The sequence below is a fragment of the Streptomyces adustus genome, from assembly GCF_009377175.1.
GTDB lineage: Bacteria > Actinomycetota > Actinomycetes > Streptomycetales > Streptomycetaceae > Streptomyces > Streptomyces adustus.
In genome coordinates this window covers 1-52,921 of sequence record NZ_VJZD01000036.1, presented here as the reverse complement: position 1 = coordinate 52,921, position 52,921 = coordinate 1, and the positions used below count along the sequence as shown (strand labels likewise).

The window sequence follows — 52,921 nt, the reverse complement described above, 5'->3', positions numbered from 1 at the left end:
GCCCCCGCCCGTCCGCCCTCCGCCTCTCTCCGCCGAAAGGTGCTCCGCCTCCCATGCCCGAGCTGGTGTTCTTCTCCGGAACGATGGACTGCGGGAAGTCGACGCTGGCTCTCCAGATCGAGCACAACCGCTCCACCCGGGGCCTGGTCGGCATGATCTTCACGCGGGACGACCGCGCGGGCGAGGGCAAGCTGTCCTCCCGCCTCGGCCTGGTCACGGACGCGGTGGAGGTCGAGGACGGGCAGGATCTGTACGCGTTCCTCGTCGACCACCTCTCCAAGGGCGGGCGTGCGGACTACGTGATCGCGGACGAGGCGCAGTTCCTGGCGCCCGAGCAGATCGACCAGCTCGCGCGGGTCGTCGACGACCTGGGCGTGGACGTCTACGCCTTCGGCATCACGACCGACTTCCGCTCCAAGCTCTTCCCCGGTTCCCAGCGACTGGTGGAGCTGGCCGACCGGGTCGAGGTGCTCCAGGTCGAGGCCCTGTGCTGGTGCGGCGCCCGCGCCACGCACAACGCCCGCACGGTCGGTGGCGAGATGGTCGTCGAGGGCGCCCAGGTGGTCGTGGGCGACGTCAACCGCTCGGCGGACGAGGTCGGTTACGAGGTGCTGTGCCGTCGCCACCACCGGCGTCGTATGACGTCGGCCACGGCCCACGCGGCGGCGCTGTCGCCCGACGTGCTGCCGGTGTCGACCTCCTGAGCCCCGGGCTCGCTCCTCCGGACCATCAGCGCGGGCTCTGGACCAGGGCGAACCGGGCCCCCTCCGGGTCCGCCACCGAGGCCACGCGCCCGTGGGCGCCGTCCCGGGCCGGCTGGAGGATCCGTCCGCCGAGTGCGACGAGCCGGACCAGCGCCTCGTCGGTGTCGGCCACCTCGAAGTACGTCATCCAGTGCGGGCCCCGTTCGCGCGGCAGCGCGTTGCCCACCCCCTGGATGCCGGCCACGGGGCGGCCCTCGACGTACAGCGTCACATGGTCGAGGTCGGCCGGGACCATCGGCTGTCCCTCGTAGCCGAACACCGATTCGTAGAACTTGGCGACGGTCACCGAGTCGAAGGTCAGCAACTCGTTCCAGGCGGGTGTGCCCGGGACGCCGGGGGTTCCGAGGCCGCCGGTCCGGTGCTTCGCCGTCTGCCAGACGCCGAAGACGGCGCCCGACGGGTCGGAGCAGATCGCCAGCCTTCCGGTCTCGGCCGCGTCCAGCGGTCCGACGCCGAGCGTGCCGCCGCACAGCCGTACCGTCTCGGCGGTCTGGTCCACGTCGTCCGAGGCGAGATAGGGCGTCCAGGCGGTCGGCAGGTGCAGGTCCGGCGGCAACTGGCCGATGCCCGCCACCTCGTGGCCGTTCAGCAGGGCCCTGACGTACGGGCCGAGCTGCCGGGGGCCGGGCTGGAATTCCCAGCCGAAGAGTTCTCCGTAGAAGTCCTGGGTCGCGGCCGGTTCGTGCACCATCAGGCTCACCCAGCAAGGTGTGCCGGGCGCGTACCGGGCGCGCGCCTCGCCGTTCGGGCCGGCCGACTCCCGTGTCTCGGTCATCGTCACTCTCTTCTCGGCCTCTTGTGGTGGCCGTGTCGCTTCCGCTCTCCGAACCCCGGGCCCGATGCTCGCACCGTGCGTGGCGCCCTGCTCACCGGGCGTACACGCCGTCGGGCGTGCGTGGGCCCCATAGTCGGAGAATGCCCGCTGTAAGGTTTCTCGTCCCTTTCGGCACGATTACTCGTGGGGGTCGATCAGTTGTACAGCATGTGGCTGATCCCATACGCCTCGTGATCGTGCCTGCCCGGCCGAGCAGAGTAGCCGGACATCGGCGATGCGGCCACCCCGTGCGCGAGGATGGTTGCCATGAACGCCATCATCTCCGCAGCAGAACTCGCGACCGACCTGTCCGGGGAGCGTCCGCCGACGCTGCTCGACGTCCGCTGGCAGCTCAGCGTGGCCAAGGCGGCCGGGGAGCCGGCCTTCGACGGCCGGGCCGAGTACGCGGCCGGACACGTGCCCGGCGCCGTCTTCGTCGACCTGGACGCGGAGCTCGCCGCCGCGCCCGGCCCGGACGGTCGGCACCCGTTGCCCGACATCGAGGAGTTCGGCGCCGCGATGCGCCGGGCGGGCGTGTCGGCGAAGGTGCCGGTGATCGTGTACGACGGGGGACAGGGCTGGGCGGCGGCGCGCGCGTGGTGGCTGCTGCGCTGGACGGGTCACCCGGATGTGCGGGTCCTGGACGGTGGGTTGTCGGCCTGGGCGGGGGACCTGTCGGTGGACGTGCCCACTCCCGCCGAGGGCGACTTCCAGCCGGTGCCGGAGCCTGCGGGATTCCTGGACGCGGACGGGGCCGCGGCGCTGGCGCGGTCGGGGGTGCTGTTCGACGCGCGCGCGGGGGAGCGGTACCGGGGCGAGGTGGAGCCGATCGACCGGGTCGGCGGGCACATCCCGGGCGCGGTGTCGGCGCCCACCATGCAGAACGTGGCGGCGGACGGGCGGTTCCTGCCCGCCGAGGAACTGAACGCGCGCTTCAGGGCGTTGGGCGCCGACGACGGCACCGAGGTGGGCGTCTACTGCGGCTCGGGCGTCTCCGGGGCCCACGAGGTGCTCGCGCTGGCGGTCGCCGGGATCCCGGCAGCGCTGTACGTCGGTTCGTGGTCCCAGTGGTCCTCGGACCCGTCCCGCCCTGTCGCCGTGGGACCCGACCCGCAGTAGCGCGCCGCGCCCGCCGCCGGCCACTACGGCTGCCCCGGCGGGCCGCCTGCCCGCCTGCCCGGCGGGCCGCACGCGGGTTCGCCGGCGTCCCGTGCGGATGCCCGCGGGCTCGCCGGCGTCCCGCGTGGGCGACCGCGGGCCGTGCGGGGTCCAGGGCCGCCTGGAGCGGGTCGACGGCCGCGCGCGAGCCCTGCGGCCGCGCATGCGCGCGGCGACCGCACGGGTTGCCGGTGGTCCTACGCCGACACGCGCTTGCGGGTGTCCCGGGCGCCTGCCGGTGACCCGCGGCGCTTGCGGGTGTCTCGCAGGTCTGCCGCGCAGCTCGTGCACACCTTCCGGCGGCTGCGTGTGGGCTTGCGGCAGCGTGCGGGCTCGCGGCCGTGCATGGCGTGGCGGTCGCACAGGTGTGTCGGTGGTCCCGCGCGAACGCTCGCCGGTGTCCCGCGGTGCTTGCGGGTGCTCCGCAGGTCTGCCGCGCAGCCCGCGCACGCCTTGCGGCGGCCGTGCACAGGTGCCGTGCCCCGCGCGCGTGACCGGAGCCCGCGCCGGTTAGGACGCGGGCTCTCGGTGTCGTACGACCTCGTGCGGCCGGGCTACTCCTGCTTCTTGCGGCGCGTGCCGAAGACGATCTCGTCCCAGCTGGGTACCGCGGCCCGGCGGCCGGGACGGACGCCGTCCGCCTCGGCCTGGCGGTCGGTGGCGCCGACCAGACGGTCGCGGTGGCTCCCGACGGAACGCGGCATGAGCACGTCCGCGTAGGCGGAGCCGGCCGAGGCGGCGGGCGCCGGGGGCTCCTCCGCCTCCGGTTCCTCGACGGGCTCCTCCACAGGCGGTTCCACCGGGCGTTCCGGGACCACGAGGTCGCCCCGGAAACTCGGCACCGCCTCCAGCAGGCTGGTCAGCGAGTCCCGTTCGCCCGTGCTCTCCTCCGGGGGCTCGGACGCCTGCGCGGGCAGGCTCGGCCGCTCCCGGTCGAGAGCACGGTCCAACGGGCGGTCGCGCGGCAGCCGTGCGATACGCGGCACGAAGGGAAAGCTGGGTTCGGGCGCGGCGAGGTCGTCGGACTCGCCGATCAGCGAGCGCGCCTCGTCGTCGACGGCCTGGACGAGCCGCCGGGGCGGGTCGTACGTCCAGCTCGCCGAGTGCGGTTCACCGGCGACCAGGTAGACCAGCAGGACTTCCCAGGTGCCGTCGTCGCGGCGCCAGGAGTCCCACTGCACCGTGTCCTTGTCGGCGCCGCGCAGCAGCAGACGCTCCTGAACCGCCTCGCCGAGCTGGGGTCCGGCGTTCTCGCCGGGCCGACGGACCGGGGTCTTGCGGGCCCGCTCGGCCATGAAGGCGCGCTCGGCCAGCACGGGACCCTCGAAGCGGCGTACGCGGTCGACCGGGATGCCGGCCATCTGCGCGACCTCTTCCGCGGTCGCGCCGGCACGTATACGTGCCTGGATGTCACGGGGGCGGAGATGGCTCTCCACCTCGATCTCGATCTGGCCGAGGCGGGGACGGTCGCCGCGCACGGCGGCACGGAGTCGTTCGTCGATCGGAAGCGTGTACTCCGTACTGTCCGCAGCCTTCAGCACCAGCCGTGTGCCGTCATTGGAGACGGCCACGACACGCAGTTCGGGCATGGGGACCTCCCGGGTGGTGCCTGCCGACGTCACGTGCGTCGCTGCTTCCGCTAGTCGAGTGTGGCCTGCCCGGGTGCAGCCTGCCACAACCTTGCCGAGTTGCCCGGCGTGTCGGACGCGAGCCCGCGTACGCCGTTATGGCACGGTTACCTATTCGCAACGCTAAGTGACCAACTCCGTCACCCTGTGCAACTGACCCCCTCCCGGTGGTCCGGCAAGGTCCCGGACGCCCTGGTGGGAGACCGAACCCAGGGCTCGCAACAGTACTCCATTTGGGCCACGTGCGTGGATTGGCGCGCCGTTCAACTTCTGGCAGGGGCTGGGACTTGACCGTCCGTTGTGCGGTGTTGCGGGAGTGAACGTGGCGTACTTCACCCAATAGCCGGAAACGGAACCAATCGTTTCGTCTGTACGTCCCTTTCTCGTGCAGGTGGTCGATCGAACGGTGGGAGTCGACCGGTCAAGGGAGAGGCAGACAAGGTCCCGGAATGCGTGAAAGGCCCGTTGACGTGGACGAGTCCGGCAGCGGGAGGGAGGTGAAGGACAGGAAGCGGATCGACCTGAGCGTGCCTCAGGTCGCGGGCAGTGCCGTGGCCGCGGTGGTGGCGGCCAAACTCGCCTCCTACTTCGGCGTCTACGGGACGATCCTCGGCGCCGGTGTGGTCAGTGTCGTCGCCACCTGCGGCGGCACGCTGTTCCAGCACTTCTTCCGGCGGACCGGCGAGCAGCTGCGCGAGGCGACCGTCCCGGCCAGGACCGCCGCGGCCGCCCCGTCCAGGACCGCCGCGGCCGTGCCCGGCGTGCCTGCGGCCCCGCCCGTCGGCGAGTTCACGCGGGGGACCGTCTATCGCGCCCGGGTCAGGGGGTGGCGCCGGCCGGTGGTCGCGGCCGCCCTCGTGTTCGGGGTCACGATGACCGGCATCACCACGTACGAGCTGGTGTCCGGCAGCAGTTTCAGCGGCGGCGGCAGTACGACCGTCGGCGGTGCCCTCTCCACCCACGGTCAGCCGTCCTCCGGCACGGACCCGGCATCCGGTCCGGCATCGGGCCCGTCGTCCGATCCGTCGGCGGGCGCGTCCGCCGGTCCGGGCTCCGGCTCCGGCGGCGCATCCTCGTCCGGCTCCCCCGCCACGCCGGACGCGACCGGCGACGCGAGCGCGGCGGGCGGCGTCCCGGACGGGGGCGCGGCAGGCGGCGGTTCGACGCAGAGCCCGGCACCGGCCCCGAGCGCCACCGCTGGCCGGGGCTCCGGCGACGGCTCGGCGCCCGCGGCCGGGACGCCCGGCGCGTCCGCTACCCCAGAACCCTCCGCAAGTAGTCGTTCTGGAACAGACGTTCAGGGTCGAGTCGGTCCCGCAGCGCGGTGAACTCGCCGAAGCGCGGATAGACCCCGGCCAGGTACTCGGCGTCCCGGGTGTGCACCTTGCCCCAGTGCGGCCGGCCCTCGTGCGCGGTGAAGATGCGCTCGGCGGCGGTGAAGTACGCCTGATAGGGCGTACCCCGGAACATGTGCACGGCGACATAGGCGCTGTCCCGGCCCGAGGCGGTGGACAGCGTGATGTCGTCGGCCGGCGCGGTGCGCACCTCGACCGGGAAGCTCACCCGCAGCCCTGAGCGGTCGACCATCGTCTTCAGTTCCCGCAGCGTCTCGGCCAGGGCCTCGCGCGGGACGGCGTACTCCATCTCCACGAAGCGCACCCGGCGCGGGGAGGTGAAGACCTTGTAGGGGATGTCCGTGTAGGTGCGCGCGGACAGGGCCTTGCTGGAGATCCGGGCGATCGCGGGAATTGTCGCGGGCGCCGCCCGGCCGACCAGCTGGGCCACCTGGAAGACGCCGTTGGAGAGGAACTCGTCCTCGAACCAGCCGGTCAGCTGACCCACCGGCCGCTCCGGGCCCGCGCTGCGGTTGTTGCGCTTGGTGTTGGTGCTGTCGGTGTGCGGGAACCAGTAGAACTCGAAGTGCTCGTTCTCGGCCCACAGCTCGTCGAGCTCGGCGATGACCCGGTCCAGCTGCATCGGCTCCTCGCGCGCCGTCAGCAGGAAGAGCGGCTCCACGGCGAAGGTGATCGCGGTGACGATGCCCAGCGCGCCCAGGCCGATCCGGGCGGCCGCGAAGACCTCCGGGTTCTCCTTCTCGGAGCAGACGAGCACCGATCCGTCGGCGGTGACCAGTTCCAGGCCCTTGATCTGGGCGGCGATCGAGCCCGAGTCGCGGCCGGTGCCGTGCGTGCCGGTGCTGGTGGCCCCGGAGACGGTCTGCTCCATGATGTCGCCCATGTTGGTCAGCGACAGTCCCTCGCGGGCCAGGGCCACATTGAGTCTCTTGAGCGGGGTGCCGGCCTCGACCGTGACCGTCCCGGCCTCACGGTCGATGTTGCGGATGCCGGTCAACAGTTGCGGGCGGATCAACAGGCCGTCGGTGGCGGCGATCGCCGTGAACGAGTGCCCGGTGCCCACCGCCTTCACCTTCAGGCCGTCCTCGGCGGCCTTGCGCACGGCCGCCGCCAGCTCGTCGACGGAGGCGGGCGTGACCTCCCGCGCGGGCCGGGCCGAGACGTTGCCGCCCCAGTTACGCCACGTGCCGTTCTTCATGCTCGCTGTCGTGCTCAACGGTCCCTCCCCAACCCGGCGCCGGCCTGCTGAGCCGGCGGTACCCCAGGAAACCGACCGCGACCGCGACGGCCCCGGACACCGCCGGAACCCCGTACCCGGCGCGCGCGCCGACCGCGTCGACCACCCAGCCGGCCGCCGAGGAACCGAGCGCGACCCCGATGGCGAGCCCGGTGCTCACCCAGGTCATGCCCTCGGTCAGTTGCGCACGTGGTACGTGCTCTTCGATGAGGGACATCGTCGTGATCATCGTCGGCGCGATGGACAGACCCGCAACGAACAGCGCCACGGCCAGAAACGGCAAGTTTCCGACCAGTAGGAGGGGGATCATACTCACGGCCATCATGAATATGCCCAGTACCCAGCGGCGTTCCGGTGCGCCCCGGAAGCGCAACAACCCGAAGACGACGCCCGCCGTGCAGGATCCCGCCGCGTAGAGCGCGAGGACGACGCTCGCGGCGGCCTTGTGGCCCTGTTCCTCGGCGAAGGCCACGGTGACCACGTCGACCGCCCCGAAGATCGCGCCGGTGGCCACGAAGGTGGCCACCAGGACCTTCAGGCCCGGCGAGCGCAGCGCCGTACCGCCGCCGTGCCGCTCGCGCGGATGCGGCTCGGGCTCGGTGGCGCGCTGGGCGGTCAGCCAGAACACACCGACCGCCAGGAAGCCGGCGGCGAGCAGCGGGCCGGCCTCCGGGAACCAGGCCGTGGACAGTCCGATGGAGATGATCGGCCCGAAGATGAAGCACATCTCGTCCACCACGGACTCGAAGGAGTACGCGATGTGCAGCTTCGGGGTGCCCCGGTACAGGGCGGCCCAGCGCGCGCGGATCATCGCGCCGAGGCTGGGCACGGAGCCGATGCCGGCGGCGCACACGAACAGCACCCAGTCCGGCCATTCGAAGTGCGCGGCGAGCAGCAGCCCCGCCGCGGCGGTGAGCGCGACCAGGGTGGCCGGTCGCAGCACCCGCCGCTGCCCGTGCTGGTCCACCAGTCGCGAGATCTGCGGGCCGATCACCGCCGCGGCCAGCGCGATGGTGGCCGACAGCGCGCCCGCGAGCCCGTAGCGCCCGGTGAGCTGCGAGATCATCGTGACCACGCCGATGCCCATCATCGACAGCGGCATCCGGCCGACGAACCCCGCGGCGGAGAAGCCTTTGGAACCGGAGGCGGCGAACAGGGCGCGATAGGGGCTGGGCACGGGTGTCTCCGGGGATCCGGTAAGGCGCGAAGTGGGCCGATACAGGTTACTGGTTAGGTAACCCTAATGCACCGGCCCCGCGGGCCCGGAGCCCGGCTGTCGGTACCGGGTGGCAGGATTCGACTCATGCCAGAAGCGCTCGATCCCACCCCCTACGACGCCCTGCTCCTGCTCTCCTTCGGCGGCCCGGAAGGCCCGGACGACGTGGTCCCGTTCCTGGAGAACGTGACCCGCGGGCGCGGCATCCCGAAGGAACGCCTCAAGGAGGTCGGGCAGCACTACTTCCTGTTCGGCGGGGTCAGCCCCATCAACGGCCAGAACCGCGCCCTGCTGGACGCCCTCCGCAAGGACTTCGCGGACCACGGCCTGGACCTGCCGGTCTACTGGGGCAACCGCAACTGGGCGCCCTACCTGACCGACACCCTGCGCGAGATGGCCGCCGACGGCCGGCGTCGCGTCCTCGTCGTGACGACCAGCGCCTACGCCTCGTACTCGGGCTGCCGCCAGTACCGCGAGAACCTCGCCGACTCGCTCGCCGCCCTGCGGGCCGAGGGCGTGGAGCCGCCGCGGATCGACAAACTGCGCCACTACTTCAACCACCCGGGCTTCCTGGAACCCATGATCGAAGGGGTGCTCGCCTCCCTCGCCGACCTCCCCGAGGACGTCCGCGACGGCGCGCACCTCGCCTTCTCGACCCACTCCATCCCGCTCTCCGCCGCGGACACCTCCGGCCCGGCCGGGGAGCACGGCGACGGCGGGGCCTACGTGCGACAGCACCTGGACGTGGCGCGGCTGATCGCCGACGCCGTCCGGGAGCGCACCGGCGTCGACCACCCCTGGCAGCTCGTCTACCAGTCCCGCTCCGGCGCCCCGCACATCCCGTGGCTGGAGCCCGACATCTGCGACCACCTCCAGGAGCGGCACGCGGCCGGCGTCCCGGCGGTCGTCATGGCCCCCATCGGCTTCGTCTCCGACCACATGGAGGTCCTGTACGACCTCGACACGGAGGCCACCGCCAAGGCCGCGGAACTGGGGCTGCCGGTACGCCGGTCGGCCACCGTCGGCGACGACCCGCGCTTCGCCGCCGCGGTCCGGGAACTGATCCTGGAGCGCGCCGGGACGGAGCGCGGCCAGGCGGTCGCACCGTGCGCCCTGGGCACGCTCGGCGCGAGCCATGACGTGTGCCCGGTCGGCTGCTGCCCGGCCCGAGCCCCCCGTCCCGCCGCCGCGGGCGCCGACAGCCCCTACGCGTGAGGAACGCCGTGACCGACCCCCTGCACACCGAACTGCTCGGCATCGCCCACGAGGCGGCCCGCCGCGCGGGCGAGCTGCTGCGCGACGGCCGTCCCGCCGACCTCGCGGTCGCCGCCACCAAGTCGAGCCCGATCGACGTCGTCACCGAGATGGACATCGCGGCGGAGAAGCTGATCACCGGCCTCATCGCCGACCGCCGCCCCGCCGACGGCATCCTCGGCGAGGAGGGGGCCGCCAGCGAGGGCACGAGCGGGGTCCGCTGGGTGATCGATCCCCTCGACGGCACGGTGAACTACCTCTACGGGCTGCCGACCTGGGCCGTGTCGGTCGCGGCCGAGCAGGACGGCGAGACGGTCGTCGGCGTGGTGGAGGCCCCGATGCGCGGGGAGACCTGTCACGCGGTCCGCGGCGGCGGAGCCTGGGCCACCGGCGCCTGGGACGGTGTACGCAGGCTCACCTGCCGTCCCGCGCCGCCCCTGGACCAGGCCCTGGTCTCGACCGGCTTCAACTACGTCACCGAGGTCCGCACCCACCAGGCCGAGGTCGCCCGGAAACTCGTTCCGCTGCTGCGGGACATCCGGCGCAGCGGATCGGCCGCCGTCGACCTGTGCGACGTCGCCGCGGGCCGGCTGGACGGCTACTACGAACGCGGACTGCACGCCTGGGACTACGGAGCGGGCGACCTGATCGCCCGCGAGGCGGGCGCCCTGACCGGCGGACGCCCCTCCCAGGGCCCCTCGGGCGACCTCACGGTGGCGGCCAGCCCCGGCGTCTTCGAGCCCCTCCAGCGGCTCCTGGAGGACTTCGGCGCCTGGCACGACTGAGCACCGTCCCCCGGTGCGTCCTCGGCGCACCCCGGGGAGCACAGCGGTTCGCCCGGGAGTCCGTGCGACGTACGACAGCGGGGCCCCGGCACTGGATCGCCCGGGGCCCCGCTGTCGTACGTACGAACCGATCAGACGGCGGACATGCCGACTTCCACGCCGTGCTCGGCGGCGAGGCGGTGCAGGTCGTCGAGCTCGCCCTGCTCCACCTCGACGAGGAATTCGTCGCCCTCGTCACGAGCCCGCGTCAGGTCGGACTCGGTCGCCTTTATGCGCTGCAGAAGTCCTGCGGTGAAAGCGTCCATGCTGCGCCCCCTCGTCCAGGGTCGTGGGTCGATGGCACGGGGGTGTGCCGTTGGGAAGGGGCGATCACGTCTCCTGTGGATGTCCGGCGCAGCCCTGTGCCGGGCGGCCACGGTGCCGGACACCCACGACCACTCTGTGGAAAAGCGGACAGCGACGTACCGCATGGTGTTGCGGCACAAGCAGAGTGTGATCGCGGGGTGTAAACGGTCCTCCCCGCACTCCCTTCCGGGGAAACCTCGACCGGACGAGAAAATCCGCCATTCCAGGGCCGATCGCCCGCACTTCCGTGCCCGCTCTCCCGCCTTACCGCCGACTTACAGCCGAAAAGGGCAGGATGGAGCCACATCCACGAAGGCTCCTGCCCGTGTGCGCCCGAGGGGGCTACGCGGGTGGACACAGGAAGGACAAGCGACGTGCGCGTACTCGTCGTCGAGGACGAGCAGCTGCTCGCCGATGCGGTGGCCACCGGACTGCGCCGGGAGGCCATGGCCGTCGACGTCGTGTACGACGGCGCGGCCGCCCTGGAGCGCATCGGCGTCAACGACTACGACGTGGTCGTCCTCGACCGCGACCTCCCGCTGGTGCACGGCGACGACGTGTGCCGCAAGCTCGTCGAGCTCGGCCTGCCCACGCGCGTGCTCATGCTCACCGCGTCCGGCGACGTCAGCGACCGGGTCGAGGGGCTGGAGATCGGCGCCGACGACTACCTGCCCAAGCCCTTCGCGTTCAGTGAGCTCATCGCGCGGGTGCGGGCCCTCGGCCGGCGCACCAGCGTGCCGCTGCCGCCCGTCCTGGAGCGCGCGGGCATCAAGCTCGACCCCAACCGCCGCGAGGTCTTCCGCGACGGCAAGGAGGTCCAGCTCGCGCCCAAGGAGTTCGCCGTCCTGGAGGTGCTGATGCGCTCCGAGGGCGCGGTGGTCTCGGCCGAGCAGCTGCTGGAGAAGGCCTGGGACGAGAACACCGACCCGTTCACCAACGTGGTGCGCGTGACGGTCATGACCCTGCGCCGCAAGCTGGGCGAGCCGCCCGTCATCGTCACGGTCCCCGGCTCCGGGTACAGGATCTGATCGACTGTGGCCACCGATCCCGCATTGCCCGCAGCGCCTCCGAAGCCCACCTGGGACCCCAGAAGACCGCAACCCCCCTTCCCCTGGCTGCGTCCGACCATCCGGATACGGCTGACGCTGCTGTACGGCGGCATGTTCCTGATCGCCGGCATCATGCTGCTGTCGATCATCTATCTGCTCGCGGCACAGGCGCTGAGCGTCGGCAGCGAACTCCCCTTCAAGATCATTTCCGGGCAGGTCGGCAGCAACTCCTGCAAGTTCCCCTCGGGTCCCTCGGCGGACGAGCTCAACCGCGCGATGGCCGAATGTGTCAACCAGCAGCGTCAGCACGCCCTCGACGACCTGCTCAGCCGCTCCCTGCTGGCACTGCTGGGCCTCGCGGTCATCGCCTTCGCCTTCGGCTACGCCATGGCCGGCCGGGTGCTGTCCCCGCTCGGCCGGATCACCCGCACCGCGCGCGCCGTGGCGGGCTCGGACCTGTCCCGTCGGATCGAGCTGGACGGCCCGGACGACGAGCTGAAGGAACTGGCCGTCACCTTCGACGACATGCTGGAGCGCCTCCAGCGGGCCTTCACGGCCCAGCAGCGCTTCGTCGGCAACGCCTCCCACGAACTGCGCACCCCGCTGGCGATCAACCGCACCCTCCTGGAGGTGCACCTGTCCGACCCGGCCGCGCCGGTGGAGCTCCAGCAGCTCGGCAAGACGCTGCTGGCCACCAACGAGCGCAGCGAGCAGCTCGTGGAGGGCCTGCTGCTGCTCGCCCGCAGCGACAACCAGATCGTCGAGCGCAAGCCGGTGGACCTCGCGGAGGTCGCCGAGCAGGCGGTCGACCAGGTGCACGCGGAGGCGGAGGCCAAGGGCGTGGTGATCCGCGGCGAGCGCAAGTCCGCCGTCGTCCAGGGCAACGGCGTACTGCTGGAGCGGATCGCCCTGAACCTGGTGCAGAACGCCGTGCGCTACAACGTGCCCTCGGGTGGCTGGGTCGAGGTCACCACCGAGGTCACCCACGGTCAGGCGGTCCTGGTCGTGTCGAACACGGGACCGGTCGTGCCGGCGTACGAGATCGACAATCTGTTCGAGCCGTTCAGGCGGCTGCGCACGGAGCGTACGGGCAGCGACAAGGGTGTCGGTCTGGGCCTGTCCATCGCCCGGTCCGTCGCACGGGCGCACGGCGGGCATATCGCCGCCCAGCCGCGAGAGGGGGGTGGACTCGTGATGCGCGTCACACTGCCCATCTGAGAGCATGGCGCCGACACGCACGGGACTGTTCGCTTTTAGCGGAATTTTCGGGACACCCGACGGGCAGTCCCCTGTGTGATCGATCACAAGGGCGATATTCAGACTGTCCACGCTCCGTGATCACAACTGGTGCCACAAAGCCCGTAAAATCCGGGTTTTCCGGTGCCGTGCTCACGGGAAGTACACGGTGAGGCGCCTTTGGAGAGCGGCGCCATGACCGTGTACGGTCCCGATCGCCATCCAAGCCGATCACTCTCGGGGGATCCGGTTGGGTGTCGATTGAGTAACAGACCTTGATGTGAGGCAAAATCTCCGCCTCGGGTCGGGCACAAGTCCGGCCTCTCACGCGTTACGTGCGCTGGAGACACCGCAAACACCCAGAGGGGGAGAGCGACCATGGCAACCGATTACGACACCCCACGCAAGACCGACGACGACGTTGACTCGGACAGCCTTGAGGAACTGAAGGCCCGTCGGAACGACAAGTCGGCTTCGGCCGTCGACGTCGACGAGTTCGAGGCCGCCGAGGGCCTCGAACTGCCCGGGGCCGACCTCTCGAACGAGGAGTTGGCCGTCCGTGTGCTGCCCAAGCAGCAGGACGAGTTCACCTGCATGAGCTGCTTCCTGGTGCACCACCGCAGCCAGCTGGCCCGCGAGAAGAACGGCCAGCCGATCTGCCGCGACTGCGACTGAGGACGGGTCGGCCGTGACTGGCTCGACCCCACCTCGGAAGCGCCGCTTCCCCCTGCGGGGAGCGGGGCGTGGGCCGTCCGACGGCCCTCACGGCGTGCGTGACGACGAGCGGGGCTCATCCGGTACGACACAGGAGTCGTCCGGCTCGGCCTCGCTCGAACCGGCAGGCGACCGGGGTGACCTCCCGGCGCCGGTGGAGAGTCCCGCGCCCGTCGCCAAGCGGCGGGCCGCGGCGATCCGCGACAAGGCCGTGGGCCTCGCCGCGGACGGCGCCCGCAAGACCGGGAGCGGCGCCAAGGCGGGCTTGGCGTACCTCGTCGACCGGATCATCGAGATCGCGCCGCGGATTCCCGTGCGCGACCTCGCGACGCTCCGCAGACAGTTCCCGGACCTCGGGCCCGAGCAGCTCGCGGACAAGCTCGTCGCGGGCGCCGCGAACGCCACCTCGACCGTGGGTGCGGGCATCGGGGCGGCCGCGATGCTGCCCGTACCGCCCGCGATGCCCACCGAGCTGGCCGCGGAGATCACCGGGGTCGCGGCGATCGAGCTCAAGCTGATCGCCGAGCTCCACGAGGTGTACGGCCTGCGTCCGCCGGGACAGCTCAGGGACCGCAGTACCGCGTATCTGCGCTCGTGGTCGGGCGAGCGCGGGATCGACGTGAGGAAGCCGTCGACGGTCGACGCGGCGCTGGGCGGTCGGATGAAACGTGAGCTTCGGCAGCAGATCACCAAGCGACTGGTGCGCAACCTGCCGAACCTGATGCCGTTCATGGTCGGAGCCGCGGTCGGCGCGGTCATGAACCGCCGTGACACGAAGAAACTCGCCGCGCGGATCCGGGCGGACCTGCGCAAGTCGCAGGTGTCCTGGGACGCGCTGGCCGAGCTGCCGCCGCTGGAGCCTCCGGCGGATCCGGTGCGGCTGGGCGACATCTCGAAGGAGCTGGGGCGGTGAGACGCGCCGCCCTCCGCGGGTGACGCCGCCTCCCGCACCCCGCAGGCGCCTGCCGGCAGTCGCACAGGGGCCTTCCGGCCCTTCCCCCGGCAGCAGCTTCGGCGCCCTTCGTGCCCACCTTCCCCAGCCGTTTCAGGGCCCTTCGGATCCGGCCCCCGCGAGCCGCTCGGGGCCCATGGGGCGCGCCTTCTGCGAGCCGCTCGGGGTCCTTCGGGTGCGCCTTCCACGAGCCGGCTCGGGGCGCTTCAGGTGGGCCCTGTGGGAGCCTCTCGGGCTTCGGGTTCGGCCGGTTCCAGGAGCCTGCGGCCTGCCTCGCGTGGGCTGCTCAGGGGGCTTCGGGTTCGTATCCCGTGCGCAGCTTCGGAAGGCCCGCTCGGAGCCCGCCTTCGCGCGCCCCGCCCGGGCCTTCCAGTGCGCCTTCCGGCCGCCGCGGCCCCCTCGGGGCCGACCGGTGCCGGGGCGTTACGCCGAGGCCGTCCGGGCGGCCTTGAGGGCCTCCGCCAGGCGTTCCGGCTCCCGGGTCGACAGGTACAGGTACGGCGTCGGGTCCTGCGGGTCCGTGACCTCCACGCGCAGCGCCGTGGGGATGTAGGAGCGCAGCAGGAGGAAGGCGCGCACATCGGCCTTGTAGGTGCGCCAGGCGCGGGCCTCCTCGGCGTCCAGGACCTCCGCCTCGCCGAGCGCCGAGACGGGGATCTTCGCCTCGCCGGCGATCAGGGAGTCCCCGACCACGCGGATGCGCGGCGAGCCGTAGGAGCTGGCCGTGACGGCCGCGGCCGCGGTGCCGCCGACCAGGCCGCCGAGCATCGGCAGGGTGCCGAACGGGAGCAGGACCAGGGCGCAGGCGACGCCCACCAGAAACGAGATCAGCCACCACGAGCGGGGGGCGGTCAGGCGTTCTTCGTACGGGGTGGCGGAGTGCTGCATGGAGCCAAGCTTGGCACGGTGTCCGGATACGGCCGACGCGCGGGTAAGGTCTGCGCCTGTGAGTGGTACTTCCCCAGCTCTTCAGCCTCCCGGCGACGCCGTGAAACCGGTGCGACACCCCGACGCTCCCGCACCCGGCGAGCTTCTCGGTGCCCACTACGAACAGTGTTTCGGATGTGGCGGAGAGCAGCACCACGGGCTGCACCTCCAGGCGCGGGCCGGTACGGGTGTCACCGTCACCGCCGAGTTCACCGTGCAGCCCGCCCACCAGGGCGCCCCCGGACTCGCGCACGGCGGTGTGCTCGCGACCGCGCTCGACGAGACCCTCGGCTCGCTGAGCTGGCTGCTGCGGACCGTCGCGGTGACCGGACGGCTGGAGACCGACTTCGTGCGGCCCGTGCCGGTGGGGACGACGCTGTACCTGGAGGGCGAGGTGACCGCGGTGGCCGGACGGAAGATCTACTCGACGGCCACCGGACGCATCGGCGGCCCGGAGGGCCCCGTCGCCGTCCGCGCCGACGCCCTTTTCGTCGAGGTCGCGGTCGAGCACTTCGTCCGGCACGGCCGCGAGGAGGAGATCCAGGCCGCCATGAGCGACCCGGACCAGATCCGCCGCGCCCGCGCCTTCGAGGTGAACCCGTGAGCCCCGCCGACCGTGCCCCGCTGGACGTGCTGATCCGGCGCGTCGACCCCGAGGTGCCGCTTCCCTCGTACGCACAGCCCGGCGACGCCGGCGCCGATCTGCGGACCACCGAGGGCTGCGAGCTGGCGCCGGGGGAGCGGGCGGTGCTGCCCACCGGGGTGTCGATCGCCCTCCCGGAGGGGTACGCGGCCTTCGTGCACCCGAGGTCCGGGCTCGCCGCCCGTTGCGGCGTCGCCCTGGTGAATGCCCCGGGGACGGTTGATGCCGGGTACCGTGGGGAGATCAAGGTGATCGTGGTGAATCTCGATCCGCGCGAGTCGGTGCGGTTCGAGCGCTTCGACCGGATTGCCCAACTGGTAGTCCAGCAGGTCGAGAGGGTTCGCTTCCAGGAGGTCGCGGAGCTTCCCGACTCGGTACGGGCCGAGGGGGGCTTCGGGTCCACCGGCGGCCATGCCGCGGTGGGCGGCGCGAGCGGCACAAGCGATCAGGCCGCCGACGGCGGCGCAACGGGTGGGTATAGATACGCTTCGGTCGTATCCGACCGGGAAGGACAGTGACGTGTTCGGACGTCGCAAGAAGAGGGATGCCGCCGACGGCGCGGCCGGCGAGGCCGAGCAGGTCGTCGACAGCGTCGACACCGAGGCGGACGTAGAGGGCGCGCGCGAGCGCGTGCGGCTCGAACCCGAGCCGCGGCCCGACGGGCCCTGGGACGACACCGAGGTGCGCGAGCCGGGCGAGGGCCGGGTGGACCTCGGCGGTCTGTTCGTGCCGGGCGTCGACGGCATGGAGCTGCGGGTCGAGGTGGCCGGTGACGCGATCGTCGCCGCCACCGTCGTGCTGCACGACAGCGCCATCCAGCTCCAGGCCTTCGCCGCTCCCAAGCGCGAGGGCATCTGGAGCGAGGTGCGCGAGGAGATCGGCTCGGGCATCACCCAGCAGGGCGGCATCGTCGACGAGGTCGAGGGTCCGCTGGGCTGGGAGCTGCGGGCCCAGGTGCCGGTGCAGCTGCCCGACGGCACGGGCGGCTTCCAGGTCGTGCGCTTCGTCGGTGTGGACGGCCCCCGCTGGTTCCTGCGCGGGGTCATCTCGGGCCAGGGCGCGGTGCAGCCGCAGGCGGCCGGTCTGCTGGAGCAGATCTTCCGGGACACCGTCGTGGTGCGGGGCGAAGGCCCGATGGCCCCCCGTGACCCGATCGTCCTGAAGCTGCCGAACGACGCCCAGATGGTGCCCGAGGGCGTCCAGCAGGAGGAGGCCGGTTCGCGCTTCTCCGGCGGCATGGGCCAGCTCCAGCGCGGACCGGAGATCACCGAGGTCCGCTGAGCACAGCCGTACACGGCTGACCACAGTCGCACACGAAGGGCCGTACCCCGCCGGGGTACGGCCCTTCGTCATGCCGGCCGTTCGTCATGTGCGTGACACCTTGACGGACGGTTGGTCTGTACCTATGGTCTCGGCGCAGCGCCTTGTTCATACAGGCGCTCATCGTTCACATACAAGAACGGATGGCCCCCCACCATGCGCCGTACCGCACTCCTCGCCGCCGTCACCGCCCTGGTCGCGGGCGCCTTAGTCTGGCCCGCCGCCCGCCAGGCCCAGGCCGCCCCGGCCACCTTCGTCCACCCAGGTGTCACCGTCTCCAGGGGGCAGCTGGACCTGGCCCGGACCCAGGTCCAGGCCGGTGCCCAGCCCTGGAAGGGCGCCTTCGACCAGATGCTGGCGAGCAAGTACGCCGACCTCAACCGCACCCCGGCGCCGCGCGCGACCGTCGAGTGCGGTTCGTACTCCAACCCCAACTACGGCTGCACCGACGAGCGCGAGGACGCGATCGCCGCGTACACCGACGCCCTCGCCTGGTACATCACCCGGGACAGCCGCTACGCACAGAAGTCCATCGCGCTCATGGACGCGTGGTCCGCGGTGATCAAGGACCACACCAACAGCAACGCGCCCCTCCAGACCGGCTGGGCCGGTTCCTCCTGGGTCAAGGCCGCGGAGATCGTCAAGTACACGTACACCGGGACCTGGGCCAACTCCGGCCGCTTCGCGACCATGCTCCGCGACGTCTACCTCCCCGAGGTCATCAACGGTTCCAACTCCAACGGCAACTGGGAACTGACCATGATGGAGGCCGCCGTCGGCATCTCCGTCTTCCTGGAGGACCGGACGTCGTACGACAAGGCCATGGCGAAGTTCCGGACCCGTACCGCCGCGTACGTCTACCTGGCCTCCGACGGCGCGGTGCCGAAGACCGTACCCAGCCAGAACCTCGACACCACGGCGAAGATCGTCGCTTACTGGCAGGGCCAGTCCACCTTCGTCACCGGTCTCACCCAGGAGACCTGCCGCGACTTCACCCACACCGGGTACGGCATCTCGTCCATCTCGCACATCGCCGAGACCAGCCGTATCCAGGGCCAGGACCTGTACGGGACCGACGTCGGCGAGCGGCTGCGGCAGGCGCTCGGCTTCCAGTCCAAGTACCAGCTCGGCACCGCCGTCCCGAGCTGGCTGTGCGGCGGCACGCTGAACCTCGGGCTCGGTCCCGTCACCGAGGTCGGCTACAACGCCCTGCACAACCGGCTGGGCATCGCGATGACCAACACCCAGGCACTCACCCTCCAGAACCGTCCCGCCGGCAGCAACAACCTGTTCGTCGCCTGGGAGACCCTCACCCACGGGGACAACGCGGGCTGAGCCACGCGCACCCACGGGGACGACGCCGGCCGAGCCGCGCACCCCGGGGGCCGGCGCGGCCACGGCCGCGCCGGCCCCGCGCCGGACGCGTCAGGGTTGTGTCAAGGACGACCTCCATCCCCCTTTCTCGACCGTTTTGCCGCCCTGGTCGGCCGTAAGGTCGACGCTGCGCACGCAGGCGGCACGGGAAGACAATGGGGCCATGGCACGCGGCAAGCTTCGGATCTATCTCGGTGCGGCACCGGGTGTCGGCAAGACGTACGCGATGCTGTCCGAGGCGCATCGGCGGGTGGAGCGCGGCACCGACTGCGTGGTGGGGTTCGTCGAGCATCACGACCGGCCGCGCACCGAGGTGATGCTGCACGGCCTGGAGCTGGTCCCGCGCCAGGAGCTCGACCACCGGGACGCGGTCTTCACCGAGATGGACGTGGACGCGGTGCTCCGGCGCGCGCCCGCCGTCGCCCTGGTGGACGAACTGGCCCACACCAACGTCCCGGGCTCCCGCAACGCCAAGCGCTGGCAGGACGTGGAGGAACTGCTCGCCGCGGGCATCGACGTGGTCTCGACGGTGAACATCCAGCACCTGGAGTCGCTGGGCGACGTGGTGGAGTCCATCACGGGGGTGCGCCAGCGCGAGACCGTGCCGGACGAGGTGGTGCGCCGGGCCGACCAGATCGAGCTGGTCGACATGTCGCCGCAGGCGCTGCGCCGCCGGATGGCGCACGGCAACATCTACCAGCCGGACAAGGTCGACGCGGCCCTGTCGAACTACTTCCGGCCCGGGAACCTGACCGCCCTGCGGGAGCTGGCTCTGCTCTGGGTGGCGGACCGGGTCGACGAGTACCTCCAGCAGTACCGCAGCGAGCACCGGGTCTCGACGATATGGGGTTCACGCGAGCGGATCGTGGTCGGTCTGACCGGTGGCCCGGAGGGCCGGACGCTGATCCGGCGGGCCGCACGGCTGGCCGAGAAGGGCGCGGGCGGCGAGGTGCTGGCCGTCTACATCGCCCGCAGCGACGGGCTGACCTCGGCCTCGCCGAAGGAGCTGACCGTCCAGCGGACCCTGGTCGAGGATCTGGGCGGCACCTTCCACCACGTGGTCGGCGACGACATACCGGCGGCCCTGCTGGCCTTCGCCCGCGGGGTCAACGCCACCCAGATCCTGCTCGGCGTCTCGCGCCGCAAGAGCTGGCAGTACGTCTTCGGGCCGGGCGTGGGGGCGACCGTGGCCCGGGAGTCGGGGCCCGACCTCGACATCCACCTGATCACCCATGGCGAGGCGGGCAAGGGGCGCGGGCTGCCGGCCGCCCGGGGCGCTCGGCTGGGGCGGGTCCGGATCATCTGGGGCTGGCTCGTCGGCGTGGTGGGCCCGGTGATCCTGGCGCTGCTGCTGAACACGGTGGACCTGGGCCTCGCCAACGACATGCTGTTGTTCCTGGCGCTGACCGTGGCGGCCGCCCTGCTCGGCGGGCTGCTCCCGGCGCTCGGCTCGGCGGCAGTCGGATCGTTCCTGCTGAACTACTACTACACGCCCCCGCTGCACCGGCTGACGATCGCCGATCCGAAGAACATCGTGGCCATAGCGATCTTCGTGGGGGTCGCGGTGTCGGTGGCCTCGGTCGTGGACCTCGCCGCCCGGCGCACCCACCAGGCGGCCCGGCTGCGGGTGGAGTCGGAGATCCTCTCCTTCCTCGCGGGCGACGTGCTGCGCGGCGAGACCAGCCTGGAGGCGCTGCTGGAGCGGGTGCGCGAGACCTTCGGCATGGAGTCGGCGGCGCTGCTGGAACGGGAGAGCGACGTGGCGCCGTGGACCTGCGCGGGGAGCGTGGGACTCGGTCGGCCGCTGGAGCGGCCCGAGGACGCCGACGTGGACATGCCGGTCGGGGACCACATGGCGCTGGCGCTCACCGGGCGGGTGCTGCCCGCCGAGGACCGCCGGGTGCTGGCCGCGTTCGCGGCCCAGTCCGCCGTCGTCCTGGACCGGCGGCGGCTGCGGGAGGAGGCCGACCGGGCCCGCGCGCTGGCCGAGGGCAACCGCATCCGCACCGCGCTGCTGGCCGCCGTCAGCCACGACCTGCGCACTCCGCTCGCCGGGATCAAGGCGTCGGTGTCGTCCCTGCGTTCGGAGGACGTCGAGTGGTCCGAGGAGGACCGGGCCGAGCTGCTGGCGGGCATCGAGGAGGGCGCCGACCGCCTGGACCACCTGGTCGGCAATCTGCTCGACATGTCCCGCCTCCAGACCGGCACGGTCGCCACGATCATCCGCGAGACGGACATCGACGAGGTCGTGCCGATGGCGCTCGGCGGCGTTCCCGAGGACAGCGTCGAGCTGGACGTCCCCGAGACCCTGCCCATGGCCGCGGTCGACGCCGGGCTGCTGGAGCGCGTGGTGGCCAACCTGGTCGAGAACGCGGTCAAGTACAGCCCGCGTGGCGCGCGCGTCCTGGTGGCCGCCAGCGCCATCGCGGACCGGGTCGAGGTGCGGGTGGTGGACCGCGGGCCGGGCGTCCCGGACGAGGCGAAGGAACGCATCTTCGAGCCCTTCCAGCGCTACGGCGACGCCCCGCGCGGCGCCGGTGTCGGCCTCGGCCTCGCGGTCGCGCGCGGCTTCGCCGAGGCGATGGGCGGCACGCTCGCCGCCGAGGACACCCCCGGTGGCGGCCTCACCATGGTCCTCACCCTGCGCGCGGCGGGAGCGGGCCCCGAACCCGCGCCTGCCGATCCCGTCCGGCCCGCACGGTCACAAAGTCCCGTGCAACCAGAAGGGCCCGTGCAACCACTACGGCCCGTAGAACCGCAAAGGCAGGTCAGATGACCCGGGTGCTCGTGATCGACGACGAGCCGCAGATCGTCCGCGCCCTCGTGATCAATCTCAGGGCCCGCAAGTACGAGGTCGACGCCGCCTACGACGGCGCCACCGCGCTCCAGCTCGCCGCGGCCCGTCACCCGGACGTGGTCGTCCTCGACCTCGGCCTGCCCGACATGGACGGCGTCGAGGTGATCAAGGGGCTGCGCGGCTGGACCCGGGTGCCGATCCTGGTGCTGTCCGCGCGCCACTCCTCCGACGAGAAGGTCGAGGCGCTCGACGCGGGCGCCGACGACTACGTCACCAAGCCGTTCGGCATGGACGAGCTGCTGGCCCGGCTGCGGGCCGCGGTCCGCCGGGCCGAACCCGTCGGGGCCGGCGAGGACGACGCGCTGGTGGAGACCGAGGGCTTCACCGTCGACCTGGCCGCCAAGAAGGTCAACCGGGACGGCAGGGACGTACGCCTGACGCCCACCGAGTGGCATCTGCTGGAGGTGCTGGTGCGCAACACCGGCCGGCTGGTCAGCCAGAAGCAGCTCCTCCAGGAGGTCTGGGGCCCCTCCTACGGGACCGAGACGAACTACCTTCGGGTGTACATGGCCCAGTTGCGCCGCAAACTGGAGGCGGACCCCTCGCATCCGCGGCACTTCATCACGGAGGCGGGGATGGGCTACCGGTTCGAGAAGTGAGCCGGAGCACGGGGCCGGTTCGGGCGCCGTCACCGCGGGTACGTCCTTGGCAGGGCACCCCGGTACGCTTCAGATATGAGTGCTGTTCCTCGTTCCGAGAAACCGGTGGGCCGGTTCCGGCGCATGTTCGACCGGCTCTCCTCGTCACAGGAGGACCTGGAGTCCGAGGAGCTGCGGGAGGACGCCGAAACCGCCGGTTGCATCCGCATCGGTGACTGCCAGGACCGGCAGATCGTTACGGTTACTGGTACCTTGCGCACGGTCACCCTGCGGCCGCGAGCCGGAGTCCCGGCCCTGGAAGCCGAGTTGTTCGACGGCTCCGCGGCGCTGGACGTGGTCTGGCTCGGCAGGCGTTCCATCGTGGGCATCGAACCCGGGCGCAGACTGATCGCGTCGGGCCGGATCTCGATGAGCCGGGGCCGGCGGGTGCTTTTCAATCCCAAGTACGAACTGAGACCCCTCGGACGGGAGTAGCCGGTGACGTCGCTCGACAAGCCGACCCAGGACACTCAGCAGGACGACGCCCGGGCGGTGACCGAAGCCGCGCTCTTCGAGGCGTTCGGCGGGGTGCGGGGCATGGTCGAGACGGTGCTGCCCGGCCTGCTCTTCGTCACCATCTTCACGATCAACAAGGACCTGCACTGGTCGGCCATCGCCGCGCTGGTGGTGTCGCTGGTCCTGGTCGTCGTCCGGCTGGTGATGAAGGACACCGTCAAGCACGCCTTCAGCGGTGTCTTCGGCGTCGCCTTCGGAGTCGTGTTCGCGATGATGACGGGCAATGCCAAGGACTTCTACCTCCCCGGCATGCTCTACACGCTGGGCCTGGCCCTGGCGTACATCATCACCACGCTGTGCGGTGTCCCGCTGATCGGCCTGATCCTCGGCCCGGTCTTCAAGGAGAACCTCTCCTGGCGGACCCGCAACCCCGGCCGCAAGAAGGCGTACGCCAAGGCCAGCTGGGCGTGGGGCCTGATCCTGCTCGCCAAGTGCGCGGTCCTCTTCCCGCTGTACTGGTGGGCGAACACCGCCCAGCTCGGCTGGGTGCTGGTCGCCCTGAAGATCCCGCCCTTCCTGCTGGCCGTCTGGCTCACCTGGGTCTTCCTGGCGAAGGCACCTGCGCCGATCGACGTCTTCGCCGAGATGGAGGCGGAGGAGAAGGCCGAGGAGGAGCGCAAGGCCGCGCTCGCCGCCGAGGCCGCGGAACGCGGCGAGGCCACGGGCGGACGCCACCGCCGCTAGGCCGACGACGTGAGTACGACGATGGGGGCGCCCGGAGATCTCCGGGCGCCCCCATCGTCGTAGACCCGAGGCGCTAGTCCGAGGTGCCGTCGCGGCGCACCGACAGCAGGTCCTCCAGCTGCTCCTCGCGGGCCTGCGCGGCCACGAACAGCAGTTCGTCACCCGCCTCCAGGGAGTCCTCCTGGGTCGGGGTGAGGACGCGGTTGCCGCGGATGATGGTGACCAGCGAGGTGTCCTCCGGCCACTCCACATCGCCGACCTGGGTGCCGGCCAGGGCCGACTCCTCCGGCAGGGTCAGCTCGACGAGGTTGGCGTCGCCGTGGCTGAAGCGCAGCAGCCGGACCAGGTCGCCGACGCTCACCGCCTCCTCGACCAGGGCCGACATCAGGCGGGGGGTGGAGACGGCCACGTCAACGCCCCACGACTCGTTGAAGAGCCATTCGTTCTTCGGGTTGTTGACGCGGGCGACCACCCGCGGAACGCCGTATTCCGTCTTCGCCAGCAGGGAGACGACCAGGTTGACCTTGTCGTCGCCCGTCGCGGCGATCACGACGTTGCAGCGCTGGAGCGCCGCCTCGTCCAGCGAGGTGATCTCGCAGGCGTCGGCCAGCAGCCACTCCGCCTGCGGGACCCGCTCGACCGAGATGGCGGTCGGCGCCTTGTCCACGAGGAGGACCTCGTGGCCGTTCTCCAGCAGCTCGCCCGCGATCGAACGGCCGACCGCACCGGCACCGGCAATGGCGACCCTCATCGGTGACCGCCCTCCTTCGGGCCCTCGGCGAACGCCGCCTCGACCTTCTCGACGTCGTCGGTGCGCATCATCACGTGCACCAGGTCGCCCTCCTGGAGCACGGTCAGCGAGGTCGGCACGATCGCCTCCCCGAGGCGCGTCAGGAACGCCACCCGTACGCCCGTCTCCTCCTGGAGCTCACTGATCCGGTGACCGACCCAGGAGCTGGAGGCGTGCACCTCGGCGAGCTGCACACCGCCGGTGGGGTCGCGCCACAGCGGCTCCGCGCCGGACGGCAGCAGCCGGCGCAGCATCTGGTCGGCCGTCCAGCGGACGGTGGCGACCGTCGGAATGCCCAGACGCTGGTAGACCTCGGCGCGCCGGGGGTCGTAGATACGGGCCGCGACGTTCTCGATGCCGAACATCTCGCGGGCCACGCGGGCCGCGATGATGTTCGAGTTGTCGCCGCTGGACACCGCGGCGAACGCGCCGGCCTCCTCGATGCCGGCCTCGCGCAGGGTGTCCTGGTCGAAGCCGACGCCGGTGACCCGACGGCCGCCGAAAGAGGAGCCCAGTCGTCGGAAGGCGGTGGGGTCCTGGTCGATCACAGCGACCGTATGCCCCTGTTGCTCCAGGGTCTGCGCGAGAGCGGAACCCACTCTGCCGCAGCCCATGATGACGATGTGCACGACGTCCTTCCGGGGTCAAGGGTTGTTGACTATGGCTTGAACAGGGTCTCAGACCGCCGCCCAAGCTACACACGCGCGGTGCGCGCAGGGCACCCCTGTGCAGTCACTCCGCGGTCCTACCCGCGGTGTCGTCCGCGCAGTCATCGCGTTGCGGTCCTTGCGCCGCCGTCCTGGAGCGACGGTCGGCGGCGCTCAGCGGCGCGTGATGCTGCGCACGCTGCACAGGGTCAGGAATCCGAGGCCGACAAGGCTCACGGCGGCGCCGATCAGCTCTGCGGTCGTGGACATGGAACCTCCGGGGGCGGCTACGGCAGGGGTTCAGACATCTAGGCACGGTGGCCGCGCCACCTGCGGAATCAGTGGCCCGTCGAGTCGTCGAGTTCACCCGTGAGGCATATCTCGGGTGCCAGGTGGGCGAGTCTGTGTTCGAAGGCCTACGATGCTCAGTTGTGTCCAAACTGACCGACGTGCCCAAACGGATCCTGATCGGGCGCGCACTGCGCAGTGATCGGCTCGGGGAAACCCTGCTGCCGAAGCGCATCGCCCTCCCCGTCTTCGCCTCCGACCCGCTGTCCTCCGTCGCGTACGCGCCCGGAGAGGTACTGCTGGTCCTGTCCATCGCGGGCGTGTCGGCGTACCACTTCAGCCCCTGGATCGCCGTCGCGGTCGTCGTGCTGATGTTCACCGTGGTCGCCTCCTACCGTCAGAACGTCCACGCCTATCCCAGCGGCGGCGGCGACTACGAGGTGGCGACCACCAACCTCGGCCCACGGGCGGGTCTCACGGTCGCCAGCGCGCTGCTCGTCGACTACGTCCTCACCGTCGCGGTGTCCATCGCCTCCGGCATCGAGAACCTCGGCTCCGCCGTCCCCTTCGTCGTCGAGCACAAGGTGTTCTGCGCGGTCGCCGTGATCGTGCTGCTGACGCTGATGAACCTGCGCGGCGTCAAGGAGTCGGGCACGCTCTTCGCGATCCCGACGTACGTCTTCGTCGCCGGCGTCTTCATCATGATCGCCTGGGGCGCCTTCCGCGGTCTGGTCCTCGGCGACACCATGAGCGCGCCGACCGCCGACTACCACATCAAGGCCGAGCACCAGGGCCTCGCGGGCTTCGCGCTCGTCTTCCTGCTGCTGCGCGCCTTCTCCTCCGGCTGTGCCGCGCTCACCGGCGTCGAGGCGATCTCCAACGGTGTCCCGGCGTTCCGCAAGCCCAAGTCGAAGAACGCGGCGACCACGCTGGCCATGATGGGTCTGCTCGCCGTCACCATGTTCTGCGGCATCATCGCGCTGGCCATGTCGACCAAGGTCCGGATGGCCGAGAACCCGGCCACCGACCTGATCCACAACGGCGTCCCGGTCGGCTCCGGCTACGTACAGAACCCGGTGATCTCCCAGGTCGCCGAGGCCGTGTTCGGCAAGGGCAGCTTCCTGTTCATCGTGCTGGCCGCGGCGACCGCCCTGGTGCTGTTCCTGGCCGCGAACACCGCCTACAACGGCTTCCCGCTGCTCGGCTCGATCCTCGCCCAGGACCGCTACCTCCCGCGCCAGCTGCACACCCGCGGCGACCGCCTGGCCTTCTCCAACGGCATCGTGCTGCTGGCCGGCGCGGCGAGCCTCCTGGTCGTCATCTACGGCGCCGACTCCACCCGGCTGATCCAGCTGTACATCGTCGGCGTGTTCGTGTCCTTCACGCTCAGCCAGATCGGCATGGTCCGGCACTGGAACCGCCACCTGGCCACCGAGCGGAACCCCGACGAGCGCCGTCACATGCTCCGCTCGCGCGCCATCAACACCTTCGGCGCGTTCTTCACCGGCCTGGTCCTGGTCGTCGTCCTCGTCACCAAGTTCACGCACGGTGCCTGGGTCGCCCTGCTCGGCATGTTCATCTTCTTCGTGACGATGACGTCCATCCGTCGCCACTACGACCGGGTGGCCGAGGAGATCGCGGCCCCGGAGGGCCCGAGCGACGACAGCCTGCGGCCGTCCCGGGTGCACTCGGTCGTGCTGATCTCCAAGATCCACCGCCCCACCCTGCGTGCCCTTGCCTACGCCAAGCTGATGCGCTCCAACACCCTGGAGGCGCTCACCGTCAACGTCGACCCGGCGGAGACCAAGGCGCTGCGCGAGGAGTGGGAGCGGCGCGGCATCGACGTACCGCTGAAGGTGCTCGACTCGCCGTACCGCGAGATCACGCGGCCGATCATCGAGTACGTCAAGGGCCTGCGCAAGGAGTCCCCGCGCGACGTGGTCTCCGTGATCATCCCCGAGTACGTGGTCGGCCACTGGTACGAGCACCTGCTGCACAACCAGAGCGCGCTGCGGCTCAAGGGCCGCCTGCTGTTCACGCCGGGCATCATGGTGACCTCGGTGCCGTACCAGTTGGAGTCCTCCGAGGCGGCCCGCAACCGGGCCCGCAAGCGCCAGGACTGGAACGCTCCCGGCGCGGTCCGGCGCGGTCCGGCGGAGGAGCGCCAGAAGGAGTCCACGACGGCCGAGAGCTGACCGGGCGGCCGGGCGACCGGTGTGCGCCTCGTGGTGAGCGGCCGGACGACACCCACGTAGACTGGTGGGCTGTTGTCCGGCCGTTCCTCTCTCGATGTTGTGGAGTCACCCCGCCATGCAGGCAGAACCGAAGAAGTCACTGGTCGGGGCGGAGTACGAGGTCGAGGTCGGCCCCGTCGCCCACGGCGGCCACTGCATCGCCCGTACGTCCGAGGGCCAGGTGCTCTTCGTCCGGCACACGCTGCCCGGCGAACGAGTCGTGGCCCGGGTGACCGAGGGCGAGGAGGGCGCCCGCTTCCTGCGCGCGGACGCGGTCCAGGTGCTGGAGGCCTCCAAGGACCGAGTCGAGGCACCCTGCCCCTACGCCGGCCCCGGCCGCTGCGGCGGCTGCGACTGGCAGCACGCCAAGCCCGGCGCCCAGCGGCGCCTCAAGGGCGAGGTGATCGCCGAGCAGCTCCAGCGGCTCGCGGGCCTCACCCCCGAGGACGTCGGCTGGGACGGCACGGTGATGCCGGCCGAGGGCGACAAGCTGCCCGCCGGTGAGGTGCCGCAGTGGCGCACCCGCGTCCAGTACGCCGTGGACGCCGACGGCAACGCCGGACTGCGCCGCCACCGCTCGCACGAGGTCGAGCCAATCGAGCACTGCATGATCGCCGCGCCCGGTGTCAGCGAGCTCGGCATCGAGGAGCGCGACTGGTCCGGCATGGTGTCCGTGGACGCGATCGCCGCCACCGGCTCCCAGGACCGCATGGTGATCCTGGAACCCCGCCCCGGCGCCCGCCTGCCCCTCGTCGAGCTCGACAAGCCGGTCTCGGTGATGCGGGTCGCCGAACAGGACGGCGGTATCCACCGCGTCCACGGCCGCGCGTTCGTGCGCGAGCGCGCCGACGGCCGCACCTACCGCGTCGGCAGCGGCGGCTTCTGGCAGGTCCACCCGATGGCCGCCGACACCCTCGTCAAGGCCGTCATGCAGGGCCTGCTGCCCCGCAAGGGCGAGATGGCCCTCGACCTGTACTGCGGCGTCGGCCTCTTCGCCGGCGCCCTCGCCGACCGCCTCGGCGAGACGGGCGCGGTCCTCGGCATCGAGTCCGGCAAGCGCGCGGTCGAGGACGCGCGCCACAACCTCGCCGCCTTCGACCGCGTCCGCATCGAACAGGGCAAGGTCGAATCCGTCCTCCCCCGCACCGGTATCACCGAGGTCGACCTCATCGTCCTGGACCCGCCGCGAGCGGGCGCGGGCAAGAAGACGGTCGAACACCTCTCGTCGCTGGGCGCCCGCCGCATCGCATACGTGGCCTGCGACCCGGCGGCCCTGGCCCGCGACCTGGCGTACTTCCGCGACAACGGCTACAAGGTGCGCACCCTGCGCGCGTTCGACCTGTTCCCGATGACGCACCATGTGGAGTGCGTGGCGATCCTGGAGCCTGCGGGGAAGGGTCGCTGACCTGCTGTTTCCCTGAGTGCGCGGTACGCGGTGCTGCACGGCGGCCGGGCCGGCCGCGTATCCGCTCCCTCGTACGATCCGGTCCCGGACGCGAACCGGGTTCTGCCGGTCACCGGCCGAGCGGACGTGCCAGGAGCGGCCGGGCCCCCATCGGAGTCCGGCCGCTCCCGTTCCGCGGTGGGCAGGCTCAGCAGGAGCCCGCCGGGCGGTCCCGCTTCACGAGGTTCGTGTAGCCGGTGGTGCCGTCCAGCCAGAGCACGCGCTGCCCGCTGTCCGCGGCCGCGTACACCTGGTCGCCGCGGTTGCAGGAGACGCGCTGTGCGCCGCCCTTGCCGTCGGACGCCACCTGGTACAGCTTCGGCAGCGTGTCGTTGGCCCACCAGGTGGCCGGGGGCAGCGTGGTCACGGTGACCGCGTCGTCCGAGGCCGTCACGGAGTAGGCGTACAGCGAGCCGGTGCCGGACTCCGGGGTGAGGGTCGTCAGTCCCGAGCCGTCGAGCGCGGCGCGCTTGACCGCGGCCTGGCCGGAGTCGGTGGCGTCGTCGTCCTCGATCCAGGTGACGCCGTCGTCGGTGAGGGCGGTCTGGCCGATGCCCACCGTCGTGGACTTGTCGACCGGCATCAGCGTGGTCTTGCCGGTGGCGGTGTCGAGGACCTCGACACCGAGCTTGTAGCCGTCGGACTCGGGCCACATCTTCGCGTAGGCGATCTTGCCGTCACGTACCGAGGCCAGCGCGGTGGCGACGACGTAGCTGTTGTTGACCTGCTTGATCTCGCCGGTCTTGATGTTGAGGTACCAGACGTGCTGGAGGCCGTAGTACGGGTCCGGCACGGTGTAGGCGAGGATGTCGCCGTTCAGCACGAGCCCGGAGACGTTGGCGGCGGTGCCGCCGACGACCTTGTCGACGCCGCTGCCCACCGGCCGCACGTGGAAGTAGACCGACGTCGAGGCGAACTCGGCCCAGGCGACGTTCTTGCCGTCCGTGGTGGCGTAGACGTTGTAGTCGCCGTTGTTGGGGCTCTTCTGCTCCGGTGTGCCCTTGCCGCTGGTGTTGCCGACCCACACCGAGTACGGCTCGCTGCCGTCCTCGTTCGAGCGGGAGAGCGCGTACTTGCCGTTGCCCGCGCTCACACCGGTACCGGCCACGTTGACCTTGGACAGGATCGTGTCGGTGTCGATGCCGATCGCCCTCTCCCAGCCGGGCACGATGCCGTGCGCGTCGAAGGAGGTCTTGACGGTCTTCAACTGGGCCTTGGTGACGCCCAGTTCCTGCGCGGCGGCGATGACCGCGGCGCGGCCCTCGGTGAAGCCGTCCAGCGGGGTCATGTACGCGGACAGCGCTCGGTAGACGATCTGGTCGGCGAGGTCGCCGCCGAGGTCCTGGCGCATGTCCCACAGGGCGCCGGAGAAGATCGTGGAGTTGAGGTGCACGCCGCCGTTGTCACCGCGGAAGGTGACGCCGATGAAGTTCTTCGACGTGGTCGCGCCGTCGTTGAGGTCGCGCAGGGCGCACTCGCGCGGGCTCTTGGTGGTGCACAGGTCCTCGCCGAGGAGTCCCGAGTCCGGGTCGTCCATCGACTGGCCGTTGGCCTCCAGGTCGATGGCGTTGCCGAAGTAGTCGGAGATCGCCTCGTTCATCGCGCCGGACTGGCCCGCGTAGACCAGGCCCGCGGTGTGCTCGGTGACGCCGTGCGTCATCTCGTGGCCGACGACGTCGGCGTCGGCGGAGAAGGTGCGGTAGTCGCCGCCGCCCTGGCCGTACACCATCTTGGTGCCGTCCCAGAAGGCGTTGTCGTACGGCTGCCCGTTCGACGTCACGCCGACCAGGGAGTAGATGAAGCCGTCCTTGCCGTCGATGCCGCTGCGGCCGAAGTGGTTCTTGTAGTAGTCGTAGACCTTGCCGGCGGCCCAGTGGGCGTCGACCGCGCCGGAGTCGGTGAAGTCGGCGTCGAGGTCGGTGGTGTCCGACCGGAACGTCTTGATGCCGCTCGGCCAGACGCCGGACGCGGTGGAGACGTCACGGCCACGGGCGTCGTACGTGGCGATCATCTCGCCCTTGTACGGGGTGTCCGCGGGCCGCTTGCTGTAGTCGATCATCTGGTAGACACCCGTGGTGTCCTTGTACAGATTGATCTCGGTCTTCTCGCCGTTGTAGCGAACGCCCGTGCCCTTGACGACCAGTTGGTCGGCGGCCGTGGTGGCGGCCGTGCCGTCGGCCGCCGAGGTGTCGTCGGCGGCGCCGGTGGTGGTGCCCGTCGCGCCGAAGGTCTGGATGTCGCTGTACTGCATCACGGCGTAGCCGGAGTGGGCGTCGACGTACACCTCCTGCCGTACGGGCATGCCGTCGGCCGGGCTGGTGCCGGTGACGGTGATGTGCCGGGTCAGCACGCCGGTGCCCTGGGGCAGGATGGTCACGCCCTCGGCGCTGCCGGTGAGGGCGCCGTCCGTACCGGCCCGCCCGCCCTCGGCCGGAGCCCTGAGCAGGCCGCCGCCGAGCTGCGCGGTGACGGCGTCGACCGCACGCGCGATCGCGGTTTTCTCGGAGACCTCCGGGGTGACCGAGCCGAGCTTCAGCGCGGTGAAGTAGTTGCCGGAGGTGCCGGTGACGGTGCGCCTGCCGTCCTTCTTCGTCATCCGGACGATGTACTGGCCGCCGAGGACCGGGACACCCTTGTACTTCTGCTGGAGGCGGACCGTCTCCCGGCCGCCCTTGTCGGTCGTGGTTCCGGCCGAGGCCAGGTCCTTCGCCGAGGTGTCCGTGATGTGGTAGCGGTTCTTCCTGGCCTTGAGGTGGTCGCGGGCGGCGTCGGCCGCGGCCACGCCGGCGTCGGCCTCCTCGTTCAGCCCGGTGACGAGCGAGGGGGTGTCGGTCTCGGTGCCCGGCGTCACATCGGACGCGGCGGACGCGGCGGACGTGGTGGCGGTGTCCGCGTGGGCGGCGGGCACGGCCGTCACCAACAGGCCCGCGGCGGCCAGCAAGGCCGCTGTGCCCTGGCCGACGGATATCCCGCCGGACCCCTGTCCCGCTCTGGTTGATCTCCTGCGTGCTGCACTGCGCACGGTGCCCCTCCGGTGCCACTGACGCGTGAACGGATATCGGATGCGGACATGCAAGTACCGGACCAGGGGTGTGAACAATGCGTTCCAGGTGTGCACTTGTGTACCTGCACACTTGTGTGGCCTGCACGTATCGGGTGAGAATTCCGGCGTGGAGCGGGGCAAGCTGGACGCGCAATGGCAGGCTCTCGGGCTGGGCACGGAGGAACTCCGCGTCTACGAGGCCCTGTTGAATGTTCCCGAACACCCCTCCGAGGACGTCCTCGCCCGGTCCCTCGGGCTCTCCGCCTCCAGGCTGGCCGTCGTCCTCGACCACCTTTCCGAACGCGGCTTCACCCGGCCCGGCCGCGCGGCCGCAGTGCCCGCCGCGATCGCCCCGGCCACCGCACTGCGCAACCTGATCCATCTGCACCAGGCCGAACTGCTGCGCAGATCGGCCGAGTTGGAGGAACTCACCGGGGCGGTGGACCGGATGGCCGCCCACCTGCTGAGTTCCGCGCACGGTGCTCCCACGCTCGGCATCGAGACGGTCCGGGGCGGCGAGGCGATCGCCTCGCGGGTGGCCTCGCTGCTCGTCTCGGCCACAGAGGAGGTGGCGCTCCTGGACCGGCCGCCCTACGCGTCGAGCGAGCCGGACGGGATGCCCTCCCCGCTCGACGTGACCGAACCGGTGCGGCGCGGGGTGCGGGTGCGGACCGTGGTGGACCGTGAGGGCCTGCGCTTCCCGGGCCGCGCCCGCGGCCTGGGCGAACTGTCCGCGCACGGCGTGCAGATCCGGGTGGGCACGGACCTGCCGACGAAACTGATCACGGTCGACCGGCGGGTGACGCTGCTGCCGCCGACCGACGCGGCGGACCCGACGGCCTCGGCGCTGGTGGTGAGCGACTCGCTCCTGAGCAACGCGCTGGTGCCGCTGTTCGAGGCGATCTGGGAACGCGCCGTACCCATAGGATCAGTGTCGGAAAGTCAGATCACTGACGAGGAACGGGAGTTGCTGACCATGCTCGCCTCCGGTCTGAAGGACGAGGCGATCGCCCGGCGCCTCGACATCCACGTCCACACGGTCCGCCGCCGCATCACCCGTCTGATGCAGTTGCTCAACACGCAGACCCGGTTCCAGGCGGGGGTGCAGGCGGCGATGCGGGGCTGGCTGACGGTGTGAGCACGGCGAGCCGCTTCGCCGTACGGTCGCCCGTGGCGCTGCCCCGCACGGTCAGGTGGGGAGGTGATCCGGCCACCAGGGCGGGACGTTGCCCGGGCAGATCGGGTCGGGGTAGGGGTCGGCGATCCCCAGCCAGGTCACCAGGAACCACGTGGACCAGACGGTGAAGGCGATCCCGGCGGTCAGTGCCGAAGCGGGGTGGCGTCTGCCCAGGGTGCCTTACAGGACGACCCACGCGACGGTCGTGGCGATCCAGATGGGCGGGGCGAGGAAGAGCAGGGTCATGCTGTCGGCCGCCGCGTCGGTGCCGATGTCACACGCCGCCCACACCCTCCCGATGGCGGTGAGGGAGACCACCGCGGTCAGGCCCCCGAAGAGGCCACCGAACAGGATCCCGCCGGACCGGAGTCGCGGAGGGCCCGACGGACCCGCTTGCGTCATCGCGTGTCTCCCCGTGCGGTGGGTGCGGCGGCTGCCGAAGTCCTTGACGTGATCCGTCCGCCTTCGGTTGCGGGCCGTGGCACGCCTGGCCGGCGAGCGCCGGATCCGATGCTCAACGACCATCAGACATGGCTGGACGGCCCGGTCCGCGCCACCCTGGGGTAGTCGGCCCAAGACCTGCACAGTCCGAGACCCCGGCACAGTCCGATACTCCCGCACAGTCCGAGACCCGCGCGGCTCCTCGGCCCGACGAACAGGAAACCCCGAAGATGAGTGACAAGCGCAGCGTGAGCGTCCTGGGCACCGGGATCATGGGTGCCGCGATGGCCCGCAATCTGGCTCGTGCCGGACATGCCGTCCGGGTCTGGAACCGCAGTCGGGACAAGGCGCAACCGCTGGCCGCCGACGGCGCGTACGTCGCCGGTGACCCCGCCGAGGCGGTCCAGGGCACCGACGTCGTCGTGACCATGCTGTACGACGGCCGCGCTGCCCTGGACGTGATGCGCCAGGCGGCGCCCGCGCTGCGGCCCGGCACCGCCTGGGTGCAGGCGACGACCGCCGGTGTCGAGGCGATCGACGAGCTGGCCGCCTTCGCCCGCGAGCACGGCCTGCACTTCTACGACGCCCCCGTGCTGGGCACCCGCCAGCCCGCGGAGGCCGGGCAGCTGACCGTCCTGGCCGCCGGTCCGGCCGAGGCGCGGGACCTGGTGACGCCGGTGTTCGACGCCGTGGGCTCCCGTACGGTGTGGACCGGCGAGGACGGCGCGGCCGGCAGCGCCAGCGGGCTGAAGCTCGTCGCCAACAGCTGGGTCCTCGCGGCCACCGCCGCCACCGGCGAGGTGCTGGCCCTGGCGAAGGGGCTGGGGGTGGACCCGCGGAGCTTCTTCGACCTGATCGCGGGCGGCCCGCTCGACATGGGTTATCTGCGTGCCAAGTCCGAACTCGTGCTGGAGGGGCGGCTCTCCCCGCCGTCCTTCGCGGTGACGACCGCGGCGAAGGACGCCCGGCTGATCGTGGAGGCCGGTGCGCGCCACGGTGTCCGGCTCGACGTGGCCGCCGCGAGCGCCGAACGCCTGGAGCGCGCCGCCGCGCAGGGACACGCCGACGAGGACATGGTCGCCGCCTACTTCGCGAGCTTCGACGAGAAGCCCGCCGGCTGAGCCGAGCGGCCGACCGGCGAAGAACGGTCGAGCCGGACCCGAGTCCCGGCCGGGAAAATCCGTACTCACGTCTGACGACCTGAAACCCGGGTGCAAGGATGGGGCGGCATGACGGCGGGTTGGTGTTCGCGCACGGCACGGGCCGCGGTGTTCGCGGCCGTCTGCGTGCTGCTCGCCGCCCTGGGGCACGTCATGATGTCGGGCGCGTACGTGCCCGGTCGGGTGCTGGCCGCCGCCGTGGTCGTGACCGGTGCCCTCGGCTGGTGTCTGACGGGCCGTGAGCGCGGGTTGCCGCTGGTCGTGACCGCCGTCGTCGCCGCCCAGACGGCACTGCACTCGGCGTTCGCCCTCGCCCAGTCGACGCCCACGGACATGGCCGCCACCATGAACCCGCACATGAACATGGATATGGGCATGGGTGGTATGGACATGGGATCCATGTCGTCCATGGATCCCATGGACTCCCTGGGACATGTGGATCGCATGGTTCATATGGATCACGTTGACCATATGGATCGCATGGGGCAGTTCCTCGGTGGCGATCCCCTCATGGGCGATGGCTCGTCCTCGTACGGCATGTTCGGCGCACACCTTCTGGCCGCCCTGCTGTGCGGGCTCTGGCTGGCGCACGGCGAAAAGGCCGTGTTCCGCATCCTGCGAACCGTGGCCGGTCGGCTCGCGGCGCCCCTGCGGCTGCTGCTCGCCCTGCCCGCCCCGGCGGACCGTCCGCGTCCGGGCGTGGGCCGGCCCCGCTCGGACCGGGCTCCCCGTCTTCTCCTTCTCGTCCACGCGATCACCTCCCGGGGGCCGCCCGCGGGGACCGCTGCCGCCTGACGGCAGCCGGCGACCCGGGGCCGCCCCTGTGCGCCCCGGGCCACGGTCGTACGAGCGCGCAGGCGCCGCCGCGGCCGTGTCTCCCCGCTCACCGGACCGTCCGCGCCGTCGTATGCGCCGAGGTCCGGATCCGGGGCACCCCGGGCCGCCCGTGGTGCGCCGGACGATCCGAGAAGGACACCAGGTGATCCCCTCCACCCTGCCCGGCTCCCCGCCCACTTCGTGCAGCGGAAGCGCCTCGTACAGCGCAAGCGGCAAAGCGATGTCGACCGACGAGTCGGTCACCGCCTGGGCGCTGGCCGCCCGGGGCGGTGACGCGCGGGCGGTCGAGCAACTGGTGCGCGCGCTGCAACGCGACGTCCTGCGGTACGTCGCCCATCTGTGCGCCGATCCGCAGGCGGTCGACGATCTGGCCCAGGACACGTTCCTGCGGGCGCTGGGCAGTCTGCACCGCTTCGAAGGGCGGTCCTCCGCCCGGTCCTGGCTGCTGTCCATCGCCCGCCGCGCGGTGATCGACAGCTACCGGTACACGGCCGCCCGGCCCCGGCTGAGCGACGTACCGGACTGGCAGTCGGCGGTCGAGCGCGCCCAGCCGCGCGACCTGCCCGGTTTTGACGAGGGGGTCGCCCTGGTGGATCTGCTGGGGCTGCTGCCGGTCGAGCGGCGCGAGGCGTTCGTGCTCACCCAGCTGCTCGGACTGCCGTACGCGGACGCGGCCGCGTTGAGCGGCTGTCCGGTCGGCACCGTCCGGTCCCGGGTGGCACGGGCCCGGGCGACCCTGCTGGACCTGCTGGCCGAGGCGGCCGCCTGAGCCGTGTCCGAAGGGGGCGGGCGGGGTGCCCGAGCCGAGTACGGAGGGGCGGTTGGGGTGCCTACGGTGTCGTGGTGCTCCGGTCGTTCCCGGTGAGGCCGGGCAGCAGCCCGCACGCCGCCTCGCGCTGCTCCGGTCCCATCACACTTGCGAGCGCCTCGGTCACCGTCTCGGCGAGCTGGTCCGAGGCCTCCCGCAGCAGCCGGCGGGCCTTGTCGGTGAGGGCGACCTCGACGCCGCGCCGGTCGTCGTGGACCGACCTGCGGGTGACGAGCCCGGCGTGCTGGAGGCAGGCGATCTGGTAGGTGAGCCGGGTCTTGGGGCGGCCCAGGAGGTCCGCGATCCGGGTCATCCGGATGCCCTCCCGGGGCATCTCCGCCAGCAGGCACAGCACCAGGAACTCGTCGTGCGAGACGTCGAGCCGCTCCTTGACCACGCTGCGCAGTCGCTGTTCCACCGCGCCCGTCGCGGCGAGCAGGAGCATCCAGGCGCGCAGCTCGGCGGGCAGCAGTCCCGTGCCCTGCATGGACGGGCATTCGGGCAGGTCGGAAGGCAGGTCGGCGGGCTGCTCATCGGGGACTGCCATGGGGTCGAGTCTACCTGTTGTCCATTTTTGGATTAGTAGGTTGTTCAAATTTGGATGTCCAGCTACTGTGACGGACCTCGAACATCCAAATTTGGACCACCTGGAGAAGGATCATGACCGTCGCCGTGGAAACCGGACTCTGGCAGCTCGACCCGAGCGCCTCCGCCGTCGAGCTCCGGCACCGGACGATGTGGGGCCTGGTCACCGTCAAGGGCGTCTTCGGCGCCGTGACCGGTCAGGGCGAGGTCGCCGCCGACGGCACCGCCACCGGCACCCTCACCCTGGACGTCGCCTCCCTGGACACCAAGAACGCCAAGCGCGACACCCACCTGCGGTCCGCCGACCTCTTCGACGCCGAGAACCACCCGGAGATCACCTTCGTGGCGCGCCACGTCGAGCGGGGCGGCGACGGCGCGGTGGAGGTGTCCGGTCAGCTGACCGTGCGCGGCATCAGCCGGCCGCTGTCCTTCCCGGCCCGAGTGACCGCGGCGGACGCCGAGGCGCTCACGCTGGCCGCCGAATTCACGGTGGACCGGGCGGAGTTCGGCATGGGCTGGAACCAACTGGGCATGATCCGCGGCCTGACCACGATCACCACCACGCTCCGCTTCACCCGGGCCTCCTGACCTGCCGACCGGGGGCCGTTCCCGAACTCACCCGCTCCGCGTGAGCCGTACGTCCGCGCTCGACAGGGTCTGCGGCGCGGGTGTGAAGGCGCGCAACCGGATCCGTACGCCCGGTCGGGGAAGGTGGAACCGGCCGGTGGGCGGGCGGAGTTCGTACTCGGCCGTGGTGTGGGCGGCCAGGGTCGTCGGCCCCCGCGTGATCGACCAGTACTTGCTCATGCCCTGGCCCGTGGTCAGGGTGAAGTGCGGACTGAGCGCGCTGTCCCCGGTGTTGGTGACGCGCAGCCGCAGCAGGGACACCGCGGTCGCCGAGACCCGCCGCTCCGCGGTGACCCGCATCCGCAGCGGCGGCGCCCCGGTCGCCGCCCACAGCGCGCACGCCAGGGCCGGGGCGAGCATCAGCAGGGCGACGGCGGCCCGCGCCGGCCCGCCGGGCAGACGGCGCAGCGGGCGCGGGCGCGGCTGCCACGCACGGCTGAACTCCGCCGGAGGCGCGGTGATCGCGGCCGCCAGCCACAGCGGAGTCATCATCAGGTAGTAGCCGTCCTGGGAGCGCGTCGCCAGATAGAACGCGCACCAGGGCAGCACCGTGGCGGCCGGTCCGAGCCGCCGCACGAACAGCACGAACAGAGCGAGCAGTGCGGCGGCCAGCAGCAGACTCGCGTACCCGTACCAGTCGAGCCGGTCGCTGCCGTCGGTCAGGTACAGCGACACGCCGACCAGACCCTGGCCGTGCAGCACCGCGCCCTGGGTCAGCGGCAGGGCGATGCCGCCCAGCCAGGCACCGGGCCCGCGCACGACGAAGTACGTGTTGATCAGCAGCCATACGGTCACGGCGACCCCGGCCACCCGCAGCAGTACCGTCGCCGCCGCCCGCCGTCCCAGTTCGCCGCGGCGCACCGCGTAGATCCCGGCGAGCAGGAACGGCGCCAGGAACCAGGGCAGTTGCTGTGCCGCGCAGGCCGCGCCGAGGCAGGCGGCCCGTGCGATCCCGGCGGCCCCGAGCCGGCCGCCCTGCCCGATCCGCGGCCAGCGCACCACCACCGGCACCAGCAGGGCCAGGGCCAGGATCGCCGGATAGCCGAGCCGGGCGTACGACGGCAGGAAGGCGAAGCCGAGGAACAGCATGGTCGCCGCCGACCGCCACGGCACCGGCAGCATCCGCCAGGTGGTCGCCGCGGAGGCGATGAGCGCGCAGGTGGTCATGGCGGTGGCCGGGGTGCCGGCCTGTCCCAGCCACAACAGCGGTGCGGTCAGCAGCGGTGCGAGGGGCGGATAGCCGTACGTGAAGTCGTAGCCGCCGGTCACCGTCGGGGTGACCGCGACGCCGTGGGTGAACAGCCACGGCCAGGGCTGTCCGTAGACGGCGTGGCCCGCGACCAGTTCCCGCGCGGCCTGGGTGGTGAGGACCGCCTCGTCGCCGCCGTTGTGCATCATGCTCCACGCGCACAGGGCGAGCGTCGCCGCGGTCAGCAGCACGCACAGGTCCACCCGTGCCAGCGTCCGGGTCCGGCGCACCACCAGCGCCAGCACCCCGCATGTCAGGATCGACGCGTAGCAGACCGAGATGACGGCGGCCACGGCCAGGCGGTGGCTCGCCGCGCTCGTCCACACCGACCGCGTTCCGATGAAGAGGCTGACATCGGCCAGCAGGGTGAGTACGCGATGCCACTGTGCGGGGGACTCCGGAGCGGCGGACACCGCCGACTGTGTCCGCCGGCCCGGTGTCACCAGCTGTTTTTCTGCCAGATGCACGCGACTGGACGGTAGTCGCTCCGGGTGAGCGGAGGGTCGCAGGACGTGAAGAGACCGGTGTGAGGGCGGTAAGAGCCCCGAACTCCAAGGCCGCGGCGAGCGGGAATCGGCCGGTCGCGCACCGTGTCGTAGTTGGGCCGAACGGGTGACTTGGAGTAAGAATGGCTGGTGCAGGCAATGACTACGAGTGAGATCGGGGGGATCCGGTGAGCCGTTACGACGCCACCGATGAGCAGTGGGAGGGTCTCGCCCAAGTCGTTCCACTGAGAGGAAGGGACGCCTGGCCGTCCGCCGTGGGCCACCGGGCGCTGCCCGACGCGGCGACGGAGACCCGGCGCCGGTTCGTCGTCCTCAGGATCAATGTCTTCGCCGACGCCCGTGAGGTCGCCGAGACGCTGATGTCGGGCATCCCGGTGCTGCTCGATCTGACCGGCGCGGAGACCGAGGTCGCCAAGCGGGTGCTGGACTTCAGCACGGGTGTCGTCTTCGGGCTGGCGAGCGGGATGCACCGGGTCGACCGGAACGTGTTCCTGCTGACCCCGCCCGGGACCGAGGTGAGCGGGCTCATGGAGGGCGCGGGCGTCTCCGAGAACTGAGGACGGTCCCCCGATCGTGGGAAGACGTTTCGGGCGGAACGGTTCCGCCGGCTGCGGAGTCCTACCGTCCGGATATGGCTCCGCGATCCCTGCCGTCCTTGCCTCCGGGACCTTCCGCTCCCTCTGCTTCCCCCGTTTCCTCTGCTCCCTCCGCCCCCTCCTCCGTCCCTTCTGCTCCTTTCGCGCCTACGGTTCCCGCCACGCCGCCTGCTGCCTTCGCCGCGCCGCCCGTTCCCTCCCCGTCCTCCGCGACCGCCGTTCCTGCTCCGGCCGCCGGTCCGGCCGCGGTTCAAGCCGGGCGGGGTCCTGCGGACCGGCCGCATCTCACCGAGTTGCGACTGTCCGCCTTCGCGGGCCATCGGCGCGCGGGATTCCCGCTCGGGCCGTTCACCCTCCTGGCCGGGCCCAGCGGCAGCGGCAAGTCGACAGCGTTACGGGCCTACGAGGCGCTCGCCCGGCTCGGCGGCGGCGCCGAACTCGGCGAGGTGTTCGCCGACCCGGCCGCCTGCGTACCCGAACGGGCGCGTCCGGACGCCCAGCGGCGCCGCGGCTTTCGCATCGGCTGTACGGCGGACGGGCCGCAGGGACCGGTCCGGCTCGACCTGGCCGTCCAGGCCGAGCCCGAACTGCGCATCGTCGGGGAGCGGTTGACGGCCGGTGGGCTGGTCCTGCTGGAGACCGCCCTGCGCGATCCCGGACGGCGCACCGTGCAGGCAGCGTGGCACACCGCCGGGTCCGCGCCGGTGACCCGGGCCCCGCTCCCGGACGACCGGCTCGGCACCGCGCTGCTGCCGCTGCGGGTGGCCGGCAAGACGGACGGGCAGCGCCAAGTGCTCGCCGCCGCCGAGCAGATGGTGGTCGCGTTGCGCTCCGTCTTCTCCTGCGACCCCCGGCCGGAGCGGATGCGGGCCCCCGTACCGGCCGGTCCCGGCCGGCTGCTCGGCGACTGCGCCAACCTCGCCGACGTCCTGTGGCGCACCCAGGCCGAATGCGGGCGGCGGCACGGGCAGTTCGTCGCGGCGGTCCGGGCCGGGTGCGCGGGTCCCGTCGCCGGGGTCGTCGCCGAACTGCTGCCCGGCGGTGCGGTCCACGCGCAGCTGGACCGGGGCGACGGCATCCGCAGTCGGCTCGACCGGCTCGGTGACGGCGAGCTGCGGTACATCGCCCTCGCCCTGGTGCTGCTGACCGGCCCCGGCGTGTTCGAGGTCGACCCGGCCCGCGAGGTGCCCGCCGCGTTCCAGACCCTCACGGTGCTCGCCGACGGCTTCGACCGGGCCCTGGACGAACGGCAGCGCGCCGAACTGCTGCGGCTGGCGGCGCGGACGGGCGGGAGCGGACATCTGCGCTGTGTCGGGACGGTGAGCGACGCGTCATGGGCCGTCGGGACGGCGGGAGTGACGGTGGTACATCTGGACCCGTGACGAAAGAGCCCCAGCATCTGGACGTGGCCGCACTGCAACGCCGACTTGCCGAGTTCGCGGCGGCGCGCAACTGGCAGCCGTACCACACCCCGAAGAACCTGGTCGCCGCGCTCAGCGTGGAGGCCTCCGAACTGGTGGAGATCTTCCAGTGGCTGACGCCGGAGGAGTCGGCGCGCGTCATGGACGACCCGGACACCGCGCACCGGGTGAGGGACGAGGTCGCCGACGTGCTCGCCTATCTGCTGCAACTGTGCGAGGTGCTCGGCATCGACGCGCTGGCGGCGCTGGACGCGAAGATCGACCGGAACGAGGGGCGGTTCCCGGCGCCGGGGGAGCGGTGACCGCGTCGTACCCGGGCATGCAGGAGTCACACGATCCGCTTTCACTCTCCGGAGTTGTTCGCCTGCTCGAAATCGATTTGTTGTCCGCAGATTTCCGTCTTCCTCTGGCTTTTCGTCCCATCACACTTCACTCTGGGTAGTGGACAACGAAGTTCGGGCGGACGTGCTGACGACACGTCCCGGCGGACGGGGGAAGGCCATGGAAGCGGTGCGGCTCATCCTGACGAGCAGACATGCTCTCGCCGGGAGCAGCGGAGTACCGGAGATCTTGACGGAGGTGTGGCAGGCGCAGGCTTTGGCGCAGGCGATCGGCAGTCGGCTGGCGGTTTCGGGGCCGCCCGAACTGCGTGGTGAGGCACTGGGGTTGACCGAGCTGGCGGGCAGGGGGTGCGGCGTGCTCGAGGCGCCGGAGCTCGATCTCGGGGAGCTGCGCGCCGCTCAGCTGACCGAACTGGACGACGCCCGACAGACGCTGCTCAGCCTCGGCGTACTGCTGGCCGAGGTCGGTATCGCCCTGGTCGGCATCGCGAGCGGCGCGGACGGCGAGGGAACGTACTGGCAGTGCATGGAGGCGATCGACGCGGCGGACGAATCCCGGGACCGGGTCCGGGAGATGCTGCGGAAGCTGGCCGACCGAGACCAGCTCCGGGACCAGGTGCTGCCGGAGCGATGACGCCGCGGAGCCGGCGGAGGGCCTGATGGGGCCGGTGGGGCCGCATTGATCTACTCAGGACTCGACAAGTAGGGGTTGAGCTGAGGAGTCGGGCATGGTGGCAGGGTGGAACGGTCTGTGAGCACGGCTTGACATGGACCATCAAGCCGCGTTCACAGCCATCAGCAGTTCCGGCCCCAGGTGGAGCTACTCGACCTCGATGCCGAAATCCTGAACAAGTTCCTCCAGGCCGCCTGTATAGCCCTTGCCGCCCAGGACAAAATCCCAGTCTCCGTTCGCTCTTCGGCGGAAGGATCCGAGCACCAAGGCGGTTTCGTTGGGCCGGCCGTCGGAAACGTCCAGTCGTCCCAGCTCAGCCAGCCCCGGGTCGAGCAGGCGGATGCAAGCGTCCGTGAAACCGGATAGGTCGGCATCCGGGTTGGCCTCTGGATCGACGGCGGCCACGAGTACGAACCGGTCAGCCTCATCAGGTAACCCGTCGAAGGAGACGCAGATTGCGGCCTTGTCAGGTGCAGTGGCGGGGAGAGCGCGCACTGAGCCGTCCTGCGTCTGCGGGTTGTTGAAGAAGACGAAGTGATCGTCACTGAGGACCCTGTTGCCGCGGCAGACGAGAGCGCACACGTCCAAGGCGACGCTCCCGGTCCACGACATACCCAGAACGTTGTAATCGTCCGGCAGCCGAGTGTTCGGCACGGAGGGCGTCGGCTGTGCTGAGATTTGCCGACTGCTCCCGCCGAGCCGTCCACGCAGCCCATGGCGATGCAGCAGGTCTACGAGTTCGGCTCCCGAGATGAGTTCCAGCGGCTTGCCGTTGGCGAAGGTGTGTGAGCCAGGGCCGAACCCTGACGTCGTCACGAGAACACCCTTGTTCGCGCCGGCATCCTGCACGGTTCCGTACAAGTCGCGCACAGCGGTGGGCGGCACCGTGTTGCGGTATCGCTTCACCTGCACGACGATCTTGCCGCCTCGAATCGGTGTCGGATCCAGGGCGTCGACGTCCACACCACCATCGTTGGAACGCTGGGTGGTCACCGCCTGCATCCCCATGGCCCGGAAGAGATCGGCAACGAGACCCTCGAAAGCAATCGGATCCATGACGAACAGGTCCGGTTCCTCGTCGCTGCCATGGGCGACAACGCGGTTCCCGACATCCTGCGGCCGCCTGCTCGGCCGTACCGGTGTGAGTTGGTCCGGCCGAGCAGAGAGTTGCCCGCGCAGTGCGTCAGCCAGGCAACTACCTGCATCCACCTGCGCCAGGTGCAAGTCACGGACCGACGAGCGCGAGGCCATGACGGTTGCGAGGACGATATGGCCCGGTCGGCCCGTCGTGGGATCGTGCCCGTCGACAAAGCCGTTCAAGGTCACCGACTCAAGCGCCTCCAGCTCATCCGCGGCGAACAGCTCGTGCAGAACGAGCAGCATGCACTGAGCCAGAACCTCCCTGTACAGAGCACGGCGCTGACCCACAGGGCGAGGAGTCTCCTTGTCCTGGTCGACCCCGGACATGTATCGAACGGCCTTGACCTCCGGCACGATGCTGTAAGCGGGCAACTCCCAGTCCAGCACCAACTGCCGGGCTGCGGGGTCGTAGGCTGCCGCCACCTGCCGTGGGAAACCTTCTGGCCAAGCCGTCGAGGCATAGAGAGCGGCAGAGAAGTACTCGATCACGGAATCGGCATCCCGGCGCTTCACGCCTTCGGTTATCGCCACGACGCCGGCGTTGTGGCGCCGTACATCAGCCAGCTGAGTATCGACCCACTGCTGGTACTCACGCTGGTACGCAGCCAGCTGCTGCTGTCGGTGGGCCTCCGCGGCTTGGGCAGCCTGCCGGTCCCGCTCGAAGCGTGCCCGTGCTTCGGCCTGTGCCTGGGCCCGGCGGTTCGCGGTCCAGCCACTTTGCGTTTGGTAGTGATCGAAATCCGGCATGGGCACCGGCTGCGCCAATGGTCCTGGAACGAAGGGTTGTACCTCCTCAGGTCGCATGAGAGAGGCGGCTCTGAAGGCGGGAGCCTGACAACCCGAGGCAAGAAGACCCTGCAGCGACGCAACCTGCGCGTCCAGCTCTTCTGTGCGCCGTAGAGCCTCTGCCTGCCGGTAGTCGCGGTGGTTCTGAGCAGCTCGCCGTTGGTAGGCCCGCGCTTGCTGTTCTTGCTGTCTCCGCTGTCTGGCTTCGGTTTCCCGTTGACGCTGCTGCTGCCGTTGCATCTCAGCCCAGACGCCGACAAAACCAGTAGAGCGACGACTCATGTGCTGCAGGCCCTCCCCAGGACGTTGGCAGCCGAAAGGCACCTTGGTTGTCCCCACAACCAGCTGTAACAAGGTGACTCTAGCCAGCAATCACCGTCCCGCACATCCACTCGTCAAAGGAAGCTCGGTCGGCCCATCCCCGCAGGTCAACGTGACTGGGCGGTAACCCGGACCGTGCTCGACCGCAGTACCCAAACGGTGGTCGGCGCAACACAACGACGGGACGGTTAGCCGTGTGGTCTGAGCGCTCCCCACGCTGGACGCACCAGGCTGCGGCCGCCCCTGAGGAACGGCCCCTTGGTCCATGTCAAGCAGCGTTCACAGACCTCGGGGACGTCTCGCTCGGCGGGTCCGGTCTACATGCCTCGGTCCGGGCCGTAACTGACGCGCATGTGCTCGTCGGGCGTCATGGGCATGGACTCCAACTTCACGGGGCCGGGGTAGTACGCCGCGCTCTTGTACCCCGCCATGTCCTCTCCGATCAGGAACCGGTAGAGCCACTCGGCGAACGGCATGGGATAGCCGGCCCAGTCCCCGTCCCCGCACGCGACGCACATGCCGCCGGGAAAGTCGTGGACCTGGGGTGCCAGGAAGATGGTCTCTCCCCGGTCCGTGGAAGCCAGTGGAATCAGGCCTTGCGGGGTGCCGAAGGCGAGGTCCCGCAGCCCGCAGATCTGACGGGGGTCGGATCCGGGATCGTTCGTCCAGTCACGTTCCACCCAGTACTGGGAATACGCCCGAGAGGTGTCGCGTATCTGCTCCGAAAGGTTCCACCGAGAGGTGGCCGGATGCGACAGATACAGGTGTTCGTTGATCTGGATCGGCGCGTACGCGTCGACGATGGTCTTGTAGTCCGCAGGGAGTTCCGTGCCGAGTTCGGCCTCCAGGCGGGCCCAGGCGGCCGGATCGGCGTAGCGGTTCTCGGGCGGGCCGATCATGTCGAGCACGGCTCGCAGGTAGTCGGTCATGGCGTGTGGACCCTCGCTGTCGGGAGCAGGACAGGGTGCGTCCGTCTCGGCGAGCCGGCAGTCCGAGCATGCCTGACGGGCAGGAGGAGCCTAAGCAGGACTACTGACAGCGATACTTGCGACGGGTTCCGGACGGCTCACCGCTGCACGGACCCGTTTCCGGCATACGAATGGGAAACCCGAGTCGGTCAGGACCGGCAACCCGCGCACAGGGGTCGCGGTCCCTGCCGATCTTCTCGCTGGTGACGGCGTGGAAGAGACCGTGCCCGTCGTGCGAGACGGCCATCACCAGATCGTGGCCGGTACCGGGGCCCGTCGCGAAGCCGATCCCGAGCAGTCCGCCGACAGGGACGCCGTACTCGTACTCGAAGACGGCAGCCAGGGTTCGGGCGCGGGCGTCACAGGGGCCGCGAGAAGCCGGTTGCGCATCGCCCGCCGGTAGGCGGAGAATTCCGGCTCACGCTGGAACTGCCCGACCGGAGGTCTCTCCTCCTTCGTACCACTTCATCACGGGGCCGTGATCCACGCTCCGGCAGGCCGGTCCCGAAGGTGACTCCGGTCCGCCGCGCAGGCGCAGCTCGCATCCACCGTCATCGGGGTGGGCGCCAGTTCTCTTTGGAGGGCTGTACGTTCTGCACGCCGACGGCTACCACCAGCAGTATCTTGACCGCAACATCAACGGCCGCGCCGGGAGCCGCGTTTCCTGTCCGATCGGTGTGGCTCTGGCCAAGGGGTGAGTTTCGCCATCGACCCTGCCCTCCTGGCGGCTTTGTGGAGGGAACGGCATCCGTCGGGCCCTCCCGTCGCTCACACGTTCCGCACCAGGTACGCGGATCGCTGGGTGCGCTTCCACAGCCTCCCCGGCTCGAAGCGCTACCCGGAGTCCGAGGACGAGTACGCGATCGTGCTGGACCGGTACAACACGATCCTGGACGAGTTGTTCACGGGCACGGACGTGTTCGTGGTGACCATGGACTGGTCGGACACACCGACCGGTCCTGCGGGCTACCCGACACCACGACAGACACTGCACCCCGGCAGCATCCGCTGGTGGACAGAGTCGGACCAGGACGACCCCGACCCGGAGTTCCACACCCACACACGGCTGTATGCCGACCGGCGCCGGTGGAACCGCGGCTGCGTCGACGGGCTGTTGCGAGCCGTCGCGGACGAGGCGCTCGTCGAAGTCTTCATCGCCGACGGGGAACTGCGACGCATCTACCACCCCTACGACGGCGGCGCAGACGTCATCCTTGCCACGCCTGGAGAACGTGACGGTGTGCGTGACCGACACACGGACTGGCTTTCCAACCACCCGGCCGGCCTCTGAGAGCCGGGCCGGCCCCCTTTCCATGGCCGACCGGCGCAGGAGTCTGTGAACGCGGCTTCACGATCCACGTCATGCGGTCCCGCTGCTGCTGCTGGTGGTGGCACGCAGTCGCTTAAAAATCGCACCCCTGAGGAGGGGGCTCCGACTCGATGCCATGAGTGCATGAACATCGCTTGACCGAGGCGAAGGCGGGGACATCAAGCCGCGCTGACAGGTCCTTGCCCGTCACCGACGTCGAAGACCGAGGACTGGAGGGCGCGCAGACGGGCCCTGCCGTGCTGCCCAGTAGCTGTCTTCGACCGTGCGTTAGTCTCTCCCTCCATGCCAGACCTGCCCGACCATTCCAGTGCGACGATCGACGCGATAGTCGATCACGTCGGCCGCTCGACGCTTCCCTTCCAGCGAGCCCACCGGGAGGAACAACACGCGACGGCCTTCTGGTTCAACGAACTCGTGGAGACGACCTCCGAAGGCGAGGTCATCCGGCAGTACCTCGTGACCGCCAGTGAGCCGGCGCGAGTCGAGTTGGCCGAGTTCACCCTGCGCCCTGCTCTGTGCGCACCCGTGATGAGCGCTCAGAAACTGATGATGCTCGACTTCGCGGAGGGGTGGACTCATCTCGACGACCTGGGCGTGGCGGTCATGCCCGCCGCCGGGCTGCACGCGCACGGAACCCGCAAGGGCTGGCGTTGGACGACCGACGAGATCACCGACGGCATCGCAGCAACAGAACAGGACATCGCCGGCCTCGGTGAGTCTCCGGTACCGGCCTATCTGCTGGGCCATGTCAACGACGGGGACGGTTCCCGAGAGCAAGCTGTCGTGATCGGCCGGATCACACGCGCAGGCGACGGCAGCATCCGGTGGATAGGAGACCTGCCACAAGGGTGCGTGGGTGCGCCGGTGTTCATTGGAGCACCCCTCGGCGAGGACAGTTTCAAGCTGGTCTGCGTCGGAGTGACACTCCCCGCCGACGACCACCACACCATCGCCTCCTTCGACCGTATCCGCGCCGCCTTGAAGGCGTTGCCGCCGGACAGCACGTCCGCCCCTGATGGGGCCGGAACCGGGCCTCGGATAGTTGAGCGGAAGAGGCGCTGGTGGCAGCGGCACAGCTGATGCCGCACAGCACCGCCGGGCTCGGGATCCCGGTCGACCAGCCTGAACACCGCAGGAGGGAAGGGCTGTGAGCACGGCTTGACATGGATCCGTCGACTGATCGCGTGGATGAGCTAACCACGGGGCGCGACGGCTGGAGCCCAGATCCCGACAAGCTGGGAGGGCCAGCCGGAATACCGACGGGCCGCTGTGGGCGACAGAAGCTATCCGGGCGGAGCGACGATTTTGGTCCATCCCACTGATAGTCCCCAGGACCCGGTCGTCTTGCTGGTGACCGTCACAGCGACGTTCTTGTGGCTGCGGCTAAGGCCCACTTCGTTGTATTGCCCGGGGTCACCATTTGCGCAGACGGCGGTGTAGCTCACGAGAGAGCCGACGTTGACCTCGATCGTCCCGGTGCCCGAACAGATCGCCGCAACTTCCAGGGTGCCCTTCTGGATTTGAGGTATCTCGGGAAACGAGTGAGGTCCGGTCTTTCCGCCCGCTTCGATGAATCTCTTCTGTGCGTCTGGAAGTTCGGGCGCAGCGCGGGGGTCTGCGCTGGTGGAAGGCGTGACGGAAGGAGCTCCAGACGAATTTGTTTCGACTGGCGTCTCCCTTTCAGGGGCTCGGCTTGAGGTCGGCGTCGCATTGGTGCACCCCGCCAACGCGAGGAGAGCCACCGGAATGACCAATCCTATTCGTCCCATGTGTACCACCCGACATGCATGGGTCCATAGCCTGTCACGTGGTTGCTCGTGAGACGGCAGGTGTGATGCTGGTAGTTAGCAGTGCCGGTGAATTTTCGACGCCACACGCCATATTGGGCATATGCGGTTTTGTTCGGAGGAACGTTTTTGACGTGAATCACGTTGCCGAGTTTGGCGGTCACCGATGCAAGCAATGTGACGCTGTGCTGCTCGCTCGCTTCGGCCAGCGCAGTGCTGACTTTGGTCGTGATTTGACCAGTGAAGCTGGCGCCGACAGTCCCCGAGACTTCCGCAGTCGGGCCGGCAGCCAGCGCCGGTGTCGATATCCCTAAGGCCATGGCGCTGGTGAAAACTATCGAGCTTGCGAGTAGGCGCACTCTTCCCCCTGTTTGTTGCAGATGCAAGTGGCTGGTCAGGCCCTTGAGCAGGGATACTATGGAAGAGTTAGTGCGCTGTGTGCAGAGTTGAGCGAATCCTGAGGTCGGAGCTCCGGTACCGCTGGCCACACTTCTTCTCGCCTCGCACGAATGAGCCGGGCGCGTGATCGGTGCAGGAGTCTGAATTCGGCCACATGGCGGCGAACGATGTCACAGCGCACCTGAGAGCCAAATCCCATCGCCCCAGCCGGCGAAATTATTACCGCATAAGTCAGACTTGACTGATATGCCGCGCGAAGCCGTATGCCAGTCGACGAAGTCGCACCCCTACGGAAGAGGCCTCCGCCTCGATGTTATAGGTGCATGAGTATCGCTTGACCGAAGCCGACAGGCACGAAGACAGAGGTCCGCTTGCAGTGCATTCCTTGTCCCGTGTGAGAGTGGGCGCATGGGTAACTCGCAGGCGTATCCCGTCTTCCGCACCACTGACGCCGTCGAGGCGTGGACGCAGGCGCTGCGCCTGAACGCTCTGCTGGAGGAGCACGACGACGAGGTGACTCTGTGGGCCGAGCTGCTGACCGTCGAGGACGCGCGGCGGATGGCGGCGGTGCTGCCCGACGCCGAGTACCGCTACGTCCGTCCCCGGATGGACCCCGTGACGCAGGACTTTGCGAAGTTCAGCTTGGTGATCACAGCCGCGGAGGACTCCGCACTGGAGCCGGAACTGCCTCTGAGCTTCCTGCACTACGTTCCAGCGGGCACCGTGGAGGACCGGTTCGTGCGAGCCGTGGGGAAGGGAATGGCCTCGATCGGTTTGCAGGGCAGATGGCCGGACGACGCGGAGACTGAGTCGTACGGCTCTGCCACGTACGACGGCGTGGAGGTTGTCTTCAACGGCGACGACGTCGACTGGTCGCATCCGGCCGAGCACCACACCGTATTCGTTCACGTCGACAAGTTGGGCGATCTGCCACGGGCGGAGAAGCTCGCCGCTCAACTCGGCAGCACTGTGCTGGGAGATGCTCAGCGGGGCTGATGGGGGCGCAGCTCTGCCAGTCTGGTCGACTTCTTGAACATGCCCTGGAAAGGCCTGTGGACACGGCTTGACATGGATCAAGGTGCCCTTCCTCAGGGACGACAGATGACTGGTCCGTCCAGCGTGGGAAGCGCTCAGGCCTCGCGGCTGACCGTCCCGTCGTCGTGTCGCGCCGCGTGGCTAGCTCATCCACGCGAGCAGACGATTGATCTATGTCGAGCCGGGTTCGCAGACCTTTCCGCAAGTGGCACGTACGGCTGGAACGACGCATTGGGGCACGGCAGTTCGGGTAGTGCGGCCAGGCGCTACTGGTGAGCGGCACGCGATGCTCGGGGCAGAGCTCAGATGTTGCTCAGACGGCTTGCTGGTCGGCCGCCGTGCTGGTCAGCTCGGCGCAGGCCTGAGCGACACCGAATGCTCGGCGCCGAAGGGGCCTCATGGACAGTGTCCGGCCACGCGCCCTGGTTTTCAGGGTGCACGCGGGGGAGGAACGCTCATGCGATACGGACTTCGCGCTGCCTTGGGGGCGGTGGTACTGCTGGTCACGGCCTCGACGGGCTGCTCGGGTGGCGACGCGATCTCAGCGAGGCCGTCCGCCTCCCGCGCCCCCGCTTCGACCGCTGCGCCGGCTCCCTCGGATCCGGACCTGACCGAGGTGATCAACCGAACCCGGACCACTCTGATGAAGTCGGGGGCGGTGGGTGCCGACGCCCCCGGCCCTCAGGGTCTGATGCTGGTCGAGTCCTGGCCGACCGGCGCCGCCTACGCCTGGGAGACCCGCGACCAGCGACTGTGCTGGGCATCGGTCGCCGAAAATGCGTTCTCCCTGCGAGGCTGCGCCTCCAAGCCCATGGCCATCAAGAACTCGACAGGGGTGCGCCCGCTCGCAACCCTCTTCACCGACGGCTGGGTTCGTCTCTTCGCCGCCGACCACCAGCAGGTGACCTCCGCGACCTGTAGCGGAAAACCCCTGGAAGTCCGCCATGTCGGCACCGTCGCACAGGGGGCCCGGACGCTGTACGCCGTGTGGTTCCCGGACTACACGAAGGGCAGCATCGAGCTGTCCCTGAGCCATGACGGCACGACGTCCGAGGCCACGCTCCGGCTCAGCGACGCCGGCGACCGCACCTGCGCCGCTGTCCCCTAGGTTCTGGTCCGGAGCCAGCTGATTGTTCAGCGTGGGAAGCGCTCGGACCACGCGGCTGACCGCCTCGTCGTCGTGTCGCGCCGCGTGGCTACTGAGGTTTTCGGTTCGGGGTGACTTCACGGCGGAGCAGGGATCAGTCCGGTTTCGGCGATGAAGCCGTCCAGCAGGCCGGGTTGGTACTGCATCCGTTCCAGGCGGGTGCGGGCCAGTGTGGCGAGTTCGTCGGTGCTGCACGGGGCGAGGTTTCCCGGACCGGCTGCCAGAGGAGACTCAGCGGCAAGTGCTGGAGCCGCTCACGCAGCTGTCGCCGGTGGTCCAGGCGCTGCCGCAGCCGGCCGCGCACCGGGGCGAGCTGCTCGCGGAGGAGGCCGCCGAGGTGGCCGAGGTGTCGGTCACCTCGGCGGCCTCGCCCACGAGCCGGCCGACGTTGTCTGCATCGCCTACGGCACCGCCCTCGTGCGCGGCGTCGACCTCGACGCGGTGATCGCCGAGATCCACCGCTGCAACATGACCAAGCTGGGCCCCGACGGCCAGGCCGCGCGGTGTGCGGACGGCGAGGTACTCAAGGGCGGGCACTACGAGGCGACCGACGTGTCGGCGGTGCCGCGCCGCCAGGCCTGGGTGCCCGACGGCGCGGCCTGACGCCTGCCGGCTACGGTGTGCCGCCGCCCGCCAGCTTCCACTCCCGGTGCAGCGTGCCCAGAGGCAGGTCCCGCTGGAGGACGGGGGTGCCGAAGACGGCCAGCTGCAGGCGCAGGGTGCCGCTGAGGTCGACACCTCCGTACACGGCCCATACGGCTTTCGCGTCGAGCCTGCCGTCGCTGCCGGTGACCGTGCCGGTGGCCTCGCCGCGCAGGTAGGGCGCGAGGTCGGCGGCGACGCCCACGGCGCCGTACAGGCCGACGGTCGCCTGTGCGCCGAGCGCCGCCCGTACGGAGCCCGCCGTGGTGACCGAGGTCCGTACCGGCGTGGCCGTCATGTCGGCGGAGCTGACCGGGGTCCACCCCTTGGCGGAGGAGAAGGTGCCGCCCGCCCGGAAACCGCCCTTGACGTCCTGCTCCACGTCGACGGTGACGGTGCCGTCGCCGCTGATCTGGACGTAGCAGGTGAGGTCCAGGTTGACCACGACCGGGACGGGTCCGACCTGGAGCACGGGGTCCGCGTGCAGCTTGGCGAACGGGATGCGCACCGGCGTGGCGGCGGCCGCCGCCCGGCCCTTGAGCGCCCAGCCGGAGGTCCAGTCGCCGGACACGCCCAGGTAGGCGGAGGCGGGTGCGGTGTCGTATCCGTCGCCGCCGTAGCGGAAGTCGACCTGCGGGGCGACCTGGACGTAGCCGGAGACCGAGGCGGCGGCGGAGACGGGTGCGCCCGCGGCGGTGGGCACCTCGGCCCGTACGTCCAGCCGCAGACTGCCGAGCGGGACCTCGGCGCCCTGCGGGCCCACGTGGACGTCGCCCGCCTTGGTCCAGGAGAGGTCGACGTCGGGCAGCAGCTTCTCGACGTCGAAGGCGGCCGGGTCGACCGGCACGGTGCCGCGTGCCGTGTCGTCGCCGAGCAGCGCGTTGAGGGTGGCGGGTTCGGTCTGCACCTCCGTGCCCGCGTCCGTCTCCCCGACCACCTTGGTGACCTTGGCGAGCAGTCCGTGCGGCGCGCCGGGCGCGGGGGCGCTGGCGATCACGTCGCCGACGGTGGCGCGGTGGGGCGTTCCGGAGGG

49 protein-coding genes and 3 pseudogenes are annotated in these 52,921 nt (G+C 70.5%); 35 read left to right on the top strand and 17 right to left on the bottom strand.

All coding sequences use genetic code 11. The annotated features are described in order from the left end of the window. The first annotated feature begins 53 nt into the window (after positions 1 to 53). Positions 54 to 704 carry a thymidine kinase gene (locus tag FNH09_RS12065; protein WP_152886987.1) on the top strand — a complete coding sequence of 217 codons (651 nt, stop codon included), beginning with the start codon at positions 54 to 56 and terminating at the stop codon, positions 702 to 704. 25 nt (positions 705 to 729) lie between these two features. Here the strand turns inward: FNH09_RS12065 and FNH09_RS12060 are convergent, their stop codons facing one another. Continuing rightward, positions 730 to 1,539: a VOC family protein gene (locus FNH09_RS12060; RefSeq protein WP_152886985.1), complete on the bottom strand. Its 810-nt coding sequence runs from the start codon at positions 1,537 to 1,539 to the stop codon at positions 730 to 732. Positions 1,540 to 1,845: 306 nt separating this feature from the next. Between FNH09_RS12060 and FNH09_RS12055 the strand changes: the two genes are divergently transcribed. Next, positions 1,846 to 2,697, top strand: coding sequence for a sulfurtransferase (locus FNH09_RS12055; protein ID WP_152886983.1), 852 nt, complete (start codon positions 1,846 to 1,848; stop codon positions 2,695 to 2,697). A 593-nt stretch (positions 2,698 to 3,290) separates the two neighbouring features. On the opposite strand, the gene sepH is transcribed toward FNH09_RS12055, so the two are convergent. Continuing rightward, positions 3,291 to 4,325: a septation protein SepH gene (sepH, locus tag FNH09_RS12045; protein ID WP_152886979.1), complete on the bottom strand. Its 1,035-nt coding sequence runs from the start codon at positions 4,323 to 4,325 to the stop codon at positions 3,291 to 3,293. Positions 4,326 to 4,813: 488 nt separating this feature from the next. Between sepH and FNH09_RS12040 the strand changes: the two genes are divergently transcribed. Beyond that, positions 4,814 to 5,692, top strand: coding sequence for a hypothetical protein (locus tag FNH09_RS12040; RefSeq protein ID WP_152886977.1), 879 nt, complete (start codon positions 4,814 to 4,816; stop codon positions 5,690 to 5,692). Here FNH09_RS12040 and FNH09_RS12035 read toward each other — a convergent pair. Next, positions 5,619 to 6,935, bottom strand: a complete 1,317-nt coding sequence (locus tag FNH09_RS12035) for a D-arabinono-1,4-lactone oxidase (protein ID WP_162468451.1) — start codon at positions 6,933 to 6,935, stop codon at positions 5,619 to 5,621. The genes FNH09_RS12040 and FNH09_RS12035 overlap by 74 nt on opposite strands. Further along, positions 6,895 to 8,133 carry an MFS transporter gene (locus FNH09_RS12030; protein ID WP_162468450.1) on the bottom strand — a complete coding sequence of 413 codons (1,239 nt, stop codon included), beginning with the start codon at positions 8,131 to 8,133 and terminating at the stop codon, positions 6,895 to 6,897. The genes FNH09_RS12035 and FNH09_RS12030 overlap by 41 nt, the downstream gene beginning before the upstream one ends. 126 nt (positions 8,134 to 8,259) lie before the next feature. Here FNH09_RS12030 and FNH09_RS12025 point away from each other — a divergent pair, with 126 nt between their 5' ends. Next, entirely contained in the window at positions 8,260 to 9,387 is a 1,128-nt protein-coding gene (locus FNH09_RS12025) for a ferrochelatase (protein WP_152886971.1), read from the top strand. 8 nt (positions 9,388 to 9,395) lie between these two features. Continuing rightward, positions 9,396 to 10,211: an inositol monophosphatase family protein gene (locus FNH09_RS12020; protein WP_162468449.1), complete on the top strand. Its 816-nt coding sequence runs from the start codon at positions 9,396 to 9,398 to the stop codon at positions 10,209 to 10,211. Positions 10,212 to 10,342: 131 nt separating this feature from the next. On the opposite strand, the gene FNH09_RS47615 is transcribed toward FNH09_RS12020, so the two are convergent. Further along, the gene (locus tag FNH09_RS47615) at positions 10,343 to 10,516 is read right to left on the bottom strand and encodes a hypothetical protein (RefSeq protein ID WP_202919649.1); all 174 of its coding nucleotides are present in this window, start codon (positions 10,514 to 10,516) and stop codon (positions 10,343 to 10,345) included. Between the two features lie 414 nt (positions 10,517 to 10,930). Here FNH09_RS47615 and FNH09_RS12015 point away from each other — a divergent pair, with 414 nt between their 5' ends. From FNH09_RS12015 to FNH09_RS12000, 4 genes are all read left to right on the top strand, one after another. Continuing rightward, complete coding sequence (locus FNH09_RS12015; protein WP_009340866.1) at positions 10,931 to 11,584, top strand: response regulator transcription factor; 654 nt, start codon at positions 10,931 to 10,933, stop codon at positions 11,582 to 11,584. 6 nt (positions 11,585 to 11,590) lie between these two features. Continuing rightward, on the top strand, positions 11,591 to 12,823 hold the full coding sequence (locus FNH09_RS12010) for an ATP-binding protein (RefSeq protein ID WP_162468448.1): 1,233 nt from the start codon (positions 11,591 to 11,593) through the stop codon (positions 12,821 to 12,823). A 396-nt stretch (positions 12,824 to 13,219) separates the two neighbouring features. Further along, on the top strand, positions 13,220 to 13,516 hold the full coding sequence (locus tag FNH09_RS12005) for a DUF4193 domain-containing protein (protein ID WP_003993510.1): 297 nt from the start codon (positions 13,220 to 13,222) through the stop codon (positions 13,514 to 13,516). Between the two features lie 13 nt (positions 13,517 to 13,529). Then, complete coding sequence (locus tag FNH09_RS12000; protein ID WP_162468447.1) at positions 13,530 to 14,468, top strand: hypothetical protein; 939 nt, start codon at positions 13,530 to 13,532, stop codon at positions 14,466 to 14,468. Positions 14,469 to 14,930: 462 nt separating this feature from the next. Here FNH09_RS12000 and FNH09_RS11995 read toward each other — a convergent pair whose 3' ends face one another. Next, positions 14,931 to 15,395 carry a DUF3093 domain-containing protein gene (locus FNH09_RS11995; RefSeq protein ID WP_152886967.1) on the bottom strand — a complete coding sequence of 155 codons (465 nt, stop codon included), beginning with the start codon at positions 15,393 to 15,395 and terminating at the stop codon, positions 14,931 to 14,933. A gap of 58 nt (positions 15,396 to 15,453) precedes the next feature. Between FNH09_RS11995 and FNH09_RS11990 the strand changes: the two genes are divergently transcribed. From FNH09_RS11990 to FNH09_RS11955, 8 genes are all read left to right on the top strand, one after another. Continuing rightward, positions 15,454 to 16,038: a hotdog domain-containing protein gene (locus FNH09_RS11990; RefSeq protein WP_162468446.1), complete on the top strand. Its 585-nt coding sequence runs from the start codon at positions 15,454 to 15,456 to the stop codon at positions 16,036 to 16,038. Continuing rightward, the gene (gene dut / locus FNH09_RS11985) at positions 16,035 to 16,595 is read left to right on the top strand and encodes a dUTP diphosphatase (protein ID WP_338017544.1); all 561 of its coding nucleotides are present in this window, start codon (positions 16,035 to 16,037) and stop codon (positions 16,593 to 16,595) included. Before FNH09_RS11990 ends, dut begins: the two co-directional genes overlap by 4 nt. A gap of 1 nt (position 16,596) precedes the next feature. Continuing rightward, positions 16,597 to 17,358, top strand: a complete 762-nt coding sequence (locus tag FNH09_RS11980; protein ID WP_162468445.1) for a DUF3710 domain-containing protein — start codon at positions 16,597 to 16,599, stop codon at positions 17,356 to 17,358. Between the two features lie 195 nt (positions 17,359 to 17,553). Further along, positions 17,554 to 18,732, top strand: a complete 1,179-nt coding sequence (locus FNH09_RS11975) for an alginate lyase family protein (protein ID WP_152886960.1) — start codon at positions 17,554 to 17,556, stop codon at positions 18,730 to 18,732. A 202-nt stretch (positions 18,733 to 18,934) separates the two neighbouring features. After that, positions 18,935 to 21,547, top strand: a complete 2,613-nt coding sequence (locus FNH09_RS11970; RefSeq protein WP_152886958.1) for a sensor histidine kinase — start codon at positions 18,935 to 18,937, stop codon at positions 21,545 to 21,547. Further along, entirely contained in the window at positions 21,544 to 22,227 is a 684-nt protein-coding gene (locus FNH09_RS11965; RefSeq protein WP_152886956.1) for a response regulator, read from the top strand. The genes FNH09_RS11970 and FNH09_RS11965 overlap by 4 nt, the downstream gene beginning before the upstream one ends. Positions 22,228 to 22,302: 75 nt before the next feature. Continuing rightward, the gene (locus tag FNH09_RS11960) at positions 22,303 to 22,701 is read left to right on the top strand and encodes an OB-fold nucleic acid binding domain-containing protein (RefSeq protein ID WP_152886954.1); all 399 of its coding nucleotides are present in this window, start codon (positions 22,303 to 22,305) and stop codon (positions 22,699 to 22,701) included. A 3-nt stretch (positions 22,702 to 22,704) separates the two neighbouring features. Further along, positions 22,705 to 23,466, top strand: a complete 762-nt coding sequence (locus tag FNH09_RS11955) for a DUF3159 domain-containing protein (RefSeq protein ID WP_162468444.1) — start codon at positions 22,705 to 22,707, stop codon at positions 23,464 to 23,466. A 73-nt stretch (positions 23,467 to 23,539) separates the two neighbouring features. Here FNH09_RS11955 and FNH09_RS11950 read toward each other — a convergent pair whose 3' ends face one another. After that, positions 23,540 to 24,217: a potassium channel family protein gene (locus tag FNH09_RS11950; protein WP_152886953.1), complete on the bottom strand. Its 678-nt coding sequence runs from the start codon at positions 24,215 to 24,217 to the stop codon at positions 23,540 to 23,542. Further along, on the bottom strand, positions 24,214 to 24,885 hold the full coding sequence (locus FNH09_RS11945; RefSeq protein WP_162468443.1) for an NAD-binding protein: 672 nt from the start codon (positions 24,883 to 24,885) through the stop codon (positions 24,214 to 24,216). The genes FNH09_RS11950 and FNH09_RS11945 overlap by 4 nt, the downstream gene beginning before the upstream one ends. A 449-nt stretch (positions 24,886 to 25,334) precedes the next feature. Between FNH09_RS11945 and FNH09_RS11940 the strand changes: the two genes are divergently transcribed. Continuing rightward, on the top strand, positions 25,335 to 27,386 hold the full coding sequence (locus FNH09_RS11940; protein WP_162468442.1) for an amino acid permease: 2,052 nt from the start codon (positions 25,335 to 25,337) through the stop codon (positions 27,384 to 27,386). A gap of 115 nt (positions 27,387 to 27,501) precedes the next feature. Then, complete coding sequence (locus FNH09_RS11935) at positions 27,502 to 28,830, top strand: class I SAM-dependent RNA methyltransferase (RefSeq protein WP_152886951.1); 1,329 nt, start codon at positions 27,502 to 27,504, stop codon at positions 28,828 to 28,830. A gap of 187 nt (positions 28,831 to 29,017) precedes the next feature. Here the strand turns inward: FNH09_RS11935 and FNH09_RS11930 are convergent, their stop codons facing one another. After that, the gene (locus tag FNH09_RS11930) at positions 29,018 to 31,891 is read right to left on the bottom strand and encodes a M4 family metallopeptidase (RefSeq protein WP_162468441.1); all 2,874 of its coding nucleotides are present in this window, start codon (positions 31,889 to 31,891) and stop codon (positions 29,018 to 29,020) included. A 148-nt stretch (positions 31,892 to 32,039) separates the two neighbouring features. Between FNH09_RS11930 and FNH09_RS11925 the strand changes: the two genes are divergently transcribed. Continuing rightward, positions 32,040 to 33,050 (top strand): LuxR C-terminal-related transcriptional regulator, encoded by a 1,011-nt coding sequence (locus FNH09_RS11925; protein ID WP_162468440.1) that lies wholly within the window; start codon positions 32,040 to 32,042, stop codon positions 33,048 to 33,050. Between the two features lie 219 nt (positions 33,051 to 33,269). Here FNH09_RS11925 and FNH09_RS48430 read toward each other — a convergent pair whose 3' ends face one another. Next, the gene (locus FNH09_RS48430) at positions 33,270 to 33,491 is read right to left on the bottom strand and encodes a hypothetical protein (protein WP_238426621.1); all 222 of its coding nucleotides are present in this window, start codon (positions 33,489 to 33,491) and stop codon (positions 33,270 to 33,272) included. 269 nt (positions 33,492 to 33,760) lie between these two features. Here FNH09_RS48430 and FNH09_RS11915 point away from each other — a divergent pair, with 269 nt between their 5' ends. From FNH09_RS11915 to FNH09_RS11905, 3 genes are all read left to right on the top strand, one after another. Beyond that, entirely contained in the window at positions 33,761 to 34,651 is an 891-nt protein-coding gene (locus FNH09_RS11915) for an NAD(P)-dependent oxidoreductase (protein ID WP_152886945.1), read from the top strand. A 108-nt stretch (positions 34,652 to 34,759) separates the two neighbouring features. Continuing rightward, positions 34,760 to 35,485 (top strand): hypothetical protein, encoded by a 726-nt coding sequence (locus tag FNH09_RS11910; RefSeq protein WP_152886943.1) that lies wholly within the window; start codon positions 34,760 to 34,762, stop codon positions 35,483 to 35,485. A gap of 184 nt (positions 35,486 to 35,669) precedes the next feature. After that, on the top strand, positions 35,670 to 36,296 hold the full coding sequence (locus FNH09_RS11905) for a sigma-70 family RNA polymerase sigma factor (RefSeq protein WP_420802751.1): 627 nt from the start codon (positions 35,670 to 35,672) through the stop codon (positions 36,294 to 36,296). A gap of 61 nt (positions 36,297 to 36,357) precedes the next feature. Here the strand turns inward: FNH09_RS11905 and FNH09_RS11900 are convergent, their stop codons facing one another. Next, the gene (locus tag FNH09_RS11900) at positions 36,358 to 36,882 is read right to left on the bottom strand and encodes a MarR family winged helix-turn-helix transcriptional regulator (RefSeq protein WP_152886941.1); all 525 of its coding nucleotides are present in this window, start codon (positions 36,880 to 36,882) and stop codon (positions 36,358 to 36,360) included. A 113-nt stretch (positions 36,883 to 36,995) separates the two neighbouring features. On the opposite strand from FNH09_RS11900, the gene FNH09_RS11895 reads away from it, so the two are divergent. Further along, complete coding sequence (locus FNH09_RS11895) at positions 36,996 to 37,508, top strand: YceI family protein (RefSeq protein WP_152886939.1); 513 nt, start codon at positions 36,996 to 36,998, stop codon at positions 37,506 to 37,508. A gap of 27 nt (positions 37,509 to 37,535) precedes the next feature. On the opposite strand, the gene FNH09_RS11890 is transcribed toward FNH09_RS11895, so the two are convergent. Beyond that, positions 37,536 to 39,263, bottom strand: coding sequence for a hypothetical protein (locus FNH09_RS11890; protein ID WP_338017543.1), 1,728 nt, complete (start codon positions 39,261 to 39,263; stop codon positions 37,536 to 37,538). A 206-nt stretch (positions 39,264 to 39,469) separates the two neighbouring features. Here FNH09_RS11890 and FNH09_RS11885 point away from each other — a divergent pair, with 206 nt between their 5' ends. The 4 genes from FNH09_RS11885 to FNH09_RS11870 all read left to right on the top strand — a co-directional run bounded on the left by FNH09_RS11885 (position 39,470) and on the right by FNH09_RS11870 (position 42,294). Next, positions 39,470 to 39,859, top strand: coding sequence for a cell division protein SepF (locus FNH09_RS11885; protein WP_162468439.1), 390 nt, complete (start codon positions 39,470 to 39,472; stop codon positions 39,857 to 39,859). A 74-nt stretch (positions 39,860 to 39,933) separates the two neighbouring features. Beyond that, a complete protein-coding gene (locus FNH09_RS11880) occupies positions 39,934 to 41,280 on the top strand; it encodes an AAA family ATPase (protein WP_152886937.1) in 1,347 nt (448 codons plus the stop codon). Next, a complete protein-coding gene (locus FNH09_RS11875; RefSeq protein WP_152886935.1) occupies positions 41,232 to 41,621 on the top strand; it encodes a nucleotide pyrophosphohydrolase in 390 nt (129 codons plus the stop codon). The genes FNH09_RS11880 and FNH09_RS11875 overlap by 49 nt, the downstream gene beginning before the upstream one ends. Positions 41,622 to 41,820: 199 nt before the next feature. After that, entirely contained in the window at positions 41,821 to 42,294 is a 474-nt protein-coding gene (locus tag FNH09_RS11870; protein ID WP_152886993.1) for a DUF6099 family protein, read from the top strand. A 186-nt stretch (positions 42,295 to 42,480) separates the two neighbouring features. Here the strand turns inward: FNH09_RS11870 and FNH09_RS11865 are convergent, their stop codons facing one another. Both FNH09_RS11865 and FNH09_RS11860 read right to left on the bottom strand, forming a co-directional pair. Further along, on the bottom strand, positions 42,481 to 44,541 hold the full coding sequence (locus tag FNH09_RS11865; protein ID WP_202919647.1) for a restriction endonuclease: 2,061 nt from the start codon (positions 44,539 to 44,541) through the stop codon (positions 42,481 to 42,483). 356 nt (positions 44,542 to 44,897) lie between these two features. Then, on the bottom strand, positions 44,898 to 45,509 hold the full coding sequence (locus FNH09_RS11860; protein WP_152886933.1) for an SMI1/KNR4 family protein: 612 nt from the start codon (positions 45,507 to 45,509) through the stop codon (positions 44,898 to 44,900). A gap of 262 nt (positions 45,510 to 45,771) precedes the next feature. Between FNH09_RS11860 and FNH09_RS49785 the strand changes: the two genes are divergently transcribed. From FNH09_RS49785 to FNH09_RS11840, 4 genes and pseudogenes are all read left to right on the top strand, one after another. Further along, complete coding sequence (locus FNH09_RS49785) at positions 45,772 to 45,951, top strand: hypothetical protein (RefSeq protein ID WP_156110814.1); 180 nt, start codon at positions 45,772 to 45,774, stop codon at positions 45,949 to 45,951. 196 nt (positions 45,952 to 46,147) lie between these two features. Beyond that, positions 46,148 to 46,246, top strand: a pseudogene (locus tag FNH09_RS48420) (peptide-methionine (S)-S-oxide reductase MsrA); the annotation flags it as partial. Continuing rightward, on the top strand, positions 46,243 to 46,839 hold the full coding sequence (locus tag FNH09_RS11845; RefSeq protein WP_420802750.1) for a DUF3885 domain-containing protein: 597 nt from the start codon (positions 46,243 to 46,245) through the stop codon (positions 46,837 to 46,839). The pseudogene FNH09_RS48420 and the gene FNH09_RS11845, both read left to right, overlap by 4 nt. 321 nt (positions 46,840 to 47,160) lie before the next feature. Beyond that, on the top strand, positions 47,161 to 47,958 hold the full coding sequence (locus tag FNH09_RS11840; protein WP_152886931.1) for a hypothetical protein: 798 nt from the start codon (positions 47,161 to 47,163) through the stop codon (positions 47,956 to 47,958). 676 nt (positions 47,959 to 48,634) lie between these two features. Here FNH09_RS11840 and FNH09_RS11835 read toward each other — a convergent pair. Then, on the bottom strand, positions 48,635 to 48,985 hold the full coding sequence (locus FNH09_RS11835) for a hypothetical protein (protein WP_152886929.1): 351 nt from the start codon (positions 48,983 to 48,985) through the stop codon (positions 48,635 to 48,637). Positions 48,986 to 49,472: 487 nt separating this feature from the next. Here FNH09_RS11835 and FNH09_RS11830 point away from each other — a divergent pair, with 487 nt between their 5' ends. Continuing rightward, the gene (locus tag FNH09_RS11830) at positions 49,473 to 50,060 is read left to right on the top strand and encodes a hypothetical protein (RefSeq protein WP_152886927.1); all 588 of its coding nucleotides are present in this window, start codon (positions 49,473 to 49,475) and stop codon (positions 50,058 to 50,060) included. Positions 50,061 to 50,715: 655 nt separating this feature from the next. Next, positions 50,716 to 51,207 (top strand): hypothetical protein, encoded by a 492-nt coding sequence (locus FNH09_RS11825; RefSeq protein WP_152886925.1) that lies wholly within the window; start codon positions 50,716 to 50,718, stop codon positions 51,205 to 51,207. A gap of 116 nt (positions 51,208 to 51,323) precedes the next feature. On the opposite strand, the pseudogene FNH09_RS50130 reads toward FNH09_RS11825, so the two are convergent. Beyond that, a pseudogene (locus FNH09_RS50130) lies at positions 51,324 to 51,461 on the bottom strand (IS630 family transposase); the annotation flags it as partial. A gap of 71 nt (positions 51,462 to 51,532) precedes the next feature. Between FNH09_RS50130 and FNH09_RS11820 the strand changes: the two are divergent. Then, positions 51,533 to 51,849: pseudogene (locus tag FNH09_RS11820) on the top strand (pyrophosphohydrolase domain-containing protein); the annotation flags it as partial. A 10-nt stretch (positions 51,850 to 51,859) separates the two neighbouring features. Here FNH09_RS11820 and FNH09_RS11815 read toward each other — a convergent pair. Further along, positions 51,860 to 52,921 (bottom strand): hypothetical protein (locus tag FNH09_RS11815; protein ID WP_152886923.1); only part of this gene is annotated, 1,062 nt, incomplete at its 5' end.

What these genes read in the sequence shown, in the direction of transcription:
- FNH09_RS47615 (WP_202919649.1), bottom strand. Translation starts at nt 10,516, where the DNA reads ATGGACGCTTTCACCGCAGGACTTCTGCAGCGCATAAAGGCGACCGAG.
- FNH09_RS11880 (WP_152886937.1), top strand. Translation starts at nt 39,934, where the DNA reads ATGGCTCCGCGATCCCTGCCGTCCTTGCCTCCGGGACCTTCCGCTCCC.
- FNH09_RS11875 (WP_152886935.1), top strand. Translation starts at nt 41,232, where the DNA reads ATGGGCCGTCGGGACGGCGGGAGTGACGGTGGTACATCTGGACCCGTG.
- FNH09_RS11975 (WP_152886960.1), top strand. Translation starts at nt 17,554, where the DNA reads ATGCGCCGTACCGCACTCCTCGCCGCCGTCACCGCCCTGGTCGCGGGC.
- FNH09_RS11970 (WP_152886958.1), top strand. Translation starts at nt 18,935, where the DNA reads ATGGCACGCGGCAAGCTTCGGATCTATCTCGGTGCGGCACCGGGTGTC.
- FNH09_RS11910 (WP_152886943.1), top strand. Translation starts at nt 34,760, where the DNA reads ATGACGGCGGGTTGGTGTTCGCGCACGGCACGGGCCGCGGTGTTCGCG.
- FNH09_RS11895 (WP_152886939.1), top strand. Translation starts at nt 36,996, where the DNA reads ATGACCGTCGCCGTGGAAACCGGACTCTGGCAGCTCGACCCGAGCGCC.
- FNH09_RS11900 (WP_152886941.1), bottom strand. Translation starts at nt 36,882, where the DNA reads ATGGCAGTCCCCGATGAGCAGCCCGCCGACCTGCCTTCCGACCTGCCC.
- FNH09_RS12055 (WP_152886983.1), top strand. Translation starts at nt 1,846, where the DNA reads ATGAACGCCATCATCTCCGCAGCAGAACTCGCGACCGACCTGTCCGGG.
- FNH09_RS12005 (WP_003993510.1), top strand. Translation starts at nt 13,220, where the DNA reads ATGGCAACCGATTACGACACCCCACGCAAGACCGACGACGACGTTGAC.
- FNH09_RS11870 (WP_152886993.1), top strand. Translation starts at nt 41,821, where the DNA reads ATGGAAGCGGTGCGGCTCATCCTGACGAGCAGACATGCTCTCGCCGGG.
- FNH09_RS12065 (WP_152886987.1), top strand. Translation starts at nt 54, where the DNA reads ATGCCCGAGCTGGTGTTCTTCTCCGGAACGATGGACTGCGGGAAGTCG.
- FNH09_RS11995 (WP_152886967.1), bottom strand. Translation starts at nt 15,395, where the DNA reads ATGCAGCACTCCGCCACCCCGTACGAAGAACGCCTGACCGCCCCCCGC.
- FNH09_RS11915 (WP_152886945.1), top strand. Translation starts at nt 33,761, where the DNA reads ATGAGTGACAAGCGCAGCGTGAGCGTCCTGGGCACCGGGATCATGGGT.
- FNH09_RS11860 (WP_152886933.1), bottom strand. Translation starts at nt 45,509, where the DNA reads ATGACCGACTACCTGCGAGCCGTGCTCGACATGATCGGCCCGCCCGAG.
- FNH09_RS12060 (WP_152886985.1), bottom strand. Translation starts at nt 1,539, where the DNA reads ATGACCGAGACACGGGAGTCGGCCGGCCCGAACGGCGAGGCGCGCGCC.
- FNH09_RS12025 (WP_152886971.1), top strand. Translation starts at nt 8,260, where the DNA reads ATGCCAGAAGCGCTCGATCCCACCCCCTACGACGCCCTGCTCCTGCTC.
- FNH09_RS11830 (WP_152886927.1), top strand. Translation starts at nt 49,473, where the DNA reads ATGGGTAACTCGCAGGCGTATCCCGTCTTCCGCACCACTGACGCCGTC.
- FNH09_RS11840 (WP_152886931.1), top strand. Translation starts at nt 47,161, where the DNA reads ATGCCAGACCTGCCCGACCATTCCAGTGCGACGATCGACGCGATAGTC.
- FNH09_RS11950 (WP_152886953.1), bottom strand. Translation starts at nt 24,217, where the DNA reads ATGAGGGTCGCCATTGCCGGTGCCGGTGCGGTCGGCCGTTCGATCGCG.
- FNH09_RS11865 (WP_202919647.1), bottom strand. Translation starts at nt 44,541, where the DNA reads ATGAGTCGTCGCTCTACTGGTTTTGTCGGCGTCTGGGCTGAGATGCAA.
- FNH09_RS48430 (WP_238426621.1), bottom strand. Translation starts at nt 33,491, where the DNA reads ATGACGCAAGCGGGTCCGTCGGGCCCTCCGCGACTCCGGTCCGGCGGG.
- FNH09_RS11965 (WP_152886956.1), top strand. Translation starts at nt 21,544, where the DNA reads ATGACCCGGGTGCTCGTGATCGACGACGAGCCGCAGATCGTCCGCGCC.
- FNH09_RS11935 (WP_152886951.1), top strand. Translation starts at nt 27,502, where the DNA reads ATGCAGGCAGAACCGAAGAAGTCACTGGTCGGGGCGGAGTACGAGGTC.
- FNH09_RS12040 (WP_152886977.1), top strand. Translation starts at nt 4,814, where the DNA reads ATGCGTGAAAGGCCCGTTGACGTGGACGAGTCCGGCAGCGGGAGGGAG.
- FNH09_RS11960 (WP_152886954.1), top strand. Translation starts at nt 22,303, where the DNA reads ATGAGTGCTGTTCCTCGTTCCGAGAAACCGGTGGGCCGGTTCCGGCGC.
- sepH (WP_152886979.1), bottom strand. Translation starts at nt 4,325, where the DNA reads ATGCCCGAACTGCGTGTCGTGGCCGTCTCCAATGACGGCACACGGCTG.
- FNH09_RS11835 (WP_152886929.1), bottom strand. Translation starts at nt 48,985, where the DNA reads ATGGCCTTAGGGATATCGACACCGGCGCTGGCTGCCGGCCCGACTGCG.